A 57,671-nucleotide genomic window follows, 5' to 3' on the forward strand; every position below is an offset into this window, starting at 1 on the left:
GCCAGGTTGCGGGCGCCGGCCGAGGAGGCGTACCCGGCGAAGTGCTTCAGCGTGGCGACGACCCCGGCCGACTCCAGGCCCCGCACATAGGCCGCACCGACCGTGCCGACCAGGTACGGGTCCTCGCCGATCGTCTCCTCCACGCGACCCCAGCGCGGATCGCGTACGACGTCCAGGACGGGCGCGAGGCCCTGGTGCACGCCGGCCGAGCGCAGGTCGTCGCCGATGCGGCGGGCCATCTCCTCGACCAGCGGGGGATCCCAGGTCGCTCCCCAGGCCAACGGGACCGGGTAGGCCGTGGCCTGCCAGGCGGTGAAGCCGGCCAGGCACTCCTCGTGCGCGATCGCCGGGATGCCGAAGCGGCCGGCCTCGATGATGCGGCGCTGGGCGCGGGCCAGTGCCTGCGCGCCCAGCGCCGGGTCCACGGGGGCGGTGCCGAAGGAGCGCGTGAGCTGGCCCAGGCCGCGGCTGATCAGTTCGTTCCAGTCGTAGTCGACCGTCATGTCGTGCTGGTGCGGAGCGACTCCGTCGCCGTCCGTCGAAGCGCCCACCCACACGCCGTACAGCTGGGCGGTCTTCTCCTCCAGGGTCATCCGGGAGAGCAGATCGTCGACGCGGGCGGCGGCGGGCAGGGCGGGGTCACGCCAGGGCGCGGTGGTCATGAAGCTCCTGTCGGGTGGACGGACGGCCCTCTCACGAACGGTGCTCACGAGCGTCTTTCACGCCCGCTTTCACGAATGTTTCGGTACGTATATCGAATGTTCCGGGAACCTATGGCGCCCCGGGGACTTCGTCAAGGGGGCCCGCAGGGATACGATCGCCGCCATGACATCCCCGGAGCCGGTGGAAAGCCGGACGCAAAACCGGACGCAGGGGCGCAGCGCGCAGACCGCCACGCTCGCCGAGATCGCCCGTGAGGCCGGTGTGTCGGCACCGACTGTTTCGAAGGTCCTCAACGGCCGCGCCGACGTCGCCCCCGCCACCCGCGCCCGCGTCGAGGATCTGCTGCGGGCCCACGGCTACCGGCGCCGCCGGGCCGAGGCGACCCGCTCACCCCTGATCGACCTGGTCTTCCACGAGCTGGAGAGCGCCTGGGCGCTGGAGGTCATCCGGGGCGTGGAGAACGTGGCCCGGGACGCGGGGCTCAGCGTGGTGCTGTCGGAGAGCGCGGGGCGGCTCACCCCCGGGCGGACCTGGGCCGACCAGGTCGCCGCGCGCCGCCCGCACGGCGTGGTCCTGGTCCTCTCCGGGCTCGACGAGTCGCAGCGGGCGCTGCTGACCAGCCGCGCCATCCCGTTCGTGGTGATGGACCCGGCCGGCGACCCGGGCGCCGACGTGCCCTCCATCGGCGCGACCAACTGGCAGGGCGGTCTCGCGGCCACCCGGCATCTGGTCGAGCTGGGGCACCGCAGGATCGGCGCGATCAGCGGGCCGACGCAGATGATGTGCAGCCGTGCCCGGGTCGACGGCTACCGGGCCGCGCTGGAGACGGCCGGGCTGCCGGTCGACACCGACCTGATCGCGAACGGCGACTTCCATCACGAGGCCGGCTACCGGCTGGGCCTGGAGCTGCTGCGCCGCCCGGACCGGCCGACCGCCGTCTTCGCCGGGAACGACCTCCAGGCGCTCGGGCTGTACGAGGCCGCGCGCGAGCTGGGGCTGCGCATCCCCGAGGACCTGAGTGTGGTGGGGTTCGACGATCTGCCGGTGGCGCCCCTGGTCGGGCCGCCGCTGACGACCGTACGGCAGCCGCTGACGGAGATGGCCGAGGCCGCGGCCAAGCTGGTCCTGGACCTAGGCCGCGAGGCGGGCACCCCGGCCGCCACCCGGGTGGAGCTGGCGACGAGCCTGGTGGTGCGCAGTAGTACGGCGGCGCCCGCGGTTGGCTGACCGCTGACCGCTGTTGCTGTATTGACGGGTGTTCCGAGCGCCTCCACACTGCACCGAAGCCAATCGGTTGCACCACCGAAACTTTCGGAGGCACCCGCGATGAGATCGCTGAGATCGGGCTTACTCGCATCCCTGCTGGCCGGAGTCGTCGCGGCCGGTTCCCTGCTGCTCGCTGCCCCCGCGTCACACGCCGCCGACGTCCCGCTGCGCGACCTCGCCGAAGCCAAGGGCAAGGTCATGGGCACGGCGGTCACCGGCTCGAAACTCACCGGCACCTACGGCGAGATCGCCGGGCGTGAGTTCAACTGGCTCACCCCCGGCAACGCCATGAAGTGGGGCTCCGTCGAGCCGAGCCGGGGCGGCTACGACTGGGCCGAGGCCGACCGGATCGTGGACTTCGCCGAGGCCCACGGTCAGCAGGTGCGCGGCCACACCCTGCTCTGGCACCAGCAGAACCCGGGCTGGCTGACGAACGGAAGCTGGACCCGGGACCAGCTCAGCGCCATCGTCCAGGAGCACATCGCCACCGAGGTCGGCCGCTACAAGGGCCGGCTGGCCGCCTGGGACGTGGTGAACGAGCCCTTCAACGAGGACGGCACCTACCGCCGGACCCTCTTCCACGACACCCTCGGCCAGGACTACATCGCGCAGGCCCTCACCTGGGCCCGGGCCGCCGACCCCAGCGCCAGGCTGTACATCAACGACTACAACGTCGAGGGCGTCAACGCGAAGAGCACGGCCCTCTACAACCTGGTCAAGTCGCTGAAGGAGCGCGGAGTCCCGATCGACGGCGTCGGGCTCCAAGCCCATCTCATCGTCGGCCAGGTGCCCTCGACGATGCGGCAGAACATCCAACGCTTCGCCGACCTGGGCGTCGACGTGGCGATCACGGAGCTGGACATCCGGATGCAACTGCCGGTGACGCAGGCGAAGCTGACCCAGCAGGCCGCCGACTACAAGGCGGTCATGAACGCCTGCGTGGCGGTCGCGCGCTGTTCCGGCGTCACCGTCTGGGGCTTCACCGACTCCGACTCCTGGATCCCGGACACCTTCCCCGGCGAGGGCGCGGCCACGCCGTACGACGAGAACTACCAGCCAAAACCGGCGTACCACGCCATCGCCGAGGCCCTCGGCGGGACGACGACCCCGCCCACGGGCGCCTGCTCGGCGACGTACAGCGTCACCAGCCAGTGGAGCACGGGCTACACGGGCCAGGTGCGGATCGCCTGCTCGGGGGCCTCGCTGTCGTCGTGGAAGGCGGACTGGACGTTCGGCGCGGGGCAGCGGATCACCCAGGCCTGGAACGCGATCTGCACGCAGTCGGGTGCGGCGGTCAGTTGCGTGAACGCCCCCTACAACGGGTCCGTGCCGGACGGCGGTTCGGTCACGTTCGGCTTCAACGGCTCGTGGAGCGGGAGCAACCCGGAGCCCGTGGTGACTCTGGGGTGAGACAGGACCGAGAAGTCTGAGAATTTCCGAAGAAAATCGCCCTGGGGGTCCTGCTCGTAATAATTCGGACTTATGTTCCTGCCCGTGACGGGACGCGACGGGAACGGGGACGCGGGCAGAGCAGCGGGCCGGCGGTCGAGAGCGCTGCGGATCGCCGGCTTCTCCCTCGCGGGTGCGCTGGTGCTGGGCGTCGGGGCGGCGGGCTGGGCCTACCGGCATCTCAGCGACAACATCACCAGCGTCGACATCGACAACGCGCTGGGCGACAACCGCCCGCCGAAGCCGGAGGTCATGCCCTCCTCCTCCGCGTCGGTGCTGCCCGGCGGGGCTCTCAACATCCTGGTCCTGGGCTCCGACTCGCGCAGCGGCGAGGAGAACAGCAGGCTCGGCGGCGGCGACAGCTCCGGTGCGCGCTCCGACACGGCGATGGTCGTCCACCTCGACGCCGGGCGCACCGGCGCGACGGTGGTGAGCATCCCGCGCGACACCCTGGTCACCCGCCCCTCCTGCCCGCGCCCGTCCGGCGGGTCGACGGCGGTCGCGTACAACTCCATGTTCAACAACGCCTACGCGGTGGGCGGTCCGGTCTGCGCGGTCAAAACGGTCGAGGCGGTCACCGGCGTCCGCATGGACCACTACATCGAGATCGACTTCTCGGGCTTCGCGAAACTCGTCGACGCGCTCGGCGGCGTCACCGTCACCACGGACGAGGACATCGCCGACGAGGACAGCCATCTGCGCCTCAAGGCGGGCACCCACCACCTGGACGGCACCCGGGCCCTGGCCCTGGCCCGCACCCGGCACGGCATAGGCGACGGCAGCGACCTGGGCCGCATAGGCCTCCAGCAGAAGCTGGTGAAGGCGCTGCTGGAACAGACCGCCGCGCAGGACCTGCTCACCGACCCGGCGAAGCTGTACCGGGTCGCGGACGCCGTGACCGCCGGCCTCACCACCGACACCGGCCTGGATTCCCTCGCCGAGCTGACCCGGCTCGGGCAGAGCCTGAAGGACCTGTCGGCGAGCGCGGTACGGACGGTGACGATGCCGGTGGTGCGGGCACCGTCGGATCCCAACCGGGTGGTGGCCGAGGAGCCGGAGGCGCGGGAGCTGTGGGAGTCGCTGCGCTGACCTGCACAAACGCGCTCGGGAAAATTCTCGGAGAAAAGTCCGGCGAGCGTGTCGATCCGGACGTCTCCCGATCGACGCAGGGGTGAGAGCGAGGAAAGGCCTCGCTCCGCGCAGCCCCGAGGAGTCACCATGCCGCGCTTTCTCACTCTGATCCGCATCGACGAGAAGAACGCCCCCGCCGAGGGCCCGAGCCCCGAACTCCAGGAGCGGATGGGCAAGCTCCTGGAGGAGATCACCAAGGCCGGGGTCATGCTCGACACGGCCGGGCTCACCCCGACCGCGGACGGCAGCCGGGTGACCTGGGAGGACGGGAAGCTGTCCGTCACCGACGGGCCGTTCACGGAGTCCAAGGAGGTCATCGGCGGCTACTCGATCAGCCAGTGCAAGGACAAGGCCGAGGCGATCGAGTGGACCAAGCGGTTCCTGTCCCTGCACGAGGACTACTGGACGATCACCGCGGAGGTCCGGCAGATCGCCGAGGGCTGACCGGTTCTCCTTGGCCGGGCGGCGCCGGGGGTGTCTGATGGTGGGTTGTGACCCCGCAGCCCACCGCCTCCCCGGCGCCCCGGCCCGACCGGACCGCCGAGGCCATCGAAACAGTCTTCCGCATCGAGTCGCCCCGCATCATCGCCGGCGTCGCCCGGGTCGTCCGGGACGTCGGCATCGCGGAGGAACTCGCGCAGGACGCGCTGGTCGCCGCGCTGGAGCAGTGGCCGCGGGACGGGGTGCCCGACAACCCGGGCGCCTGGCTCATGGCCACCGCCCGCAACCGGGCCGTCGACCTGGTCCGCCGCCGCGAGAACTACGCCCGCAAGCTGGCGGAGATCGGCCGGGACCTGTCGACGGTGTCTCCCTCAGAAGAACCCGCCGACCCGGACGACATCGACGACGACCTGCTCCGCCTCGTCTTCACCGCCTGTCACCCGGTCCTGTCCACCGAGGCCCGCACCGCCCTCACCCTGCGTCTCCTCGGCGGCCTCACCACGGCCGAGATCGCCCGCGCGTTCCTGGTCCCCGAGCCGACCGTCGCCCAGCGCATCGTCCGCGCCAAACGCACCCTGGCGACGCGGAACATCGCCTTCGAGGTGCCCTACGGCCCCGACCGCGAGGCCCGCCTCGGCTCGGTCCTCGACGTCATCTACCTGGTCTTCAACGAGGGCTACGCCGCCACGGCCGGCGACGACTGGCTCCGCCCGTCCCTGTGCGAGGACGCCCTGCGCCTGGCCCGGGTGCTCTCGGCCCTCATGCCGAAGGAACCAGAGGTGCACGGCCTGACCGCGCTCCTGGAGTTCCAGGCGTCCCGCACGGCAGCCCGCACGGGCCCCTCCGGCGAGCCGGTCCTCCTCAAGGACCAGAACCGCGCCCGCTGGAACCGCATGCTCATCACCCGCGGCATCGCCGCGCTGGGCAGGGCAGAGGCCGCCTCCTCCGGCGCCCCGGGCCCGTACCTGCTGCAGGCCGCCATCGCCGCCTGCCACGCGCACGCGTACAGCTACGAGGAGACCGACTGGTCCCGCATCGCCACCCTGTACGGCGTCCTGGCCGCCCGCTCCCCGTCCCCGGTCGTGGAACTGAACCGCGCGGTGGCGGTCTCGATGGCCGAGGGCCCGGAGGCCGCACTGCCCCTCATCGACGCTCTGCGCGGAGACCCCGCCCTGCGCGACTACCACCTCCTGCCCAGCGTGCGAGGCGACCTCCTGTCCCGCCTCGGCCGCACGAAGGAGGCACGGGCGGAGTTCGAACGGGCGGCGTCGCTGACGCGCAACGAGCGGGAAAGGGAACTGCTGTCGCGGCGGGCAGCGGAGCAGTCCTGACGGCTCCTGCCTCCGCGGGGTGACGGCTCCTGCCTACGCGGGGTGCCCGATGAGCATCGCCGGCGCCCCCGCCACCCGCGTCAGGAACACCGTGGCCGAGTGCCGTCCCTGGGGCTTGACCTTCCTGCGGAGCTCCTCCGGCTCGACCGCCGAGCCCCGCTTCTTCACGGTGAGGTTGCCGACCTCCCGCTCCCGCAGCAGCGCCCTCAGCTTCTTGACGTTGAAAGGGAGATGGTCGGTGATCTCGTAGGCGGTGGCGTACGGGGTCGGGTGCAGTGCGTCGGCCGTGACGTACGCGATGGTCGCGTCGAGCAGTCCGCCGCCGACCTCGTCGGCCACCTCGGCGACCAGGTGGGCCCGGATGACGGCGCCGTCGGGCTCGTAGAGGTAACGGCCCGGCGGGCGGACCGCCGGGTCGGGCAGGCCGCGGGAGAGCAGCGTGCGCGGGCCCGGCAGCAGTGTGGCCCGTACCGCCCCGGGCGCGGTGCCGAACCACAGCACCGCCTCCTTCACGTCGCCGCCGTCGGAGATCCACTCGGCCTCGGCGTCCTCGGGGACCGCCTCGTGCGGGATGCCGGGGGCGATCTTCAGCGCGGCGGCGCGAGGGGCGCGGCGGGCGGCGGAGACCGCCCAGGACAGGGGAGGCGAGTACGCCTCCGGGTCGAAGATCCGGCCCCGGCCGCCGCGCCTGGCCGGGTCGACGAACACGGCGTCGTAACCGCCCGTGTCCACCTCCGTGACATCCGCCTCCCGCACCTCGATCAGGCCGGCCAGGCCCAGGGCCTCGGCGTTCGCCCGTGCCGCCGCGGCCGTCATCGGATCCCGGTCGACGGCCAGGACCCGGATCCCGGCCCGGGCCAGCGCGATCGCGTCACCGCCGATGCCGCAGCACAGGTCGGCCACCGAGGCCACGCCCGCGTCCGCGAGCCTGCGCGCCCGGTAGGCCGCCACGCTCGCCCGGGTCGACTGCTCGACCCCGTTCGGCGTGAAGAACATCCGTCCCGCGTCCTCGGCCCCGAACTTCACCACCGCCCGCTGCCGCAGCCGCGCCTGGCCCAGCGCCGCCGACACCAGCTCGGCGGGATGCTCGCGACGCAACCGGGTCGCGACGGCCAGCTCCCGCGCCGGATCGGTGTCCCGCACCTCGTCGAGGAGGGCGCGGCCTTCGGGGCTGAGGAGGAGGGCGAGGTCGTTCACCGGATCATTGTCGGCCACGGGTGATGGCGGCGGTGGGGGCGGTGCGGATGGGTCTGGGCTGGGGTGGTCGGTTCAGCTGCGGGATGCGGGTCGGTTCGGGCTTGGGATGCGGGATTTATCCGGCCCTGCGCCCGCCGGTCGGTCCGGGCCTGGGCGGCGGGCGCAGGGCGCAGGGGCGCCGGGTTCCTGCCCCGCAGGCGTCCGCTGCCCCGGCTGTTCAGGCGCGGCGGCTCCGCCATCCTGCGGCGTCGCCGGAACAGGGCACCCGACCCGGTGGTCCGTCGTCCCGCGGAGGCCCGTCCGGCCTGGGCCTGGGCGGCGGGCCGTGGTCCGTCCGCGTGCGCGCCGGAAGCCCGGCCCCGGTCCCCGGTCCGGCTGTACCGGCGTGGTCAGTCCGCGTGCGCGCCGGAAGGCCGGCCCCGGTCAGGGTGGACCGGCCTGGTCCGTCCGCGCGCACGGAGTCGGACCGGACCGCGTGTGGGCCACTCGGTGGATGGTGCGCCGCCGGTCGCGGTGTCGGGGCCGATACGGGAAGGCCGGCTGCGAGGATCCCGCATCATGCGAGCAGTCGTACAAAATGACAAAAGCCGGGCATCTGGCGGTGTGCGGATCGGCCTCGCGCTGCTCACCCTCGCCGCCATCGCCTCGGGCTGCGCGCAGGGCGACAGCGGCCGGATCCCCCCGGCCGGCGGCCAGCAGCCCCTCGACGCGCCCCCGGCCCGCGCGCTCGACTCCTACGCCTCCAAGCTGCGCGCCGCGCACGCCGCACAAATCGTCGCGGCGCAGCGCTGGGGACTGAGAAGGGTCCCCCTGACCGCCCCGCCGGCCCCCGCGAAGAAGCCGAGGATCAGGACCCGCCAAGGCTTCGAGGTGCACGGCCACCGCAGACGGAACCTGCCGCCCGTCTTCACGACGGTCCCCACCCGGGACAAGGTCGTCTTCCTCACCATCGACGACGGCGCCGAGAAGGACCCGGCGTTCCTGCGGATGATGAGCGACCTGAAGGTCCCGTACAGCGCCTTCCTCAGCGGCTACCTGATCAGGAACGACTACGGCTACTTCGAGAAGATGCAGGACCGGGGCGTGGTCCTGAACAACCACACCCTCCGCCACCGCCTCATGCGGGGCCTGCCCTACCGCACGCAGAAGCGCGAGATCTGCGGCATGCAGCGCCTCATCGAGAAGCGCTACGGCAAGCGCCCGGCCCTCTTCCGCCCGCCCTTCGGCAGCTACGACAGGGCGACCCTGCGCGCCGCCAAGGCCTGCGGAATCGAGTACGTCCCCCTCTGGAACGAGGAGGTCTTCGCCGACCGCTGGGAGTACCGCGAGTGGGACCGGAAACTGCACCCGGGCGACATCGTCCTCACCCACTTCCGCGGTCGCGGCCAGTGGCAGGGCACGATGCCCGACATGATCCGCCGCTTCCTCAACCAGGTCACGGCCGAGGGATACGCGGTGGGCCGGCTGGAGGACTACCTGTGAGGCGGGGGTCACCGGCCGCCATGGTGTGCGCGGGGGTGATCCTGCTGGCCGGCTGTGCCGGGGCCGCGGGGGAGCGGCTGGGGGCGGACGGCCGGGGTCAGTCACCGACGCACGCGTCGAGCGACGTCCGCGGGCCGGACCGGGACGACGGAGACGGCCGAGACGCTCTCCCGCCCGTCGTGGACCACATCCGCACCCGCGACCGGGTGGTCTTCCTGACCTACGACGACGGCGCCGAGCGCGACCCCGGCTTCGTCGGCCTCGTCCGCGAACGGCGGCTCCCGGTCAGCATGTTCCTCACGGACAGCGTCGTGGGGCCCGGCTACGGCCACTTCGCCCGCCTGCGCGCGGTCGGCGCGTCCATCCAGAACCACACCCTCGACCACCCCGCCCTGCGCGGCCTGCCCTACGCAGGCCAGCGCGCCGAGATCTGCGGCCAGCAGCACAAACTCCGCTCCCGCTTCGGCATCCGCCCCCACCTCTTCCGCCCGCCCTACGGCGCGTACGACACGACGACCCTGCGCGCCGCCGCCGACTGCGGCATCCGGGCGGTCGTCCTCTGGAGGGCGTCCCTGGGGCCCGACGGCGCCCTGACGTACACCCGCGGCGAGCCCGGCCTGCGCCCCGGCGACGTCATCTCGGTGCCGTCCGGCGAGACCGCGTCCCTGACGCTGACGGAACGCACGGAGCGCCTGCTGCGAGAGATCGAGGGAAGGGGGCTGCGGGTGGGGCGGCTGGAGAACTACCTCTGACGTCTGAGCGCCGGGTGGCGGCAGCCCCCTGAGGCCGGGACGCCGACGCCGGGTGCCCAGCACAAACGTACGCCGACCCGGCTCCACGGCCGACGCGCCGCCGCCCAATTGGCACTCCGCTTGACCGAGTGCTAATCGCAGTCATAGTCTCGGCCTTGGCACTCCCCACTGGAGAGTGCCAACACAGCGACGGGCAGGTCCGGCACCCGCGACGACGGATCCACCTGGTCGCCACCTCAGACAGTTAACCCCGTGAGATCTCCGAAGGGGGAGGTCGGATCGTGACGACCACCAGCTCCAAGGTTGCCATCAAGCCGCTCGAGGACCGCATTGTGGTCCAGCCGCTCGACGCCGAGCAGACCACCGCCTCTGGCCTGGTCATCCCGGACACCGCCAAGGAGAAGCCCCAGGAGGGCGTCGTCCTGGCCGTGGGCCCGGGCCGCTTCGAGGACGGCAACCGTCTTCCGCTCGACGTCTCCGTCGGCGACGTCGTGCTCTACAGCAAGTACGGCGGCACCGAGGTGAAGTACAACGGCGAGGAGTACCTCGTCCTCTCGGCCCGCGACGTGCTCGCGATCGTCGAGAAGTAATTCACCCCAAGCACGTTGCTTTGAGCTGCGCCCCTGGCCCCCCGCGATCTATGAGAAGCCGGGCGCCCGGGGCGCAGTGCCGTTAACCCACATTCCGGAAGAGGGCTCACGCTCCCATGGCGAAGATCCTGAAGTTCGACGAGGACGCCCGTCGCGCCCTCGAGCGCGGCGTCAACAAGCTCGCCGACACGGTGAAGGTGACGATCGGCCCCAAGGGCCGCAACGTCGTCATCGACAAAAAGTTCGGCGCCCCCACCATCACCAACGACGGTGTCACGATCGCCCGCGAGGTCGAGATCGAGGACCCGTACGAGAACCTCGGTGCCCAGCTGGTCAAGGAGGTGGCGACCAAGACCAACGACATCGCGGGTGACGGTACGACCACCGCGACCGTGCTCGCCCAGGCGCTCGTGCGCGAGGGCCTGAAGAACGTCGCCGCCGGTGCCTCCCCGGCCGCCCTGAAGAAGGGCATCGACGCCGCCGTCGCCGCGATCTCCGAGGACCTGCTCGCCTCGGCCCGTCCGATCGACGAGAAGTCCGACATCGCCGCCGTCGCCGGGCTGTCCGCCCAGGACCAGCAGGTCGGCGAGCTCATCGCCGAGGCGATGGACAAGGTCGGCAAGGACGGTGTCATCACCGTCGAGGAGTCCAACACCTTCGGTCTGGAGCTGGACTTCACCGAGGGCATGGCCTTCGACAAGGGCTACCTGTCGCCGTACTTCGTGACGGACCAGGAGCGCATGGAAGCCGTCCTGGACGACCCGTACATCCTCATCACGCAGGGCAAGATCTCCGCCATCGCGGACCTCCTGCCGCTGCTGGAGAAGGTCATCCAGTCCAACTCCTCCAAGCCGCTGCTGATCATCGCCGAGGACGTCGACGGCGAGGCCCTGTCGACCCTGGTCGTGAACAAGATCCGCGGCACCTTCAACGCCGTCGCGGTGAAGGCCCCGGGCTTCGGCGACCGCCGCAAGGCGATGCTGCAGGACCTGGCGGTCCTCACCGGCGCCACGGTCGTCTCCGAGGAGGTCGGCCTCAAGCTCGACCAGGTCGGCCTGGACGTCCTCGGCTCCGCCCGCCGCGTCACCGTCACCAAGGACGACACCACGGTCGTCGACGGCGCCGGCAACAAGGACGACGTGCAGGGCCGCGTCGCCCAGATCAAGGCCGAGATCGAGACCACCGACTCCGACTGGGACCGCGAGAAGCTCCAGGAGCGCCTCGCGAAGCTGGCCGGCGGCGTGTGCGTCATCCGCGTGGGTGCCGCCACCGAGGTCGAGCTCAAGGAGCGCAAGCACCGTCTGGAGGACGCCATCTCCGCGACCCGCGCCGCGGTCGAGGAGGGCATCGTCTCCGGTGGTGGCTCCGCTCTGGTCCACGCCGCCAAGGTCCTCGAGGGCAGCCTCGGCAAGACCGGCGACGAGGCCACCGGTGTCGCGGTCGTCCGCCGCGCGGTCGTCGAGCCGCTGCGCTGGATCGCCGAGAACGCCGGCCTGGAGGGCTACGTCATCACCTCCAAGGTCGCCGAGCTCGACAAGGGCCAGGGCTTCAACGCCGCCACCGGCGAGTACGGCGACCTGATCAAGGCCGGCGTCATCGACCCGGTCAAGGTCACCCGCTCCGCCCTGGAGAACGCCGCCTCCATCGCCTCCCTCCTGCTCACGACCGAGACCCTGGTCGTCGAGAAGAAGGAAGAGGAGGAGCCGGCCGCCGCGGGCCACGGCCACGGCCACGCCCACTGAGGCACCGGCCTCGTAGCAGAAGCCCCCGTCCCGCCCCGTGCGGAACGGGGGCTTCTCCCGTATGCCCCGCGCGGCTCACAACTCCAGCGGGTCCAGCGCCCCGAGCTGCTGCATCAGCCCCAGCCGGTCGTACTGCCACCAGCCCTCGGCGATCTTCCCGTCGGGCGTGCAGCGGTGGATGGTCGTCCCGGTCATGGTGACGTCCTGCCCGGTCGGCGGGATCCCGAGGAAGTCACCCGTGTGCCTGCCCCGGAAGGTCCACCGGGTGCACACCCGGTCGCCCTGGGCCATCTGGTCCTCGATCGTGAACGAGAAGTCGAAGCCGCCCCGCCACACCTCCACCTCGCGCCGCACCGCGTCCAGCCCGATGGTGTCCTGCACATTGGCCGGGTCGTGGTCGTGGTAGTCCTCGATGAACACGTCGTTCATCGGCGGCGCGTCCCCCTGGCCGGGCGCCAGCTCGAAGAACCTGCGCGCGGTGGCCGAGTACAGCTGCTCGTCCCGCACCACGTCCAGGTCCGTGAACGTCGGCGTCTCGTCGCAGAGCGCCACCATCTCCCGGAAGATCCGGTCGGTCTCCGGGAGCCCGGAGTTCCGCATCGCCTCCTCGTACGACGGGAACTCCACGATCTCGACGATGTGCGAGGCGTCGGCCCGGTCCTTCGCCACCACGCTGTGTGTAGCGGTCCGTTTCCCCTTGGTCTGCTCGACCCACCTGTCCATCAGCCGGTTCATCTCGTCGAGCCGGCTGGTCCTGCATTCGATGAGCTGTACGAAGGTCATGCTCTCGCCTCCGGCCCCCCTGGGTCCGGCTGAACAGCTCCATTGTCCTGGGCGGGGGCGCGCCGTGCCTGTCGGGGCTGCCTTCCGGCCCGCGCCTACTGCGGCCCGTACTTCCGGCCCGTCCGGGACGAGACGGCCCCGAGCACCCCCCGCGGCACCAGCTTCGCGGCCCCCATCAGCGCCTTGTAGCGCGGGTCCGGGATGGACAGCGTCTTGCCGCGGGCCAGGTCGTGCAGTGCCGCCGCCACCAGCTTGTCCGCGTCGAGCCACATCCAGCTCGGGATGTTGTCCGTGCCCATGCCGGCCCGCTCGTGGAACTCGGTGCGGACAAAACCGGGGCAGAGCGCCATCAGCCGTACGCCGCTGCCGGCCAGGTCGCGTGCGGCGCCCTGCGAGAACTGCACGACCCAGGCCTTGGAGGCGCCGTAGGTGCCCCGCGGGACGAACGCGGCCACCGACGCGACGTTCATGACGCCGCCGCGGCCGCGCTCCCGCATGGCCTCCGTCGCCGCGGACGTCAGCCGCAGCACCGCCTCGCAGTGCACCTTCAGCATCCGCAGCTCGTCCGCCATGGGCACGTCGAGATAGCGTCCCTTGTTGCCGAAGCCGGCGTTGTTGACCAGCAGGTCGACGGGGTTCTTCCGGTCGCCCAGCCGGTCGGCCACCGACTCGATGCCCTTGTCCTCGGCGAGGTCGGCCGTCAGCACCTCCGCCTCGATGCCGTGCCGGTCGTGCAGCTCGGTCGCCTGCTCCCGGAGCCGCTTGGTGTCGCGGGCCACCAGCACCAGGTTGTGTCCGTCCGCCGCCAGTCGCCGCGCGAACGCGGCCCCGATGCCTGCCGTCGATCCCGTAATCAGAGCCGTTGTCATGGCAGAAGGTTAGTGACCTGGACCATGTGCGTCCGCTTCCGTGCCGGGACCTCGACGGTGAAGGGTCCGTGGAGACCCGCACAGTGAGCGGCGTCAGGCCCCGTGCTTCTCCGCGTACTCCCGCGCCAGCCTCAGCGACTCGGGGTGCAGCGCCTCGCCGGCCGCCAGCAGCCGCGGCAGCAGCGTCCGCTCGGTGGTCACCGCGCGGAACTGGAGCGCCACGGTCACGTCGTGCTCCGGCCGGTGCGCGATCTCCACCGGGTCGCCCGCCCGGATCTCACCGGGCTCGATCACCCGCAGATAGGCCCCGGGCGCTCCTCGCCGCGTGAACCGCTTCACCCACTGTTTCTCGCCCAGATGGCCCTGGAACGTGCGGCAGGGGATCCGCCCGCAGGTGACCTCCAGCAGCACCTCGGTCCCGACGCGCCAGCGCTCGCCGATCCGCGCCCCGGAGACGTCGAGGCCCTCGGTCGTGAGGTTCTCGCCGAACGCCCCGTGCGCCAGCGGCCGGCCCAGCTCGCGCTCCCACGCGTCCATGTCCTCGCGGGCCATCGCGTAGACCGCCTGGTCGTCGCCGCCGTGGTGCTCCAGCTTGCACACCGCGTCCCCGGCCAGCCCGCTCCCGCCGACGCCCTTGGGCCCGGGCGCCGACACCCGCACCGGCCCGTCCACCGGCTGCTTGTCGATTCCGGTCACACCCTCCGGGTTGTCCGTGTACGGCACAGCCCTGGCACGGCCCAGATTCACTGACAGAAGCCTCATGCCCGCACGGTAGGGGACCCACCCTCAAAGCGTCGACGCATTATTGGGAGCGGATTCAAAGGGTCGCTTATCCTCGAAGGGTGATCGAAGCTCGCCATCTCCGCGTCCTGCGCGCCGTCGCGGCCACCGGCTCCTTCTCCGCCGCGGGGCGCGAACTGGGCTGCACCCAGCCCGCCGTCAGCCAGCAGATGAAGGCCCTGGAAGCCTCCGTCGGCACACCTCTGCTGATCCGCACGGGACGCGAGATGCGTCTGACCCAGGCCGGCGAGGCGCTGGTGCGGCACGCCGCCGGGATCCTCGCCGGGCTCACGGCCGCGGAGGAGGAGGTCGCCGCGATCGCCGGGCTGCGGGCCGGGCGGGTCCGGCTCGTCTCCTTCCCCAGCGGCAGTTCCACGCTCGTGCCGACGGCCCTCGCCGCACTGCGCGACGCGCACCCCGGCACCCGGGTCTTCCTGGAGGAGGCCGAACCGCCCGCGTCCGTCGGCATGCTGCGCGAGGGCGACTGCGATGTGGCGCTCGCCTTCCGCTACGAGGGCGCGGCGGGCGCAGAGGAGTGGGAGGACCTCGTCGTACGTCCGCTGCTGACGGACCGGCTCGTCGCACTCGTGCCGGAGCGGCACCGGCTCGCGGGCGCGGAGTCCGTCGCCATCGGCGAGCTCGCGCGGGAGCCGTGGATCGCCGGCTGCCCGCGCTGCCGCGGTCAGCTGGTCGAGGTCTGCGCGGCGGCCGGCTTCACCCCGCGCATCGACTTCGCGACCGACGACTACCCGGCGGTCGCCGGCCTGGTGGGCGCCGGTCTGGGCGTGGCGGTGCTGCCCCAGCTCGCCGTCGAGTCCGTGAGGCCCCGGGGGGTGCGGGCCGTGACGCTGGAACCGGCGGTGCGCCGGGAGATCGTCGCGCTCACGCTGCCCGACCTCGCACAGGTCCCGGCGGTGGCGGCGACGCTCGACCAACTGGCACGGGCGGGCCGCCGCTAGCCATCACGGTGGTGACCGGCCCGGGCGGCCGGGCGCCGTGGAGGCGCGTCAGATATCAACGGCACGCGTGCGCGTGCCCGTTTCGCAGAAACGTTCCTTCAGGTGTTCGAGGCGGCGTGCCCGCCGGATGTCGACGCCGACACCAGCCGGTTGCGCGCCCGCCCCATCAGCTCTTCGCGTTCATCCTCGGTCAGCCCGCCCCACACGCCGTACGGCTCACGCACCGCCAGCGCGTGGGCGGCGCACTCGGCACGCACCGGGCACCTCATGCAGACCTCTTTGGCCGAGTTCTCGCGAGCGCTCCGAGCCGCACCGCGCTCGCCCTCCGGATGGAAGAAGAGCGAGCTGTCCACCCCGCGACAGGCAGCCAGCAGCTGCCAGTCCCACAGGTCCGCGTTCGGTCCGGGAAGGCGGGAGAAATCTGCCATTACGTGACCCCTTGTAGCCGTTCTGGGCGGATCTGGTGTCCACGACCGTACAACTACGATCTAAGGAGATGAAAATATGACTCATTGCGAATCTAGCTCCAGACACCGGCAAAGCGGAAGAAAAGGGTCTGAATGGGGCATAGCTTGTGATGAAAGTTCGAGGGTCTGTCGCACATATCTGCACCGTGTCCGGCCCCTCACGTAGAGTGCCGAAGATGTCAGCCACCCCCGTAACTCTTTCGAGTGACCGTCGTTGAGAGTGCGAGGCGGTTGAAGGAACAAGCGCTCGGACGGGCGTCCGAGACGGTCGACCGCACAGGTGACGATTTCGTACCAGCCTGGAGGCTCAAGGTGACGCGCATCAGCTGCGGAGGGCGGCCATGACTTCCGTCCTCGTCTGCGACGACTCCCCGCTTGCCCGAGAGGCGCTCCGTCGCGCGGTCGCAACCGTGCCCGGCGTAGAGCGCGTGACGACGGCGGCCAACGGCGAGGAAGTCCTCCGCCGCTGGGGGGCCGACCGCTCGGACCTGATTCTGATGGACGTACGCATGCCCGGACTGGGCGGCGTCGAGACGGTCCGGCGGCTGCTGTCCGCCGACCCCGGTGCGCGCATCATCATGCTCACCGTCGCCGAGGACCTGGACGGTGTGGCCCTCGCGGTCGCCGCCGGTGCCCGCGGCTATCTGCACAAGGACGCCTCCCGCGCGGAGCTCCGCGCGACGGTGACCCAGGCCCTGGCCGACCCGACCTGGCGGCTCGCCCCGCGCCGGCTGCGTTCGGCCGAGATGGGCGCCGCGCCGACGCTCACGGCGCGTGAGATCCAGGTCCTCGAAGGCATGAGCCACGGCCGCTCGAACGCCGAGATCGGCCGCGAGCTGTTCCTCTCCGAGGACACCGTCAAGACGCACGCCCGGCGCCTGTTCAAGAAGCTCGGCGCCTCGGACCGGGCCCACGCGGTGGCGCTCGGCTTCCGGTGGGGTCTGGTGCGCTAGAGGGTGTCCGCACAGTCCCGGCGTCCGCCCGGAGGGCGGGCGCTGCGGCGTTCGGTGCGTGCTCTCGGCGTGCCGGGCGGACGCCCGCGTACTGGTTGCACACCGGGGTCCGCCCGGTGCGGCGAGCGGGGGTTCTTCCTGCTCGAAGAGCTTGGGGCAGTGCCGGGCATCGCGGGGCAGGCGGGACTTCGCGGTGACCGCCCAGGGCCTGTCCTTCGGATCGGGCCGGCTTCCATGCGCGGCACCCGGCGCGAGCCGCACGAATGCCTGCGCGGGCCGACGGCCGACGACAACGCCGGTGGGGGTCCCGCCCTGCCCCGGCGAGGTCGACAGCTCGGGAGGGTGCCCACGAGGACCCACGTCCGCGGGATGGCCCGAACGGCATGCCCGGGGGACGATCGCGGGTGTGGCGGCGGTCGCATCGGGGGCACGGAAAGCCAGGTCGGCGGGGGCGGGCCGGGGGTCCGCCGGATGCCCGCTGCTCGTTTCGCCGCGGATGCCGCATCCTTGAGGGTGTGGAGTTCCTCGGGGACGAGTCGGTCGAGCGGAAGGGGAGGGCGCAGGGTATGAGTTCCGGCGCACCTGCTCATAACGCTTCGGTGCACAACAACGGGCGCGGTGCCACGGACCAGGCGGCCGCAAGGCACCATGGACCGATGCGCGACGACGAGGCGGTCAATGCCCAAGGGGCGATCGGCGCGCTCGTCCACCGCGCCGTCGACGGGGACGAGCAGGCCACGCACGACCTGCTCGCCCATGTCCACCCCCTGGCCCTGCGCTACTGCCGCACCCGTCTGTCCCGCCTCCCGGGCGACGCCCGGCACTTCGTGGAGGACCTCGCCCAGGAGGTCTGCGTGGCGGTGCTCCTCGCGCTGCCCCGCTACCGGGACACCGGGCGTCCCTTCGAGGCGTTCGTCTTCGCCATCGCCGCGCACAAGGTCGCCGACCTCCAGCGCGCGGCGATGCGGCACCCGGGCTCGACGGCCGTCCCCTCGGACGAGATGCCCGAGCGGCCCGACGACTCCCTGGGCCCGGAGGAGCGCGCCCTGCTGAGCAGCGACGCGGAATGGGCCAAGAAACTCCTGGCCAACCTGCCCGAGAACCAGCGGGAGCTGCTGCTGCTGCGGATCGCGGTGGGGTTGACGGCGGAGGAGACGGGTCAGATGTTGGGAATGTCACCCGGCGCGGTGCGCGTGGCCCAGCACCGGGCCCTGAGCAGGCTCAGGGCGCTCGCCGAGCAGTAGTGCCTTCGTTGAACAGGGGGTGCGCCGGTTCCGTACGAAGATACGAAGCCCCCGGTCAGGCGGAACACTGGAATTCGGGCTCTCTGCTTCCCGTTAGCATGGACATCCGCACCGATCAAGGCCATTTGGGGAAGGTGTCATGACTGCCAACGTCGACGGCGTGCCCGAGAAATTCGCGACACTCGGGCTGACCTACGACGACGTGCTGCTGCTGCCGGGTGCATCCGAGGTGCTCCCCAACGCGGTCGACACCTCGTCCCGCATCTCCCGCAACGTCCGGGTGAACATCCCGCTGCTCTCCGCGGCGATGGACAAGGTCACCGAGTCCCGCATGGCGATCGCCATGGCCCGCCAGGGCGGCGTCGGCGTACTGCACCGCAACCTCTCGGTCGAGGACCAGGTCAACCAGGTCGACCTGGTCAAGCGCTCCGAGTCGGGCATGGTCACCGACCCCATCACGGTCCACCCGGACGCGACGCTGGCCGAGGCCGACGCCCTGTGCGCCAAGTTCCGCATCAGCGGCGTCCCGGTCACCGACCCGGCCGGCAAGCTGCTCGGCATCGTCACCAACCGTGACATGGCCTTCGAGACCGACCGCTCCCGGCAGGTGCGCGAGGTCATGACCCCGATGCCGCTGGTCACCGGCAAGGTCGGCATCTCCGGCGCCGACGCCATGGAGCTGCTGCGCCGCCACAAGATCGAGAAGCTTCCCCTCGTCGACGACGCGGGCATCCTCAAGGGCCTCATCACGGTCAAGGACTTCGTCAAGGCCGAGCAGTACCCCAACGCCGCGAAGGACGCCGAGGGCCGTCTGATCGTCGGTGCCGCCGTGGGCGCCAGCCCCGAGGCGCTCGAGCGGGCCCAGGCGCTGGCCGAGGCCGGGGTGGACTTCCTGGTCGTCGACACCTCGCACGGCCACAACAGCAACGCCCTGAGCTGGATGTCGAAGATCAAGTCGAGCGTCGGTGTCGACGTGATCGGCGGCAACGTCGCCACCCGTGACGGCGCCCAGGCGCTGATCGACGCCGGCGTCGACGGCATCAAGGTGGGCGTGGGCCCCGGCTCCATCTGCACCACGCGCGTGGTCGCCGGCATCGGGGTCCCGCAGGTCACCGCCATCTACGAGGCGTCCCTCGCGGCCCGTGCGGCGGGCGTCCCGCTGATCGGCGACGGCGGTCTGCAGTACTCCGGCGACATCGGCAAGGCGCTGGCCGCCGGCGCCGACACGGTGATGCTGGGCAGCCTCCTCGCCGGCTGTGAGGAGTCGCCCGGCGAGCTCCAGTTCATCAACGGCAAGCAGTTCAAGTCCTACCGCGGCATGGGCTCGCTCGGCGCGATGCAGTCCCGCGGCCAGGGCCGGTCGTACTCGAAGGACCGCTACTTCCAGGCCGAGGTGGCCGCAGACGACAAGCTCGTGCCCGAGGGCATCGAGGGCCAGGTGCCCTACCGCGGCCCGCTGGCCAACGTGCTGCACCAGCTCGTCGGCGGTCTGCGCCAGACCATGGGCTACGTGGGCGCGGCCTCCATCGAGGAGATGGAGACCAAGGGCCGGTTCGTCCGGATCACCTCGGCGGGGCTCAAGGAGAGCCACCCGCACGACATCCAGATGACGGTCGAGGCGCCTAACTACAGCCGTAGCAAGTAGTCCCCAGGCCTGCCGAGGGCGGTTCCGGAGCATCCGGGGCCGCCCTCTCCATGCCCGTCGGCGATACTGGAAGACGCTGAAACGCAAAGGGAAAGGCCACCAACGTGACTGAGATCGAGATCGGGCGCGGCAAGCGCGGCCGCCGGGCGTACGCCTTCGACGACATCGCCGTCGTCCCCAGCCGCCGTACGCGGGACCCGAAGGAGGTCTCGATCGCCTGGCAGATCGACGCCTACCGCTTCGAGCTGCCGTTCCTGGCCGCTCCCATGGACTCGGTCGTCTCCCCGGCCACCGCCATCCGCATCGGCGAGCTCGGCGGCCTCGGCGTGCTGAACCTCGAGGGCCTGTGGACGCGCTACGAGGACCCGCAGCCGCTGCTCGACGAGATCGCCGAGCTGCCCGCCGAGGCGGCCACCCGGCGCCTCCAGGAGATCTACGCCGCGCCCATCAAGGAGGAGCTGATCGGCGCGCGGATCAAGGAGGTGCGCGACTCGGGCGTGGTCACGGCCGCGGCGCTCTCCCCGCAGCGCACGGCCCAGTTCTCCAAGGCCGTCGTCGACGCGGGCGTGGACATCTTCGTCATCCGCGGTACGACGGTCTCGGCTGAGCACGTCTCCGGTTCGCACGAGCCGCTGAACCTGAAGCAGTTCATCTACGAGCTGGACGTCCCGGTGATCGTCGGCGGCTGCGCCACGTACACGGCGGCCCTGCACCTGATGCGCACGGGCGCGGCGGGCGTGCTGGTCGGCTTCGGCGGCGGCGCCGCGCACACCACGCGCAACGTGCTGGGCATCCAGGTCCCGATGGCGACGGCGGTCGCCGACGTGGCCGCGGCCCGCCGGGACTACATGGACGAGTCCGGCGGCCGGTACGTGCACGTGATCGCGGACGGCGGTGTCGGCTGGTCCGGCGACCTGCCCAAGGCGATCGCCTGCGGCGCCGACGCCGTCATGATGGGCTCCCCGCTCGCCCGCGCGACCGATGGCCCGGGCAAGGGCAACCACTGGGGTATGGAGGCCGTGAACGAGGAGCTGCCGCGCGGCCAGAAGGTCGACCTCGGCACGGTCGGCACCATCGAGGAGATCCTCACGGGCCCGTCCCACACCCCTGACGGTTCGATGAACCTCTTCGGCGCGCTGCGGCGGGCTATGGCCACGACCGGGTACAGCGAGCTGAAGGAGTTCCAGCGGGTCGAGGTGACGGTGGCGGACTCGCAGCACCGGCGGTAGTCGGTAGTCCCCAGGACGAGGAAGGGCCTGGTCACTCGGGTGAGTGGCCGGGCCCTTTTGCGTGCCCAACTGGCCCTGGAGGGGCGCGTGTTGCCGTAGGGGGGCGCGTGGTTGCCTTCGGGCCGGATGGCGCGGTGGAGGGCGGTTCCGAGGCGCTGGTGTCCGTGATCGGCGCCCCGGTTCTCCTGGGTGCCCCCTTCCAAGGACACGGTTCCGGACCCCGGCCCTCGGGGCCCGGCCCGATTCCGACGTGCTGCCCACCGGGCCAATGGGTGGCGTCGTGGAAGGGGGCGCCCATGGGACGCCACCGCAAGCCCACCCGCTGGGACCGACTCCGTCTTCGGATGGTGCAGTGCCGGAGGAGGTGGGTCTTGCGACTCTTCGGATGGTGAGCGGCCGCCCCCAAGAGAGCTAGGGGCGGACACTCCGTGATCCATCCAGGAGCCTGCCGCAGTACCCGCTGCGGTGGGCTCCACCTTGCTTCGGATGGTGAGCGGCCGCCCCCAAGAAGCCTAGGGGCGGACACTCCGTGATCCATCCAGGAGCCTGCCGCAGTGGCCTCTGCGGTGGGGCTCCGCCGTCTCCCAAGGTACTGGCGGCAGGGTGCCCCGCGCCACCAGCCCAAGGGGCTCAGCGCCCCCACGCGCCCCTCTTCACAACCGATGCGCCGCCCCCGTGGGCGCCGCCCCCCGCGTGTCCAGCAGCAGCTGTGCCTTCACCGACAGGCCTTGCAGGTCGTACGTGCGGTGCTGCTGGAGGAGGATGGTCAGGTCCGCGTCGGCGACCGCCTCGTAGAGGGAGTCCACGCGGGGGACGGGGCGGTCCAGGACGCTCCAGGCGGGGACGTACGGGTCGTGGTAGCTGACCGAGGCGCCCAGTTCCATCAGGCGCAGGGCGACCTCCTGGGCGGGCGTGCCGTGCAGGTCGGCGAGGTCGGGCTTGTAGGTGACGCCCAGGAGCAGCACACGGGCGCCGCGGGCCGACTTGCCGTGCTCGTTGAGGAGCGTGGCGCCGCGCTGGACGACGTAGCCGGGCATGCGGTTGTTGACCTGCTGGGCCAGTTCCACCATGCGCAGGGTGCGGCCGCCGTGGGCGGTCAGGTCCTGCGGGACGGCGTGGCCGCCGACGCCGGGGCCGGGGCGGAAGGCCTGGAAGCCGAACGGCTTGGTCTCCGCGCAGCGGACGACGTCCCACAGGTCGACGCCGAGGTCGTGGCAGAGGACGGCCATCTCGTTGACCAGGGCGATGTTCACGTGCCGGTAGTTGGTCTCCAGGAGCTGCACGGTCTCCGCCTCGCGGGGTCCACGCGCGCGTACCACCTTGTCGGTGAGCCGTCCGTAGAAGGCGGCGGCCGACTCCGTGCAGGCCGGGGTGAGGCCGCCGATGACCTTGGGCGTGTTGGCGGGGGTGAAGTCGCGGTTGCCGGGGTCGGCGCGGCTGGGGGAGTAGGCGAGGTGGAAGTCGCGGCCCGCGCGCAGACCCGATCCCTCTTCGAGGAGGGGGCGCAGGCATTCCTCTGTGGTCCCTGGGTACACCGGGGACTCCAGAATCACAGTGGTGTGGGGACGCAGATGCGTGGCCAGGGTGCGGGCGGCCGCCTCCAGCTGGCTCAGGTCGAGTCCGCCGTCCGTGCCCCGCGGGGTCGGTGCGCAGATGACCGCGGTGCGTACCCGGCCGAGCTCGGCGGCGTTCGTGGTCGGCCGGAAGCCCCCCGAGAGCATCCGGCGCTGTTCGGCGGCGCTGAGGGAGCCGGCCTCGGGGCCGGTCCGGTAGCCGATGGTGGCGACGCCTGCCGCGACGGCGGCCTGGGCCAGGGGCAGGCCGTACGGGCCGAGTCCGATGACGGCGAGATCTGCGGGCATGGCGGCCGTCCTTCCCGATAGCCGAAGTGGGACAGGTGCGCAAGCCCTGTGGACAGGACGGGCGAGCGCAATGTCAGACTAGGAGTAAATATGACCGATATGCGGGATTGCTCGCCCGAGTTTCGGTGAGTGTCCCGTGGGCGTTGTCCACAGGCTGACGGCCCGTGGTGGCTGAAGTCGGGCAACACGGTCAGAATTTGGGCATGGGGGATACGGACGGGGTCTCACCCGACGGGTGCGGCCGGCGCGACCGAGGCGGCACCAGCCGCCGCGATGAGCGGGAGGCAGCGGTGAGGACAGCGATACTCGGGCCGGCGCAGCGCGTCGAGTCACTCGCATCTATAGCCGAGCGCGAGCTGGACGTGCTGGTGGTGGGCGCAGGCGTGGTCGGTGCGGGCACCGCCCTCGACGCGGCGACCCGGGGCCTGTCCACGGGACTGGTCGAGGCGCGCGACTGGGCGTCCGGCACCTCCAGCCGGTCCAGCAAACTGATCCACGGCGGCCTGCGCTATCTGGAGATGCTCGACTTCGCGCTCGTACGGGAGGCCCTGAAGGAGCGCGGCCTGCTCCTGGAGCGGCTCGCCCCGCATCTGGTGAAGCCCGTGCCGTTCCTGTACCCCTTGCAGCACAAGGGCTGGGAGCGCCTGTACGCCGGGTCGGGCGTCGCGATGTACGACGCCATGTCCATGGCCCGAGGTCACGGCCGGGGCCTGCCCATGCACCGCCATCTGACCCGCTCTCACGCCCTGCGCGTGGCGCCCTGCTTGAAGAAGGACGCGCTGGTCGGGGCGCTTCAGTACTACGACGCCCAGATGGACGACGCCCGCTACGTGGCGACCCTGGTGCGCACGGCGGTGGCGTACGGCGCGAAGGCCGCCAACCGCGCGCGGGTCACCGGCTTCCTGCGCGAGGGCGAGCGGGTCGTCGGCGCGAAGGTGCAGGACGTCGAGGGCGGCGGCGAGTACGAGATCCGCGCCAAGCAGGTCGTCAACGCCACCGGCGTGTGGACGGACGACACCCAGGCGATGGTCGGGGAGCGCGGCCAGTTCCACGTCCGGGCGTCCAAGGGCATCCACCTGGTGGTGCCGCGGGACCGGATCCACTCCACGACCGGGCTGATCCTGCGCACGGAGAAGTCCGTGCTGTTCGTCATCCCCTGGGGCCGGCACTGGATCGTCGGGACCACGGACACCGAATGGGACCTCGACAAGGCCCACCCGGCCGCGTCCAGCGCGGACATCGACTACCTGCTGGAACACGTGAACTCGGTGCTCGCGGTGCCGCTCACGAGGGACGACGTCGAGGGCGTGTACGCGGGTCTGCGGCCGCTGCTTGCGGGTGAGTCGGACGCCACCAGCAAGCTGTCGCGCGAGCACACCGTGGCGCATCCCGTGCCCGGGCTCGTCGTCGTGGCGGGCGGCAAGTACACCACCTACCGGGTCATGGCCAAGGACGCGGTGGACGCGGCGGTGCACGGGCTCGACATGCGCGTCGCCGAGTGCGTCACCGAGGACGTGCCGCTGCTGGGCGCCGAGGGCTACCGGGCGCTGTGGAACGCGCGGGCGCGGATCGCGGCCCGGACCGGACTCCACGTGGTGCGCGTGGAACACCTGCTGAACCGGTACGGCACGCTGGCCGAGGAGGTCCTCGCCCTCATCGCCGAGAACCCGTCGCTGGGCGAGCCCCTGGCGGCGGCCGACGACTATCTGCGCGCCGAGATCGTGTACGCGGCCTCGCACGAGGGGGCGCGGCATCTGGACGACGTGTTGACCCGGCGCACGCGCATCTCCATCGAGACCTTCGACCGGGGCACGCGCAGCGCACGTGACGCCGCCGGGCTGATGGCGCCGGTCCTCGGCTGGGACAAGGACCAGATCGAGCGCGAGGTGCGGCACTACGAGAAGCGGGTGGAGGCGGAGCGGGAGTCGCAGCGGCAGCCGGACGACCTGACGGCGGACGCGGCCCGGCTGGGGGCGCCGGACATCGTGCCGCTGTAGGCGGCTGTTCCCACGCGTCGGGCGGCGCTTTCGACATCACCCGAACGAGTGTCGGGAACCGGGATCTTCGTTCGGAACCCGGTCGTTCTACGAGGTGCGGGGGCAGAACTCGGCCGCGAGCACCGCGGGTTCGAGACCGGGATCCGCCATCGCGTCCGTGTTCACGCGGAAGGTGAGGACGCGTCGGCCGTCGACGGTGGCCGCGGTGCGCACGTAGCTGCCGGATATGTGCCCGTTGTGCCCCCACACCGTGGTGCCGCACGGCAGTTTCTCGGGAAACAGGCCCATGCCGTACGCGCCGTGTGCGGCACGGGTGTCGAGCATCTCGCGCAGCCGGTGCGGGGGAAGCAGCCGCCCGCCGAGCAGGGCCGAGTAGAAGCGGTCCAGATCGGCGAGCGTGGTCACCAACTCGCCCGCGGCGCCGGCCACCCGCGGGTCGAGATCGGTGACGTCGGTTCCGTCGGCGGCGTAGGCGCGGCCGTGCGGAGAGGGCAGCGAGGAGAGGGATCCGGGGAAGGAGGTGCCCTTCAGGTCCAGGGGAGTGATGATGCGGCGCTCGGCCTCGGTGGCGTACGAGTGGCCGGTGACCTGCTCGACGACCAGGCCGAGCAGCACGTAGTTGGTGTTCGAGTAGGAGAAGCGGCCGCGTTCGGCCGGGGGGTGGGTGAGTGCGATGCGAACGGACTGAAGGGGTGTGGCGGGTGTGGTTCCGCCGGTGTCCCTGGTGTAGTCGTACAGGCCGCTGGTGTGGGTGAGCAGGGAGCGCAGGGTCAGCGCGCGGCCGTCGTTGCCCGCTCCCCGCACCAGGCCGGGCAGGTGCTGCTCCACGGTGTCGGACAGTGACAGCCGGTGCTCGGCGGCCAGTTGCAGCACGACCGTCGCGATGAACGTCTTCGTGACGCTGCCGGCGCGGAAGTGGTCCGACCGGGCGATTCCCTGCCCGGCGTGGGCATAGCGGGTGGTGGTTCCCTCCCGGGCCAGCAGGGCCGCGGCGGGTGCTCTGCCCTGGGTGACCAGCAGCGGGAGCACCGCGTCCGTGGGCGGAGCGGAGAGAGCCGACGAGTCGGCCGGAGGCAGGCCGAGGAGGAGGACGGACACGGGCAGGGCCAGCAATGTCCGAAAGGGCGGCACGCGGGCTCCTCCCTCGTCGGGGCGTCGGGGGCCCATCATGCAAGGCGGCGCGCGGTGCGCCGCGGCCGGGTTCCGGTGGGCGGACCGGCGGGGGCGCCTCGCCAGGGGGCCCCTGGGCGCTGGGCACTTGTCGGGTGAGAGACAATGGAGGCTCTGTCAGGGCGGGTTGTATGAGGGGACGCATGTCGGAGGCGGAGCGGGCGGGCACATCTCGTCAGGACACTCGTCAGGACAACAGGGAGCGTCTCCTCGCGGGGCGTTACCGGCTGGGCGAAGTGCTCGGCCGCGGGGGCATGGGCACGGTGTGGCGGGCCGAGGACGAGACCCTGGGGCGGACGGTCGCCGTCAAGGAACTGCGGTTCCCGTCGAACATCGACGAGGAGGAGAAGCGGCGGCTGATCACGCGGACGCTGCGCGAGGCCAAGGCGATCGCGCGGATCCGCAACAACAGCGCCGTGACCGTCTTCGACGTGGTCCAGGAGGACGACCGGCCCTGGATCGTGATGGAGCTCGTCGAGGGCAAGTCGCTCGCCGAGGTCATCCGGGAGGACGGCCTCCTCGAACCGAAGCGGGCCGCGGAGGTCGGGCTCGCCGTCCTGGACGTGCTGCGGTCCGCGCACCGCGAGGGCATCCTGCACCGCGACGTGAAGCCGTCGAACGTGCTGATCGCCGAGGACGGCCGGGTCGTGCTCACGGACTTCGGGATCGCCCAGGTCGAGGGCGACCCGTCCATCACCTCGACCGGCATGCTCGTCGGCGCGCCCTCCTACATCTCCCCGGAGCGGGCGCGCGGGCACAAGCCGGGTCCGGCCGCCGACCTGTGGTCGCTCGGCGGTCTGCTGTACGCGGCGGTGGAGGGAGCGCCGCCGTACGACAAGGGGTCTGCCATAGCGACTCTCACGGCGGTGATGACCGAGCCGTTGGAGGAGCCGAAGAACGCCGGCCCGCTGCGGGACGTCATCCACGGACTGCTCACCAAGGACCCCGCCAAGCGGCTCGACGACGCGGGCGCCCGGGCCATGCTCAACTCGGTCATCCACGCGCCCGAGAAGACCGAGCCGGAGCCCTTGGACGCGACGAAGGTCGTGCCGCTGCCGGCGCAGCCGGACAAGTCCTCCCGCAAGGGGAGTTCCGCCGGGGCCGCGAGCAAGCGGGGCGAGGAGCCCGCGGAGCGGCTGCGCGGGGCGCTGCGTTCCGTGCGCAAGGCCGCCGCCGGCACGGCCGGGGCGTCGGCCGCCTCCCGGACCGAGTCCGCGGACGCCGCTGCCTCTTCCGGACCGGAGGGCGGGAAGGCCGGGGCCGGGAGCGCGGGAGCGTCCGTCTCGAAGCCGGGTTCGGCTTCGGCCGCCTCGGGGGCGGTTGCCGGGGCCGGTGAGCGGGGCACGCAAGGGGAGAAGGCGGGCTCCGGAGGCCGGAGTTCGGGGTGGCCCGTCATGACGCCGCCGGACCTGCCGCCGCGGCCCGCGCCGCCCAGGGCGCCGCTCACCGACGTCGTGCCGCGGCGGACCCTGGTGATCATCGCGGTGGTCGTGGCGCTCGCCGTGATCGGCACCGTGCTCGCCATCGCGCTCAGCGGAGACGACAAGGACCCCAAGGGGGCCGCCGGCGAGAGGGGCGGCAAGACCGTCGCCACCGCGTCGGGCAGCGCCGACACCAAGGGCGACGAGAGCGACGGCACGCGCACCGACAGCGGGGCGACACAGCCCGCGCCGTCGAAGCCCGCCTCGAACAGCCCGTCCGGGGACCAGGCGGGCGGGTCGTCCGGTGGCGGCAAGGGCACCGCCGCGGCGTCGACGCACCAGGGCAGTCAGGGGTACTCGATCGGGCTGCCGAAGGGGTGGAAGTACCAGTCCACGGGCGCCGCGGGCGACCGGTTCACCGGGCCCGACGGGCAGAAGCTGCTCATCGCCTGGACGTCCACGCCCAAGGGCGACCCGGTGGCGGACTGGAAGAGCCAGGAACGCTTCATGCAGCGCGCGCAGTACAAGAAGATCCGCATAGAGCAGGTGGACTACCGCGGCTGGAACACGGCCGACTGGGAGTTCACCTACGTGGAGAGCGGCACCAAGTACCGGACCATCGACCGCGGTTTCGTCGTCGACGACCGGCAGGGCTACGCGCTGATGTACACGGCGAAAGCGGCCGACTGGAGCGGTGAGCTGCGCAAGGAGACCTGGCGGACGCTGACGAAGACCTTCGAACCCAAGTCCTGAGCATGAGCGGCCCCGGGTTTGGGGAGTGAGATCTGGCATCCCCACATTGCGGGTGGCCTGCGGCACGTATCGTAAATGTTTGCGGACCGTACGCAGCCGGAACGGACCGTGGGGCGAACGGATGTGACCGACCAGGCTGCCGGGGGAGGCAACGTGGACGACTATGCGGGACGGGTGCTCGCCGACCGCTACCGCCTGCCGCTGCCGCCGTCCGACGAGTACGAACTCACCGAGTCCCGGGCCTTCGACACCTACAGCGGCCAGGAAGTCCTGGTCAGGGCAGTGCCGTTGCCGGAGGTGGTCGAGGCGGAGGTCCTCGACGCGGAGGGGCTGCCCGACGGCTTCACGGCCCGTGACGGCGGCGCGCGGCGGCCCGGGGCCCGCCCGGGCACCCGGCGGCCCGCGGACCCGGTGGTGCGGCGCGCGGTCGAGGCCGCGCAGGCCGCGGCGGCCATTCCCGACCACCCCCGGCTCGACCAGGTCTTCGACGTGTTCGCCGAGGGCGGTTCGCTGTGGATCGTCAGCGAGCTGGTGGCCGCGCGTCCCCTGGCGGCCCTGCTCGCCGAGAAGCCGCTGACGCCGTACCGGGCGGCCGAGGTCGCCTCCGACGTCCTCATGGCACTGCGCGTGCTGCACGCGCATGGCTGGGTGCACCGGAACGTCACCGCGCGGACGGTCCTGGTCTGTGACGACGGCCGGGTGATGCTGACCGGGCTGGCGGTGGGCGCGGCGGAAGAGGCCCTGTGCGGGTACGACCCCGTTCCGGCACCGGCCTTCGGCGAACCCGGCCAGGAGACCGGCGGCGCCGGGATGACCGAAGGGCCCGGTGGCCAGGGTGGGGCCGGCGGCCCGGGAAGTCCCGGCGGCGCGACCGATCCCGAGGCCGCGCGGCGTGCCGCCATAGAGGCTCGGGAGGCCCGGGGGCTGCCGGCGGCCGGAGCCGGCACGGGGAGCGGGGGCTCGGCCGTGCCGACCCGCGGGAACGTGGAGGACGGCGAGGACCCGAGGGCCGCGCGAGCCGGGGCGATCGCGGCCTACCGGGCGGGTACCCGGGCCGCCGCCCGGGTCCAGGAGACGCAGCAGAACGGCCGCGCGGCGCTGCCCGGTGCCCGGCCCGCCCCGGACGGCGGGCCAGGGCCCCACAGCAACGGCTCGGCGCGGTCGCCCTACGTTCCCGGGCAGAGCACGGGGCCCGGTGCGAACCCGCCGGGGCAGATAGCCGACCCCTACGGCGTCGGCGGCGCCCCCCGCACGGCCGCCTGGCACGGCGCCGCACCCCGCGGCGTGCCCTCGCCGCAGGGACACGAGCAGGCGGCTCTTCCCCCGGCCCCGGACCCCGCCCACAGCGAGCCCACCCGGTGGGACGACCTGGTCGCCCACACCCCCGCACCCCGGCGCGGTCCGGCCACGGCGCTGGCCGCCGAGCGGGCGCGGCAGGCGCGGATGGCCGTGGTGGGGCCCGTGACGGAGCGCTGGGCGCCCGAGCAGGCCGGACCCGTGCACGAGAACTGGCAGTTGGCCGCGCCGATCGGCCCCGCCACCGACCTGTGGGCGCTCGGCGCGCTGCTCTTCCGGGCCGTACAGGGGCATGCGCCCTACCCGGAGGAGTCGACGGCCGAGCTGGTGCAGATGGTGTGCGCGGAACCGCCCGCGTACGCCGAGGAGTGCGGGCCGCTCAGGCCGGTCGTCGAGTCGCTGCTGCGTCAGGACCCGACCGAGCGCCTCGACTTCGAGGAACTGCGCGGCTGGCTGCGCTCGCTCGTACGCTCTGCGCCCGAGCCGGAGGCCGGTGTGCACGTCGTCGCGGCCCCGCCAGCCGACGCGAGCCGGCTGCCCGTCGTACGGCGCCGGGGCGAGCTCGTGCGCAGGCGGCGGGCCGGGCTCCCCGCACATCACGGGCGGCACAAGCGGGCCAAGAAGGAGTCGCGGTCGCCGCACCGGCTCGGCCGCACCCTGCTCCTGCTCGTCCTGCTCGCGATGGCCGCGGCGGTCGCCTACGCCATGCTCTTCATGCCCAAGTCGGGGACCGACGGCGCGCAGGGCACCGACCGCACCGGTGCCGCCGGTGAGGTCAGCCAGGCGCCCGAGCCGGACGCCAGCGGCGAGCCCCGGCCCGACCAGGCGTCGCCCGAGCCGGAGAAGAGCCCGTCGACATCGGCCGGTTCGACTCAGACGCAGACCACCGGCCCCGAGGTCGCCGACGGCTTCACCCTGCGCAAGGACTCGGCGGGCTTCCAGGTCGCCGTCGCCAAGGGCTGGGACCGCACCTCGCGGGGCGGCAGCGGTCAGGTCGTCTACGCCAAGGGCGACTTCGAGCTCATCGTCGTACCGGGCCGGGACAGCGCCTCGGAGTACGGCAGCGATCCGATGGCCTACCAGCGGGAGGAGGAGCGCGAGTTGCAGCCGTACCGCGACTCCAGCTGGGCCACCTCCACCGGGCTGAAGACGATCGAGGTGGGCGGGCGGACCATGGCCGAGGGGCAGTTCACCTGGACCGGCGACGACGGGGGCGAGCTGTACGTGCGCAACCTCGCGATGCTGGTCGACGGGCGGTACCACGTGGTCCAGGTGCGCGGCCCGGAGTCCGAACGGGACGAGGTGACACGGCTGTACGAGCAGGCGGCGGCGACGTACAAGGCGACGAAGTGATCCTCTGAGCTGGTTGCCGTGCACTGCAGTTCACCTCACGGTTCCCTCCAGTCCCAGGCGGCTACAACCGTCACAGTGCGGTCACCGTGGTACCCCGCTTGTTCCCTGGGGAAGGGCGGGTCCTTACGCTGACCCTGTCAAGACCATTGCGGGGCAACGTGAATCAGATGCAGGGCCTGCTCGTCGCGGGCCGCTACCGGCTTGCCGACTCCATCGGCAGTGGCGGTATGGGTCGGGTATGGCGGGCACATGACGAGGTGCTGCACCGGTCCGTCGCCATCAAGGAGCTGACGGCTGCCCTCTACGTCTCCGAGAGCGAGCAGGCCATCCTGCTGGCGCGCACCCGGGCCGAGGCCAGGGCCGCCGCGCGGATCAACCACTCCGCGGTCGTCACGGTGCACGACGTGCTGGAGCACGACGGCCGCCCGTGGATCGTGATGGAGCTGGTCGAAGGCCGCTCCCTGGCCGACGCGGTCAAGGAGGAGGGCCGCGTCGAGCCGCGCGAGGCGGCGCGCATCGGCATGTGGGTGCTGCGGGCCCTGCGCGCCGCGCACACCGCCGGCGTCCTGCACCGCGACGTCAAGCCGGGCAACGTCCTCCTCGCCCGGGACGGACGTGTCCTGCTCACCGACTTCGGCATCGCCCAGATCGAGGGCGACACCACCATCACCCGGACCGGGGAGGTCGTCGGCTCGGTCGACTACCTGGCGCCTGAGCGGGTGCGCGGCCACGACCCGGGCCCGTCCTCCGACCTCTGGGCGCTCGGCGCGACGCTCTACACGGCGGTGGAGGGCCGGTCGCCGTTCCGCCGCACCACACCGCTGACCACCATGCAGGCCGTGGTCGAGGAGGAGGCCGCCGAGCTTCAGTACGCGGGTCCGCTCACGCCCGTCATCACCGCCCTGCTGCGCAAGGATCCGGCCACCCGGCCCGGACTCGCCGAGGCCGAGCAGATGCTCGCCGAGGCTGCGGAGGGGCGGCGTCCGAGCGGAGCGCAGGCGTATGTGCCGACGCAGTACGGGGGATCGTCGCCGTACCGGGACGTGCACAGCGGCACCGGCGCGTCCGGCACGAACCCCTCGGGTACGTACCCGTCCGGCACGAACCCCTCGGGTACGTACCCGTCCGGCACGGGCACGGCCGGTACCGGCTCGGGACCGCACAGCCGGACTCCGCTCCCGCCGCTGGCAGGGGCATCGGCCACCGGGACGCCGACGGCCGGCGCCGCCACGGCCGGCCCTCCTGCGGCCGGGGCCTTCGCCACCGGACACGGAACGACCGGTCCCACCACCGTCGGCCCGACGGCGATGGGCCCGCAGCCGACCGGTTCGAACCGGCGCCGCCGGCTCAGGACCCTCGCCCTCGTCGTCGCGCTGGCGGCCATCATCGGCGGAGGCACCGCGGTGGTGCTCCAGCAGTGGGACGAGACCCGGCAGACGGCGGGCGGCGCATCCGGATCGCCCGGTTCCACGGCCGTGGAGCAGTCCGGGGGCTCGGTTCCCGAGGGCTGGACCCGTCGCGACGACCCCGCGGGTTTCAGCCTCTACCTGCCCAAGGGCTGGAAGCGCAAGACCTTCGGGCCGCAGGGCGAGCTCAAGCAGATCGACTACACGCCCGACGGCGGCCGGCACTTCGTCCGCATCGCCGTCGACACCTCCCCGGACTTCGCCGACCCGTACGCCCACCAGCTCGACCTGGAGCAGCAGTTGCAGCGGCTGGTCGACTACAAGCGGGTGAAGCTGGAGCGCAACGTCTACCGTGACCGGGACGGCGCGCTGTGGGAGTACACCTGGACCGCGCAGGCCAAGGACACCAAGTTCCCCGGGCCGCGCCGGGCCATCGAGGAGACGTACGTCGCCCGCGACGGCACCGAGTACGCGCTCTACATGTCGGCGCCCGCGCAGGACTGGGCGAAGGCGCGCAAGCAGTTCACGTCGCTGTTGCAGGGCTGGCACGAGAAGACCCCCTGACGCGGGAGGCCCCGGACACAGGGCCGTGCGTTTCGGCCACCCGCGGGCCGCTGCCCCGGAGCCCATCCCTCCGTTGGGGCATGATTGTCGCATGGGGACCGAGGGGCACAACACGCGTGTCATCGCGGGCCGTTACCGGCTCGAGGCGAGGCTCGGGCGCGGTGGCATGGGCGTGGTCTGGCGGGCGACCGACGAGCTGCTCGGCCGGGGCGTGGCCGTCAAGGAGCTCCCCTTCGACGAGTCGCTCTCCGCGGCGGAAGCGCGCCGGCAGCGGGACCGTACGCTGCGCGAGGCACGGGCGGTCGCGCAGCTGAGCCACCCGCACATCATCGTCGTCCACGACGTCGTGGAGGACGACGAACGCCCGTACATCGTCATGGAGCTGATCGAGGGCGGCTCGCTCGCCGACCGTCTCGCCACCCAGGGCCCGGTCGACGCCGCCGAGGCCGCACGGATCGGTATCGCCCTGCTCGGCGCGCTGCGCGCCGCGCACGGGGCCGGGGTGCTGCACCGCGACCTCAAGCCCGACAACGTGCTGCTGGAGGACGGTACCGACCGGGTCGTCCTCACCGACTTCGGCATCGCCCAGGTCGCGGGCGCCCCCACGCTCACCGAGAACGGTTCCTTCGTCGGCTCGCCCGAGTACACCGCGCCCGAGCGGATGTCCGGGGTCCGGACCGGGCCCGAGTCCGACCTGTGGTCGCTGGGCGCGCTGCTGTGCGCGGCCCTCAGCGGCGAGTCGCCGTTCCACCGCGACTCGCTGGGCGGCGTCCTGCACGCGGTCGTCGTCGGCGACATCCGCCCGCCCGCGCAGGCCGGGCCGCTCCTGCCCGTCGTACAGGGCCTGCTGGAACGCGATCCGGACCGGCGGCTGGACGCGGACCGGGCGGAGCGGATGCTGCGGGTGTTCCGCGAGACGGGCAGTACGCCGCAGGCTCCGCCGCCCGGGTACGCGCCGACGGTGCGCGGTGCCCCGCACGGACGGCCGCAGGACGACGCCGGTCGGCGATCGCCGGTGCCGCCGACGGACATGCCCGGCCCTGACCAGCGGTACGAGCAGATGCTCCGGCAGCGCACGCGCCGGGTGCTCGTGGCCGCGCTGCTGGTCGCCGCGGTGGCCGGGGCGGGTGTGTCGGCGGCGGCGCTGCTCATGGAGGGCGGCGGGGACGGCGGCCGCACACCGAGGAGTTCCGCGCCGAAGACGCCTTCGGCCGGACCGTCCTCCCACGGCACGCGCATTCCGAGCACTCCGGCGGCCACCAATGCCACCAGGACCGCCGCCACCGCCGCCACCTCACCCTCGCCCTGACACGGCGATCAGCCGATGAACCCCGTACCAGCATGAAGAGGAAATAAGTGTCGTACCGGTGCGAGAGGGAGATAAGCCCCGGCTAGCGTCACGGGTCTGTGACCGGGACGCTTCCGTGCTGGATGCGCAGGCGCTTGGCGCGATAGGGATGACCTCATGAGCAACAACGGGGGAGTCCGATCCGGGGCCGACGAGCCAACGAGTTTCGCTCTGCAACCACCGAATCCGTCGAATTCGCCGGTGCCGGTACCGGGCAACCCGTACGCGACGCCCACCCAGGTCGTACCGACCCAGTCGGTGGCAGCGGTCGAGGATCCCGGTGCCGGGCGGCTCATCGCCGGGCGCTACCGGCTGATCGCCAAGCTCGGGCACGGCGGCATGGGCACGGTGTGGCGCGCCAAGGACGAGACGGTGGACCGGGAGGTCGCCGTCAAGGAACCCCGCGTCCCGGAGCATCTTCCCGAACGCGAACGCGTCAACGCCTTCGAGCGGATGCGCCGCGAAGCGCGTGCCGCGGCCCGGCTCGACCACCCGGCGGTGGTCGACGTCCACGACGTCGCGGTCGTGGAAGGACAGCCGTGGATCGTGATGGAGCTCGTGCAGGGCCGTTCGCTGGGGGACGCGCTCCAGGAGGGCACCCTGTCCGCGCGCGAGGCGGCCCGGATCGGCCTGGAAGTGCTCGGCGCGCTGGAGGCCGCGCACGCGGCGGGCATCCTGCACCGCGACGTGAAACCGGACAACGTGCTGCTCGGCCGGTACGACCGGGTCGTCCTCACCGACTTCGGCATCGCGCAGATCGAGGGCGAGACCAACCTGACCGACACCGGCGGCTTCGTCGGCTCGCCCGAGTACATCGCGCCGGAGCGGGTGCTGGGCCAGCGCCCGGGCCCGGCCAGCGACCTGTGGTCCCTGGGTGTGGTGCTGTACGCGGCGACGGAGGGCGTCTCGCCGTTCCGCCGGAGCAACACCCCCGCCACACTCCAGTCCGTCCTCAACGCCACGCCAGCGCCGCCCGCCTCCGCCCAGGGCCCCCTCGCCGAGGCCATCACGGGCCTGCTGCACAAGGATCCGGCCCGCCGCCCGGACGCCGCCCGGGTGCGAGCCCTGCTGGAGGCCGCCGCCAACCCGCCGGCGGACCGGCCCACGCAGGTCGTCCAGGTCATGGGCGGCGAGGGCCGGGGACTCCGGCTCGGACGCAAGGGGTGGACCGGGCTCGGTGCGGCGGTCGTCGCGGCGGCGGTGACGGTGTACCTGGTGCTCGCGAACCCCTTCGCCGGGCCGCTGCCCGAGGGCTGGAAGACACGCCAGGAGAAGGAACTCGCCGCGTCGCTGGCCGTGCCCGGTGACTACCAGAGGACCGTGCCCGACCGGGAGTCCGACCAGGGGCACTGGGTCACGTACACCGACTGGAGCGGCAGCATCTGGATCAGCCTGACGCTCGAGAAGAAGGCGGAGGACACCGGCAGCGTCATCGCCGGCTCCGCTGCCGCCGAGATGTACGACGACGACAGTGCGTTCAAGGAGAGCGGCAACTACCGCCTGGACATGCCGCAGAACCCGAGGACGGAGCCCAAGGACACCACGTACAAGGGCGGGAAGGCCGCCGAGAACACCGTCACCTACGACACCGACGACAGCGAGAACCCCCGCCCCCGCGAGCTGAGGATCTTCTACTACAAGACCTCCGGCGGCGACATGTACAAGCTCACCGTCAGCTACCCGGGCAAGGGCGACTTCACCGATCGCGGGCGAGAGGTCGCCGACACGGCGATCACGAACCTGGACATCGACGGGACCTGACCGGTGTCCGGCCACTGACCCGCTTCGACAAGCCGCCGCCCCGCGGGGTACTGATGGGGCATGAGCAACGACGGGGGCGGGACGGGCGCCCAGAGCCGGTCGGTCGGCGGGCGGTACCGGCTGATCGAGCGCATCGGCTCCGGCGGGATGGGCACCGTCTGGCGGGCCTACGACGAGCTCGTGCAGCGTGACGTCGCCGTCAAGCAGCCCCGGGTGCCGGGCGACCCGGAGGACGGGAGCCACCGGCGCGCGGCCCACCGGCTCTACCGGGAGGCCCGCGCCGCCGCCCGCGTCGACCACCCCGCCGCCGTCACCATCCACGACGTGGTCCTCGAGCCGGAGCGGCAGCCGGACGCACACGACGGACGGATCGATCGCCACCGGCCGGTCGCACGCGACGGGCTGAACGCGATCGACGCGACGCTCGACGGACTCCCCTGGATCGTCATGGAGTTGGTGCGGGGCGAGTCCCTGCACGAGGTGCTCCGGCGCGGCCCGGTCGACCCGCGCGAAGCCGCCCGGATCGGCCTCGCCGTCCTCGGTGCCCTGCGCGCCGCGCACGCCGTCGGCATCGTGCACCGGGACGTGAAACCGGCCAATGTGCTGCTCGGTCCGCACCGGCGCGTCGTCCTCACCGACTTCGGCACCGACCATGTGCAGGGCGAGGAGTCGCTCACGGACGGCGGGGAGTCCGTCGGCTCGCTGGAGTTCGTCGCCCCCGAGCGGATGTCCGGCCGCATCGCCGGGCCCGCCTCCGACCTGTGGTCCCTGGGCGTACTGCTGTACGCCGCCGTCGAGGGGGCGTCCCCGTTCCGCCGGACCACACCGCAGGCCACGCTCGCCGCGATCCTCGCCGCCGAGCCGCCCGAACCGCAGCAGGCCGGACCCCTCGGCCCGCTGATCGGACGACTGCTGGTGCGGGACCCCGACCAGCGCCCGGACGCCGAGGAGGTCGCGGCGGCGCTGGCGGAGGCGGCCGGGCCGGCGGCGGCCGAGGTGCCGGAAGAAGCTCAGGAGGCGGAGGACATACAGGAGTTCGCGGAGGACCCCGGCACGCCACGGCCCGAGGACGCGGCCGAACCGCCGGAGGCCGCCGAACGACCGGAGTCCGCCGAACCGCCACAGGCCGGCCCCGCAGAGCGGCAGGACCCCGCACCGCCCAAGCGCCCGAGCCTCCTCCGCCCCGCCCCCATCGCCCTCCTGAGCGCGCTGCTCACCGGCGGCATCGGGGCCGTCACCCACCTTGGCGACACCAGCAGCGCGGAGACCGCCGAAACGGTGGAGACCTGGACCCCGCACCGCGATCCGGACCTGGCGGCCGTACTCCATCTCCCGCGCCACTACCGCGAACTGGACCGGACCGGCAGCGCGACCGACCAGCCCCGCACGGTGCTCTACGGCGACGAACAGGGCGGCTCCGTCCAGGTCCGTCTCCTGCTCTGGGACCGGGCTCTCAGCTCCCCGATGGACCAGGTTCGGAACGCACCCGTCGTCCGCGGGGACACGCGGTACACCCGCACCAGCGTCCAGGGTTACGAGGCCGCCCTCGCCGACACCACCTACCACCGGGGCGAGGACACCAGGCGGGTCATGCGGGTGATGATCCGCACCGACGACGACCGCATGTACGAACTGCGCGTCGACATGCCCAAGGGCACGCCCGGGGAGAAGGAGGGCACCTCGGTGTTCGAGGGCGCCCGGGACCGGCTCGGCATCCTAGAAGGCTGAATCACCGGGATCGTAAAAGGCTGAATCACACCAACTCGTCACCGCACAACGCCCTGATCAGGGTGTTCGTTGCCAGTAGCCACTGGCGCCTTGTGTGCACTCGGTGAAGCCGTATTACCGACGGGTACCCAAAGGCTCCGCCGGGGCATACCCTGCGGCTCATGACGGACGCGCACGCCCCGGAGAAGCCCGGCACGGCACAGGCCGGCACGAACCCCCTCGCCCCCGCCCCGGAGGGCGCCCGCACCGCCGCCGACGTGGTGACCCCCGAGCTGGTCGCCCAGCTCACCAAGGGCGTGACCGGCTCCGGCCGGACCGCCAACCACACGCCGTTCACCGGTGAGAAGCTGGCCGACCTGCCCGAGTCGACGCCCGAGGACGTGGCGAAGGCCTTCGAACTTGCCCGCGCCGCCCAGGCCGTGTGGGCGCAGACCCCGATACGGCAGCGCGCCGCCGTCCTGCTGCGCTTCCACGACCTGGTGCTGGAGCGCCAGGCCGAGGTGCTCGACCTGGTCCAGCTGGAGACCGGCAAGGCCCGGCTGCACGCCCACGAGGAGGTCCAGGCCGTCGCGGTCGCCGCCCGGCACTACGGCCGCAGGGCCCCCGCCTATCTCCGCCCGAAGCGGCACGCCGGTGCCATGCCGACCCTGACCAAGGTCATCGAACGGCGCCACCCGCGCGGTGTCGTCGGCCAGATCGCGCCCTGGAACTACCCCCTGGAGCTGTCGGTCGGCGACGCGCTGCCGGCCTTCGTCGCGGGCAACGCCGTCGTCATGAAGCCGGACACGGAGACCTGCCTCACCGCCCTGTGGGCCCGTGACCTGCTCATCGAGGCCGGCCTGCCCGCCGACGTGTTCCAGGTCGTCCTCGGCGACGGCCCGGTCGTCGGCCCGGAGGTCGTCCGGCACGCCGACTACGTCTCCTTCACCGGCTCCACCCGCACCGGCCGCGAGGTCGCCCAGGGCGCCGCCGCCCGGCTGATCGGCGTCTCCCTCGAACTCGGCGGCAAGAACGCCATGCTGGTGCTGGAGGACGCCGACATCGAGAAGGCGGCGGCCGGCGCCGTCCGCGCCTGCTTCTCCTCGGCGGGCCAGCTGTGCATCTCCATCGAGCGGCTCTACGTCCACGAGTCGATCGCGGACGCCTTCCTGGAGCGCTTCGCCGCCCGCACGAAGGCCATGCGCCTCGGCACGTCCCTGGCGTACGGCGCCGACATGGGCTCCCTGGTCGGGGAACGCCAGCTCGAAACGGTCACACGCCACGTGGAGGAGGCCGTCGCCAAGGGCGCGAAGGTCGTCGCGGGCGGTGTGGCGCGCCCGGACATCGGCCCGTACTTCTTCGAGCCCACGATCCTCGACGGGGTCGCCACGGACATGTCCGTCTGCGGGGAGGAGACCTTCGGCCCGGTCGTGTCGGTCTACCGCTTCACAGACGAGGACGAGGTCATCGAGCGCGCCAACGCCACGGCGTACGGCCTGAACTCCTCGGTGTGGACGAAGAACGGCCGGCGCGGCCAGGAGGTCGCCGCCCGTCTGCGCACCGGCACCGTCAACATCAACGAGGGCTACGCACCCGCGTACGGCAGTGTCCAGTCGCCCATGGGCGGCATGAAGGACTCCGGCCTCGGCCGCCGCCACGGCGCCGAGGGCATCCTCAAGTACACCGAGGCCCAGACGGTCGCCCACCAGCGTGTGCTCCCGATGGCCCCCGCGCTGGGCATGGACGACGAGCAGTACGCCCGGTTCATGAGCAGGAGCCTGCGCCTGATGAAGGCGTTCCGGTTCCGGTGACGCAGCGAGGAGAGCACGTGCCTCAGGACGCTTACGACTACGACGTCATCGTGGTCGGCTCCGGTTTCGGCGGCTCGGTGACCGCCCTGCGCCTCACGGAGAAGGGCTACAAGGTCGGCGTCCTGGAAGCCGGCCGCCGCTTCACCCGCGAGTCCCTCCCGAAGAACTCATGGGACCTCAGGAACTACCTCTGGGCGCCGAAACTCGGCATGTACGGCATCCAGCGCATCCACCTCCTGGGCAACGTCATGGTCCTGGCGGGAGCGGGCGTGGGCGGCGGCTCCCTCAACTACGCCAACACCCTCTACGTCCCGCCCGAGCCGTTCTTCGAGGACCCGCAGTGGCGGGACATCACGGACTGGCAGGAGGAGCTGAAGCCGTACTACGACCAGGCCCGGCGCATGCTCGGCGTACGGCTCAACCCGACCATGACCCCGTCCGACGTGCACCTGAAGGCCGCGGCCGAGCGCATGGGCTGCGGCGACTCCTTCCACCTGGCACCCGTCGGCGTCTTCTTCGGCGACGGCGAGGACGCGGACGGCACGGTGAAGGCGAAGCCGGGCCAGGAGGTGCCCGACCCGTACTTCGGCGGGGCGGGCCCGGCCCGAAAGGCCTGCGCGGAGTGCGGCGAGTGCATGACCGGCTGCCGGCACGGCGCGAAGAACACCCTCAACGAGAACTACCTCTACCTCGCCGAGAAGGCCGGCGCGGTCGTGCACCCCCTGACGACGGTCGTCTCGGTCACCGACGACTCGCGCGGGGGGTACGCGGTCGCGACCCTGCCCACCGACGACCGCCGCAAGTCCGAGGGCCGCACCTACAGGGCCCGTCAGGTCGTCCTCGCCGCCGGCACGTACGGCACCCAGACGCTGCTGCACCGCATGAAGGCCGGCGGCCAGCTGCCGCACGTATCGGACAAGCTGGGCGGGCTGACCCGCACCAACTCCGAGGCCCTGGTCGGCGCCCAGACCGACGACCGGCGCTACCGCAAGGCGCACGGCGCGCCGAAGGCCGACTTCACGCGGGGCGTGGCCATCACGTCCTCGATCCACCCGGACGAGAACACCCACATCGAGCCGGTCCGCTACGGCAAGGGCTCCAACTCGATGGGCAGCCTGTCGATCCTCCAGGTCCCGTACGCCGGGAACGACTCGGGCGCCTCCCGGGTCCTGGGCTTCCTCGCCCACGCGGCGAAACACCCCTTGCTGGTGCTGCGTTCCCTGTCCAACCGCCGCTGGTCGGAGCGGACCATCATCGGCCTGGTGATGCAGTCGCTGGACAACTCACTGACGACGTACCTGAAACCGTCGGGTGTCGGCCGGGGCCTGCTCACCGCCCGTCAGGGCCACGGCGCGCCCAACCCGAAGCAGATCAAGGCGGCCACGGAGAGCGCGTCGGCACTCGCCGCCGAGATCAACGGCTTCGCGGGCTCGAACGTCGGCGAACTGATGGGCACCCCGCTCACGGCCCACTTCCTGGGCGGCTGCCCGATCGGCGACTCCCGCGAGACCGGCGTGATCGACCCCTACCACCGCCTCTACGGCCACCCGGGCATCTCGGTGGTCGACGGAGCAGCGGTCTCCGCCAACCTGGGCGTCAACCCGTCCCTCACCATCACCGCCCAGGCCGAGCGCGCGATGTCGTTCTGGCCCAACAAGGGCGAGCCCGACCCGCGTCCGCGGCAGGGCGCGGCCTACGAGCGTCTCCAGCCGGTCGAGCCGAAGTCCCCGGCGGTCCCGGCGGAGGCGTTCGGCGCGCTGCGGCTGCCGTTCCTGGGCATGCCGGCCGTGCCGCCGAAGAACTGACCGGCAGCGGACAGCAGAAGAGGGACCTGCGCCCCCCTCCGAGCGCAGGTCCCTCTTCTGCTTGGCGTCGCCCCTCGCGGGACGATCCGTCTTACGCCTGGGCGCCGGCCTTACGGCGACGCACCACGAAGATCGCACCGGCACCGGCGACGACCGCGGCACCGCCGACCAGGCTGATCACCGGCAGGGCGGAGCTGGAGCCGGTCTCGGCGAGGCTGCCGGTGACCTCCGGCGTGTTGCCGCTGGGCTTCTCGTCGGTGACGGGCGCCTTGCCGCCTTCTTGCGGCTTGGTGCCACCGGTGTCCGTACCGGCCGCCACGATCTGGAACTTGTACGAGACGTCACCGAAGCCGATGCACTCGTCGTCGTTGTCGCCGTAGATCGTCGCGCCGAGCGAGAAGCCGGCGCCGACCGGGGCAGACGGCTTGACGTTGAGGCGCAGCGGGATGTTGACCTGGTACTCGGGCTTCAGCTCGTCGGTGTAGCCGACGTAACCGACCGCGTAGCCGCCCTCGTTGAGGTCGACCCAGATCTTGTCCTGGGGGTCCCAGGCCTGGAGCTGGACCTGCTTGCTGGAGAACAGCTCCTCGCCGTTCTTGTCGGGGGAGGCCCCGGCGAAGAAGTCGAGGTCGTTGAGCGTGGAGTCGGAGTTGTTGGCCACGTTCAGCGAGAACTTGTGCCAGCCGCTGCCCGCGGCGATCTTGCCGGGCAGGCCGGTGATGCTCACGTCGACCTTGGTGTCCTCACACACGGAGGGCTCGGGGTCCGGGGTCTCGGACTCCTCGGGCGCCGACGTGCTCGGCTCCGGGGCGGACTCGCTCACGGAGGTGCTCGGCGAGGGCGACGTCTCCGGGGCGGATTCGCTCACGGAGGTGCTCGGCGAGGGCGACGTCTCCGGGGCGGACTCGCTCACCGAGGTGCTCGGCGAGGGCGACGTCTCGGGAGCGGACTCGCTCACGGAGGTGCTCGGGGTGGGCGTCGTTTCGTCGGTCGCGTACGCGGCCGGTGCCGCGAGCAGTGCGACCGGGGCTATGACCGCCGTAGCGGCCGCTGCTGCCATGGCGCGGCGAAGCTTCATGAAGACCTCGGAGAGTCCGGCGTACCGCGGGAGGCGGTACGAACGTTGGGGGAGGCCTCCGCGTGTGGGGCGCGGGAGTGCCCGTGGTTCGGCAGGTTTGATCGGTGAAGCCTGTGAATGGTTGTGCTGGCATTCACAGAATTTTTATGTGGGCTGGGTCACGTCCAAGACCTTCTTGTGAAGGCGCTTCCCATCCGCTTAGATCTTGACTTCGTGTCTGAAAACCCGTCCGACGATCAGCCGTTGGCCCCGGAGATCCCCGACGACGTCTGGGAGCAGTTCACCCGCGACACCGCGCGGAACACCTCCGCCCCGAAGGAACCCTCCGCGCGGGCGCGCATGGTGACCGAGCGGCTGCGGCAGCAGGAGGCCCGGGGAGAGTCGCCTCCGGGCTGGCGTACGGGCCCGGCCGTGTCGAACGGCCGTGTGGCACGACGTCGCAAGCTGTGGGCCGTTCTCGGCGTGCCGGTCGCCGCCGCCGTCGCTGTGGTGGCCCTGAAACCGACGCTGCTGCCCGGCGATCCCTTCGGCACGGACGAGACGGGCGCCGCGGCCTCACCACTGCCCGCCGAGACCGCCGCCCCCACCGCCGCGCCCGGGGCGTCCGACCCCGGAACCCCCACCCTGGACAAGCCGTTCGCCGGTTCCCCGGCGCTGCGCTGGGCCGACGGTGAGGCCGGCATCGTGCTGCCCGAGGCCAAGGCCGTCGGTTCGGTCACCGAGGAGCGCGTGCGGCAGGCGCTGAAGCTGACGAAGAAGCTGCTGGTGGGCGCCAACCTCGACCCGAAGACGGTGCGCGGCGCCCGGCCCGAGGCCGCGCTCTCCCTGCTCGACCCCAAGCAGCCGGAACTCCTCGACGAGCTCGACACCGCCCTGCGTTCCCCGAGCGCGAAGCACGACCCGGTGACGCTGTTCAGCCGTTTCGACCCCGACGAGGTGCGGCCGGCCGGCGACGTGATCAAGACACGCGGGCACATGACGTTCAAGAAGGGATCCCACGGGGGCGTGGCGGTACGCGCCGACTACACCTTCGTCTACCCCGTCGTGCGCGCCGACGGCCCCGTCGAGGTCACCCGCACCATCGTGCGCCGGGTGCTCGACGTCGAACTCGCCGACCCCGCGCAGTACGAGGTCACCCGGGGCCGGCTGCTGCTCCTGGAGTACGACCAGGAGATCGGCAACTCCTCCTGCGACGTCCACGACGGCTATCTGCACCCGGAGTTTCCGTCGAGCGAGCCCACGGACGCGCCGCCGAGCGGCCCGACGACGGATCCGTACGACCGGAGCAAGGACCTCGACCGCGACCCGGACGAGTGCGGGACGGTGTCGCGCACCTGAGCAGAGCGAAGAGCCCCGCGGGGTGGAGCCGCGGGGCCCTTCTTCTCGTCAGCACCGACGTCAGGGCAGCGCCGGTGCCTGGAAGCGGCGCCGGGGGGGTGCGCCGCTGGTCTCGGCCGCGCCCGACCGGACCATTGGTCTCGACCTCTGGCGGGCGGGCAATGCGGGTGTCCGCGGAGGGACTTGAGCTGTCTACGCATCGTGCTGGATGAATGCGGCGTCCGCAACCGTTCGACCCGGCCTTGGTGCATTTTTGCAAGGTCCGCCGGCCGGCCCCGGGCGTCCCCGGAGCCGGCCTTTCTCTTGGGTGACCGGGCTGCTGTCCCCTGCCGTCCGGTCACTTCCTGGAGCGAGGTCCCACGACGCACGGCACGATCCGTACGTCTCATCGCTCCAGCGAGCCACGCGTGGTTTCTCTCGGGCCCGCGCCTGGCTGGCACGGACACCGGGACCAACGAAGCGGCCCGCGGGACGGTCACGCGCCGTACGGGTGAGAAGGGGGCGCACGTCTGTCCTGGGAACGGGGTTTCAGATCCTGCCGCGGCACAGCTCCAGCAGGGTCATCGCGAGGGCCGTGCCCGGCTTGCCCAGCGCCTCCCGGTAGCGGCCGAGGACCTCCATCTCGCGGGAGAGGTTCACACGCCGGCCGCCGGAGGAGATCCGGGCCTCTTGAATGACGGCGGAGACGGCCGCCCGTTCCTGGATCAGGCCGATGATCCGGTCGTCCAGCGCGTCGATGCGCTCACGCGCGCCGGTGATCACGTCGGCGGCCTCGGTGGTACGGGCGCCGGTCACTTCGGTGGCGTTCATGGGGGCTCCTTGTCGTCAAGGGATGCCCCGGAGCGGCAAGGCCCGGACGACGACAGGCGCCCCGGACCTTGTCGGCCCGGGGCGCCTGGGAAGTCGCTTGTCAGTTGCTCAAGCAGCACGACCATGGCAGCCGGCGGGCCGGGTGCCATAGGTAAAGACGTACGTCTGGTGCTGGAGCATGGGGCCAGTATGCCCCGCTTCCCGGGGGCGTCCAACCCGGTTCGCATCCTGAGACGGCCCCGGTCCCCGGCGCCCGGACGGTGCCCCGCTGCACCCCGGTAGAATCGGGTGGCACAAGACCCCCGCCCCACCGCCGGAAGGCACCCTGTGTCATCAGCGACTCCCGCTGCCAGCGCCACCGACACCGTCCTGGTCGTCGACTTCGGCGCGCAGTACGCCCAGCTCATCGCCCGTCGTGTCCGCGAGGCGCGGGTCTACAGCGAGATCGTGCCGAGCACCATGCCGGTCGCCGAGATGCTCGCCAAGAACCCCGCGGCGATCATCCTCTCCGGCGGCCCCTCGTCGGTGTACGAGGAGGGCGCCCCGAGCCTGGACCGCGAGATCTTCGAGGCCGGTGTCCCCGTCTTCGGCATGTGCTACGGCTTCCAGCTCATGGCGCGGACCCTCGGCGGCACCGTCGACAACACCGGCGCCCGCGAGTACGGCCGCACTGAACTGCACGTCTCCAAGTCGTCCTCCACCCTCTTCGAGGGCACTCCCGCCGAGCAGGCCGTCTGGATGTCGCACGGCGACGCCTGCTCCGCCGCCCCCGAGGGCTTCTCCGTGACGGCCTCCACGGACGTCGTGCCGGTCGCCGCGTTCGAGAACGACGAGAAGAAGCTGTACGGCGTCCAGTACCACCCCGAGGTGATGCACTCCACGCACGGGCAGCAGGTGCTGGAGCACTTCCTGTACCGGGGCGCGGGCCTGACCCCCTCCTGGACCACGGGCAGCGTGATCGAGGAGCAGGTCGCCGCGATCCGTGAGCAGGTCGGCGACAAGCGCGCCATCTGCGGGCTGTCCGGCGGCGTGGACTCCGCCGTCGCCGCCGCCCTCGTCCAGAAGGCCATCGGATCCCAGCTGACCTGCGTGTACGTCGACCACGGCCTGATGCGCAAGGGCGAGACCGAGCAGGTCGAGAAGGACTTCGTCGCCGCGACCGGCGTGCAGCTGAAGGTCGTGGACGCCGAGGAGCGGTTCCTCAAGGCGCTCGCCGGGGTCTCCGACCCCGAGGAGAAGCGGAAGATCATCGGTCGTGAGTTCATCCGGGTCTTCGAGCAGGCCCAGGCCGAGATCATCGCGGACGAGGGCCCGGCGGTGGAGTTCCTCGTCCAGGGCACCCTCTACCCGGACGTGGTCGAGTCCGGCGGCGGCACCGGCACCGCCAACATCAAGTCGCACCACAACGTGGGCGGCCTCCCCGAGGACCTCGAGTTCCAGCTGATCGAGCCGCTGCGCAAGCTCTTCAAGGACGAGGTCCGCATGGTCGGCCAGGAGCTCGGCCTGCCGGACGAGATCGTCCAGCGCCAGCCCTTCCCGGGCCCCGGCCTCGGCATCCGGATCGTCGGCGAGGTCACCAAGGAGCGTCTGGACCTGCTGCGCGAGGCCGACGCCATCGCCCGCGAGGAGCTGACGGCAGCCGGCCTCGACCGTGACATCTGGCAGTGCCCGGTGGTCCTGCTCGCGGACGTCCGCAGCGTCGGCGTCCAGGGCGACGGCCGTACGTACGGCCACCCGATCGTCCTGCGGCCCGTCTCCTCGGAGGACGCGATGACGGCCGACTGGTCGCGCCTGCCGTACGACGTCCTCGCGAAGATCTCGACCCGGATCACCAACGAGGTGCGTGACGTCAACCGCGTCGTCCTCGACGTGACCTCGAAGCCGCCGGGGACGATCGAGTGGGAGTGACCCCTACGTGCGCTTGATCGTGCGCAGGGGTTCGCCGGGGGTCCAGATCTGGACGACGAGGTACTTGTCGTCCTCGACGTAGGTCCGTACGACCTCCGTGAGCTCGGTACGGAAGAGGTGGAACGGCTCAGGCGGCTCCACCTCTTCGACGTATCGGGCCTTCGTCTCCACGTCGTCGACCTCGATCGCCCGGCCGCTGATCCGGACGTCGCCGCCGCCCATGCCGGTGCCCTCCCCGGGGTTCGCCTGGAGCGCGAAGCGGGGGTCGCGGCGCAGGTCGAGCGCCTTGAGCGAGTTCGGCATCATGCCGAGCCACAGTTCGCCGTTCAGGAACCGCACCTCCAAGCCGCTGGTGCGGGGCGAGCCGTCCTTCCGGAGGGTGGCGATGATGTGGTGGGTGTAGGCGCCGAAGCGCTTCTCGACGGTGCCGGCCAGATCCGGTTCGGCGGTGGCGAAAGCCGCCCAGTTCTCTGTCATACGGAGAGTCTGGCGCCGAACCCCGACATCTTCTGTCCGCTATTCGTGGGGTGGGGGAGACTGGGGGCGAAAGGGGTGCGCACGGGTGCGCGCGGGTGCTCACGAGGCGTTCGGCGGGGCACTCGCCTCATCTTCACGAAACGGTTCTGTTCTTCCCGCCCCGACCGGCGGTAGCTTCCGCCCCGTACGCAGAAACAGCGCTGGAGGACCTATGCACGGGCCCACCCCGCCCCTGCCGCTGCCCACCGACCGGCTGCGGTTCGCGATGCCGCCGATGCACGAGTCGCTCGAGGACGAGCGCCGGCACCGCAAGGAACGGCTCGCGGGGGCCCTGCGGATCTTCGGACGGCTCGGCTACGAGGACGGCGTGTCCGGGCACATCACCGCCCGCGACCCCGAGTACAGCGACTGCTTCTGGGTCAACCCGTTCGGGATTCCCTTCCGGCACGTCACCGTGAGCGACCTGGTGCTCGCCAACCAGGACGGCCAGGTCGTCGACGGCCGCTACCACGTCAACCAGGCCGCCTTCACCGTGCACGCCCAGGTCCACGCCGCCCGGCCCGACGTGGTCGCCGTCGCCCACTGCCACTCCGTGCACGGCCGGGCGCTCGCCGCCCTCGGCGAGCTGCTGGAGCCGATCACCCAGGAGAGCTGCGCCTTCTACGAGGACCACGCCCTCTACGACGCCTACAGCGGCGTCGTCGTCGACGCCGAGGAGGGGCGGCGCATCGCGGCCGCGCTCGGCTCCCGCAAGGCGCTCGTGCTGCGCAACCACGGGCTGCTGACCGTCGGCGACTCGGTGGACGCCGCCGCCTGGTGGTTCGTGTCGATGGAACGGTCGTGCCAGGTGCAGCTGACGGCGCAGGTGGCCGGGCGGCCGGTCCGCATCGACCACCGGATGGCGGTGGCGACGCGGGAGCAGTCGGGGGGCGACCTGGTGGCGTGGATCAACTACCAGCCGATGTGGCTGGAGGTCAGCCGGAGTGAGCCGGATCTGATGAGCTGAGAGGCCGGCCCGTCAGAAGCCGCGGAGCACTGCCGCCTTGGTCAGGGCGAACTCTTCGTCGGTGAGCACACCGTCCCGGTACAGCGCGCCCAACTCGCGCAGGCGGCGCAGCAGTACGTCGTGGTGGTCGGCCGCGGGCGGTACGGCGGGCGCCGGGCGGGAGCCGGGCGCGTCGGTCTCGTGGTTCCCGGCCGCGGCACGGGTGGACGGGTGCGGCAGCCTGGCGGTCACCGCCGTCGCGACGAGCGCGGTCAGCAGATCCCGGCGGGTGCTGCCCCACAGGTCCAGGGCGTACGGGTCCTTCTCGGGCGGCAGTTTCGAGAACACCGTCTCGCGGGTGACGAAACGCAGAAAGCCGTCCTCATGGCCGGAGTTCGGCAGCCACTCGACCCGGACCAGCTCACCGAGGCCGATGACGCGCGGGCCGGTGGCGCGTTTGACCCGCTCGGAGGTGTCGGCCCAGTCGATCCGTACCCGGGTCCCGTCGAAGGAGACCGTCCCGTCGGACGAACGCACCGACACCGGAACCGGCGGGCCGGGCAGCAGATAGGCCTTCGCCGGCTCCTTCGTGATCCGGTCGAGCAGCAGCGCGCGGCGGATCTCCTCGGCGACGTACTCGGCGACCCCCGTCCGGTCGACGTCCACCGCCAGCCGGTACGGGTCGGCCGCGTCCGGCAGCCGCCCGCCGGTCGCCTGGAGCAGCGGGTCGGCGCCCTCCCGCAGCCGCAAACGGAGCCGTGCGCGCTTGCGTTCGGGTTCGATGGCGACCCCCGACACCGCCTCCAGCGGCACGGCGACCTCTCCGTACGTCTGCCGGAACAGTGGCACGGAGCGGTGCAGACCGGGCGTGATCCGGACCGTGCTGCCGTCGAAGGCCCAGGTCCCGTCACGCTGGATGATCTCGGCCATAGGGGAATTCTCGCAGCCGGGTCAACACGACACGCGGAAGTTCACCCGTGCTGACCGGACGGGGCGGACGCGGACCGGGTGGTGAAGGGATAATCCGCTGTCGTCGCACAGGAGTTGTACAGCGGTGTTTCCGGGGTCCGGAAGACCGACGGTGGTTGGGTCGCGGGAAGGCGGGCGTCGGGCGTGACGGTGCGCGAGACGGGGCAGGGCGGCGCGGACGCGGGTGGGTATGCGGACGCGGGTGCGTATGCGGGGCGGTACACCGGTGGGGCCGGGAGCGCGTACGGCGGTGGGTATGCGGGCGGCCACGGTGGTGTGCGGGGAGGTGCGCCCGGAGGCATGCACAGCGGTGTGCACGGAGGCGGGTGTGCCTGCGGCGACTGTCCGCACGGGGCACGCGAGGGGCACCGGCGGGCCGTCGCCGCGTTCCTGCGCAGGCGCGACGAGTTCGCGGCCGGGCAGGGGCTGCCGGCCGCGGTGGCCCACTCCGCCTCGGCTTGCCGCCAGTGGGTCTCGGAGGAACTGGCGCAGTCAGAGGAACTCGTCGCCGAGCGCGGCCGGGCCGAGGGCAAGGCCTGGCTGGCCGGCCTGTGGCGCCGCACGGCGGGTGCGGTGTGGGCGGCCGTCGTGCTGTTGCTGCTCGGTCAGTCCCTCACCGCGGTCGGTGCGGGCTGGACGGCGGCCCGCACGGCCGGGCTGGCCGCCGCGCTGGTGGTCGCCGGGGCGCTGACGGCGGCGTCGTGGTTCCACCGGGCGAAGGGCGGTGCGCTGGCGCCCCTCATCGGCGAGGACAACCGGCTGTCCACCTCCCGTACGGTCGCCGGGGCGTGGGTGCTCTTCGTGGCCTACTCGGTGCTCGTGCTGGCCGGACGGCTGGCGGGCGCCTCCCGGCACACGGACCGGGACGCGCTGCTGTCCGGGCTGGAACTCGCCCGCGGGGCGGGGGTGGTGACCGTGCTCGCCGTGCTGTGCGGGATCGCCGTGCTCGTGCGGCGGGTGGTCGGGCTGCGGGTGCTGGGGCAGCGGCTCCAGAAGGTGCCCGCCGACCGGCCGCGAGCCGCCGACCTGCTGACCGACGACGCGGGCCGGGGCACCTTCGCCGACATCCAGTACGTCGTGATCAGCGGCGTCGCCCTGGTCTTCGCGGCGGTACGGCTGGCCAGGCGGCCGGACCAGCTGCCGGATCTGCCGTGGGGGCTGGCGGTGGTGGTCCTGGTGTCGGCGGCGACCTACCTGGCCGGCAAGTACGCGGAGGGTGGCCGGCCGGTCATCCTCTCCGTCGTGCGGTCGAGGGAGGCGGGGGACCTGGACGGGCCGATCCGCACGGGCGACGACATCGAGATCCGGGGCGCCGGGTTCGTGCCGCCGGGCGCACAGGGGGCGGACCGGCTGGCCCGGATGGTCGTCCGGGTCGGCGCCGTGCATGTGCACGTCCCGTTGGTGCCCGTGCCCGGGGGATTCAGCAACCCGACGGACACGCTGCTGACCGTGCCGGTGCCGGCGGATGTGGAGCCGGGGCGGGTGGAGGTGCAGGTGGTCACGGCGGCGGGGGTGGAGACGAACCGGTACGCGGTCGATGTGACGGAGTGAGGGCCGGTCGATGTGACCGAGTGAGGTCCGGCTGTCCTGCCTGGCTGCGAGCAGTCGTGCCGCTCGGGGCCGGGCTCCCGGTAACAAAAGCGGCCGCACAGGGTTGAGCCGGGTCGGTTTGTCGTACGTATGGTCTGTTGAGGGGGTCTCGGCACCGGCGGGCGAGAGGCGGCTAGCAGCGATGACTCACGGCATGAGATCGGACACGCACACCCCCCACTTCGGCAGCGGGGGAGACTGGCGGGACACCGGCGTCCGTTACGCCCTCCTCCCGCTGCGGATCTTCCTCGGTGTCACCTTCGTCTACGCCGGCCTGGACAAGCTCACCGACAGCGCCTTCATGCAGGACGCCGGTTCCGGCTCGATCGGCGACATGATGCGTGCCGTCCGCGACTCCGCCGCCATCCCCGCCCTGGTCGACCTCTCCCTGAAGAACCCTGTCGCCTTCGGCTACACCATCGCCTTCGGTGAACTGGCCGTCGGTATCGGCACCCTGCTCGGCCTGTTCGCCCGCCTTGCGGCAGTCGGCGGCGCGCTGATCTCCCTCAGCCTGTGGCTGACCGTGAGCTGGGCCTCCGACCCGTACTACTACGGCAACGACCTCGCCTATCTCATGGCCTGGATTCCTCTCGTCCTCGCGGGTGCTCCCCTCTTGTCCATGGATGCCGCCCTGCGGTCGCGGCGACGGCAGAGGACAGGCGGTTACCGGTAGCGAGCGACAGCGGGCTGGGCGGCGGGCGGGCCTCTCGTCAGGCCGCCCTGTCCGGGCCCGGCTCGTCGGTGGTGGTATGGCCCGACGCGCGGCGCCGGCGCACACGGCCCGTCAGGAACCCCACCGCGCCGGCCAGGAACAGCCCGCCCGTGACGAGGGGTATCGCCACGAACCAGGGTGTCTCCCAGGCACCGCGCGCGTCACCGGCGTAGAGGACGCCCACCACGATGAGGAGGGTGCCGGCGACCAGCTTTCCGGGCTGGAGTTCATGACGCAGCACGGGCCACCTCCGCCTGTCCCATGCCGACCTGGAGATCCAGGTCGATGGTGCCCGACTTCTCGACGCCCTCGGCGGGGGAGAGGGTGATCTCCTTGTGCCGGCCCGGTTTCACGTCCACGTCCTTCTTGTCGTCGCCCGGCAGCTGAAGGTCCCCGAGCCCCACGTCGACGTTCAGCCGCACGGTCACGTCCTCGGGCACGATCACCTTCACCTGGCCCACGCCGACGTCGGCACGTGTCGTCACGGTCTGGTCCCGGTCTATGTCCACCCGGGTCAGGTCCAGGGTGCCGACGCCTGTGCCCAGGTCGTACCGCTGTCGTACGTCCGTCACCGAAGCGGGCTGCCAGGTCGTGCGGTCCCACTGGGTGCCGATGTTCTTGGGCAGTGCCGCCGAGCCGGCGAGCAGACCGGCCGTGATGATCGCCAGGAGGATCGAGCCGGCGCCGGTCCGCCCCAGGAAGGCGCTGACCGCTATGCCCAGGCCCAGGACGGCGAGTGCGCAGGACAGGCCGGTCTGGAGACTCGTGCCGAGCGGCTGCTGCTCCCAGGTCAGGCCCGTGCCCAGGGCACCCGCCAGCAGGGCCAGCAGGAAGACCCAGCCGCCGATCCAGCGGGGGCCGCGCGGCTTGGACGGTCGGGTGTGCGGGGCGGGGATGTCCTCGCGGTCGCGGGGCTGGACGCCGAGGCCGATGTTGACGGCTGCCGCGACGTCCAGGTCGCGGGAGTCGCGGGGACCCCAGAGGTATCCCGTGCCGCCGATGTGGGTGCCGTCCTTGACGATGGGGTCACGCCACCAGGAGGGGTACGTGATGAACACCGGCGGCGCCTGCGGCTCCGGCGGGGCATCGGCGACGGCCTGGGCGGCCAGCGGGTCGGGGCTCGGGGCGCCGCGCTGCCGTGACCAGTAACCGGCGCCCGCGAGGAGGAGGGAGAGGACGACGGCGAAGGTCAGCACCCCGCCGTTGTTCAGCAGGGTCAGGAACACTCCGCAGCCGACCAGCGCGAACAGCACGGCCGTCAGGGCCTGGCCGTCGACGCGGCCGGTCAGCAGCTTGCGCACCTCGTTCTCGTCCTCGTCGTCGTAGGGGACGAGGAGCCAGGCGAAGCCGTAGAAGATGAGGCCGATGCCGCCGGTGGCGGAGAGCACCGCGAGGGTGATCCGGAAGATCACCGGGTCCATGTCGCACTGCCGCCCGAGCCCGGCGCAGACGCCGGCCAGGGCCTTGTGGCGGCGGTCGCGCCGGAATCTGTGCGGTGGTCCGGGCGGGACGGCCTCCCCGGCCGGGGCGGCCGCGTCGGGCGAATCCCTTCCCTGTTCCTCCGCGCCCGCGCCCCCGTGCCCGTGCGCGCCCGGGGGAGCGGGGGAGCCGGCGGGGGCGGTGCCCGCGGCGGGCGCGGCATCCTGCGGCCCGGCGCCCGGTGCGGGGCGCGGGCCGGAGCCGGGTCCCGGACCCGTCGCGGCGTGGTCGTGATCGGTCATGGGTCCATGGTGACGGGCGCGGCGGTGCGGCGGCAGTCGGAATGACCCTGGCCGGACCCTGATATCGGCCCTGAGGGACGGCCCGGGAGGCGTTCGAGGGGCCCGGGTCCGGAGATCAGGGGAGTCTCCGGGGTCGACCCTGATGCTCCGGCCTTGCGGCCGTGTGACCATCAGTGACATGTCGGAAGCCGCAGCAGCGCCACTCGCCGAACCGCGGCCGCCGCGCAAGCTCTACCGCAGCAGTGACGGACGCTGGCTCGGTGGTGTGGCGCGAGGGCTCGCCGGGCACCTCGGGCTGCCCGTGATCTGGGTACGGCTCGTCTTCGTCGGCCTGTTCATGGCCGACGGCCTCGGTGCGCTGCTGTACGCCGCGTTCTGGTTCTTCGTCCCGCTCGGCGTCGGTGGGGTCGAGGCACAGAAGCCACCGTCGCTGGTGGCCTCGGAGACCTCTCCCGACGGCCGCCGCAGACTCGTCGCCCGCAGACCCGACAAGGGCCAGATCGTGGCCCTGCTCCTCATGGTCGTCGTGGCCATGGTGTTCGTGGGCAATGTGAACCTCGGCGGTGGGGCCAGGGCGTATCTGTGGCCGACCGTGCTCGTCGGCGCGGGCGTCGCCCTGGTGTGGCGGCAGGCGGACAACGCCCGCCGGGCCCGCTGGGTCGAGGTCGGCCGCCGCCGGCGGACGGTCACGCTGCTGCGCTCGGTGGGCGGTGTGCTGCTGGTGACCGCCGGCGTCTCCGGCATCTTCGTGCTGCAGGGCTCCGCCGCCCACCTCGGCTCCGTCCTCCAGGCGGCCCTCGCGGTCCTCGTCGGGATAACGCTTCTCGCCGGGCCGTATCTGGTGCGCATGACGCAGGACCTCTCCGAGGAGCGCCTGATGCGCATCCGCGCCCAGGAGCGCGCCGAGGTCGCCGCGCATGTGCACGACTCGGTGCTGCACACCCTCACCCTGATCCAGCGCAACGCGGAGAACGCGAGCGAGGTGCGCCGCCTCGCCCGCGCCCAGGAGCGCGACCTGCGCACCTGGCTGTACAAGCCCGAGGGCACCGGCAAGGACGAGGCCGACGAACCCACCACGCTCGCCGACGCCGTGCGGCGCAACGCGGCCGAGGTGGAGGACAAGCACGGCGTGCCCATCGAGGTCGTGGTCGTGGGCGACTGCCCGCTCGACGAGAGAATCGCCGCACAGATGCAGGCCGCGCGCGAAGCAATGGTGAACGCCGCCAAGTACGGTGGCGAGGGCGGAGCCGTCCAGGTCTTCGCCGAGGTCGAGGGGAAGACGGTCTTCGTGTCCGTCCGGGACCGCGGCCCCGGCTTCGACCTCGACTCGATACCCGCCGACCGGATGGGTGTCAGAGAATCGATCATCGGCCGCATGGAGCGCAACGGCGGTACGGCGCGGCTGCGCGCGGTACCGGACGGCGGCACGGAGGTCGAGCTGGAGATGGAGAGGGCGGAGAAGACGTCATGAGCGACCCGACCGAAGCGAACAGTACGGCGGGATCGGCGGAGGCGGCCGGGCCCGGGGAGCCGGGCGGTGGCACCGGCGGGCGTCGTGTGCGCGTGGTCCTCGTGGACGACCACCGCATGTTCCGCACGGGGGTCCAGGCCGAGATCGGCCAGACCGAACAGACCGGTGTCGAGGTCGTCGGCGAGGCCGCGGACGTCGACCAGGCGGTCACGGTCATCACCGCGACCCGGCCCGAGGTGGTCCTCCTCGACGTGCACCTGCCCGGTGGCGGCGGTGTCGAAGTGCTGCGCCGCTGCGCCCCGTTGATGGCCGACGCCGAGCAGCCCGTCCGTTTCCTGGCGCTGTCCGTGTCGGACGCCGCCGAGGACGTGATCGGCGTGATCCGGGGCGGGGCCCGCGGGTACGTCACCAAGACGATCACCGGCACGGACCTCGTCGACTCCATCTTCCGTGTCCAGGAGGGCGACGCGGTCTTCTCCCCGCGGCTGGCCGGGTTCGTCCTCGACGCCTTCGCCTCCACGGACGCGCCGCCGGTCGACGAGGACCTGGACCGCCTCACCCAGCGCGAGCGCGAGGTGCTGCGGCTCATCGCCCGGGGATACGCGTACAAGGAGATCGCCAAGCAGCTGTTCATCTCCGTGAAGACGGTCGAGTCGCACGTCTCGGCGGTCCTCCGCAAGCTCCAGCTCTCCAACCGGCACGAGCTGACGCGGTGGGCGACTGCTCGCCGGCTGGTGTGACGCGGGAGCCCCGGGCCGCCTGACGGCGGTGGGAGAGGCCGGATCGGCGACGGTGGCGCCGCCACGCCCGGTCACACCACCCGGGTGGCGCCCGTGAACGGCATCTCGTCGAGCGGGGCGACCCGGACCGGCGCGGAGGGGCTCGGGGCGTGGATCATCCGGCCGTCGCCCACGTAGATGCCGACATGACTGATGCCGGCGTAGAAGAACACGAGGTCCCCGGGGAGCAGTTCGGAGCGGGAGACGCGGCGGCCCGCGTCGATCTGGGAGTACGTCGTGCGGGGCAGGGAGACGCCCGCGGACCGGTACGCGGCCTGGACGAGGCCCGAGCAGTCGAAGGCGTTCGGGCCGGTCGCGCCCCAGACATAGGGGCTGCCGAGCTTCTGGTAGGCGTAGGACACGGCGGCGACCGCGCGGGCGTTGGGTGCCTCGGCGTTGACGGACCCGGGAGCGGTCAGGCCGTCACGGGCACCCGTCGAGGAGCGTGAGGCGCGGTCCGCGCCCCCCGGGTCGCTGATGCGGGCACGTTCCTGCGCGCTGAGCCGGGACAGCAGCCGGCGCGCGGAGCCCAGCTTGCCGGTGATCGTCTTCTTGTGCCGTCTCAGCTCCGTCTGCCGTGATTTCAGGGAGGTCAGCTCGATGTGGGCGGCTCCGCGCAGCTGCTCGATCTCCCGGAGCTGCCGGCGTACGCGCGCGACGTCGGCCTGCTGCCGGTTGCCGGCCCGCTCGACGAACTCGGCGTTCTGGAGGTACCGGTCGGGGTCGTCGGACAGGACGAGCTGGACCGCGGGGTCGAGGCCGCCCCCGCGGTACTGGGCGGCGGCGACCGAACCCAGTGCCTCGCGGGCGGCGTTGAACCGTTCCTCCTTGCGTGCCGCCTGGTCCTGGAGGTCCTTCAGCCGCTGTCCGGCCGCCTCTGCCTTCTCCTTCGCGCCGTTGTACTTCTCGGTGGCGACCTCCGCCTCCTGGTACAGCTCGTCCACCTTGGCCTTGACCTGGCCGGGGGTGAGCTCGGGTTCGGCGTGTCCGGTGCCGTCGAAGCCCGTCGCGGTCGCCGCGCCCGCCAGGGCGATCGTGGCGGCCGTACGGGCCTTGTTGCCGCTCGCGGAGCGCTGGCGGGGCTTGCGGTGCGCTGCCACCTGGGGGCCACGTCCTTTCCTGCGACCGCCGGCGGGTGCGTACGGCCGCCAGGGGGAGCGGACGGGCGGCCTGCGCGTCCGGCGACGGCCCGCACAGGGGGAGCGGACCGCCGCCGGGCCTTCTCGGCGGTGGTGTCCGACTGCCGCCCCTGGCCCGGGCGGCGGTGGGGAGCCGGGCACCTGGGGGAGGACGCTAAACCTCGTCGCGGCGGCCCGGTGGCGGGTGCGCGGAAGTGTCCCGAGAGGACCGGCGGTGACCGTATGCGACCGTGAGCTGGTCTCGCCGTCGTCGCCTTAACTCAGCGTGATGACCGATGCGCCGAATCATGGGCGCGGGACGGCGGACGGGTGCTATGGGCGCATATATGCATCCGACGGGCCGGTGTCGGGCGGCTGTGGAGCCCCTGATTAGGCTCCGGCCTCATGGACGTACTCATCCACCTCTTCGTCGGCCTCCACATCATCGGCATCGCAGCCCTCCTGGGCGGTTTCCTCACCCAGATGAAGGCGATGGGCGCGGGCACCGCCCGCTACACCCCGGCGATGCTGCACGGCGCGCTGACGATGCTGGTCACCGGTGTGATCCTGGTCGGCCTCAACCAGGCCGACGACCAGACCGTGAACAACATCAAGATCGGCGTGAAGCTGGCCCTGCTGATCGTGATCCTCGGCCTGGTCTACGTGAAACGGGACGACGAGAAGGTGGACAAGAGCCTTTTCGGCCTGGTCGGGGCGCTGACCACGGCGAACGTTTTCATCGCCGTGCTCTGGACCTGACCCGGCCGGGCAGGACGTAGGTCCGGGCCGAGGCGACCGCCCAGGCGGTGACCGCGAGCCACGCGGCCACCGCGACCCACAGCAAGACCTCCCCGAGGCCGTCGAGCCAGGAGACGTCGAGGGCGGCGGCGACGGCCAGTGCCGCCGCCGCCGTCTTGGCCCAGGCGAACACGGTCGCCCAGCGGCGGATGTCGTGACGGGGGCGGGGCCGTAGGAACTCGGCGGCGAGCAGGACGGCGCAGCCGGCCAGTGCGAGCACGAGCAGCACGACCGTCACATGGCGCAGGACGCCGCGGTCGTCGTCGTTCCACAGGTACAGGCGTGCGCTGTCGGAGCTGATCAGCCGCGCCCCGGCCAGCGCCGAGATGGCGAGCGCCCCGCCCGCGAGCCAGTGGTCGCCGCGCCCTTCGGCCACCTGCCGCACATCGAAACGGGCCAGGGCGAGGACGTACAGCACGAGCCCCAGCCAGAAGAGCACCAGCGCGGCGTGCGCGAGCCAGGCCGCCGACTCGGCAGCGGCGAGCGTGGCGCCGAGCACGGCGAGTCCCTGCGTGGCCATGCAGCGCGCGAACACCGTGCCGGGCCGGCGCCGCTCCCCGTCCTGCGCGGGGAGGGCCAGCGGCACGGGCCAGAGCAGCACGGCCAGCACCAGCAGTGCCGCCGCCAGGGACTGCGAGCCGGCCGCCGAGAAGCCGGTGCCCAGGACGGCCGTCGCCGCCACGGTGGTGA

The 57,671-nt window shown here is 72.1% G+C and carries 47 protein-coding genes (2 of these 47 only partly in view); 31 read left to right on the forward strand and 16 right to left on the reverse strand.

Annotated features, from left to right (window positions below):
* Positions 1-662: the start of a beta-xylosidase/alpha-l-arabinosidase gene (locus ABFX81_RS15955; RefSeq protein ID WP_086849470.1), read on the reverse strand. Its footprint begins 1,651 nt before the window's first position; the window shows 662 of its 2,313 coding nt (coding positions 1-662); the start codon lies at positions 660-662; its stop codon lies beyond the left edge, outside the window.
* 163 nt (positions 663-825) lie between these two features.
* Here ABFX81_RS15955 and ABFX81_RS15960 point away from each other — a divergent pair, with 163 nt between their 5' ends.
* From ABFX81_RS15960 to ABFX81_RS15980, 5 genes are all read left to right on the forward strand, one after another.
* Positions 826-1,890 (forward strand): substrate-binding domain-containing protein, encoded by a 1,065-nt coding sequence (locus ABFX81_RS15960; protein WP_086849472.1) that lies wholly within the window; start codon positions 826-828, stop codon positions 1,888-1,890.
* A gap of 99 nt (positions 1,891-1,989) precedes the next feature.
* Positions 1,990-3,339, forward strand: coding sequence for a glycoside hydrolase family 10 protein (locus ABFX81_RS15965; protein ID WP_346138230.1), 1,350 nt, complete (start codon positions 1,990-1,992; stop codon positions 3,337-3,339).
* Between the two features lie 72 nt (positions 3,340-3,411).
* Positions 3,412-4,467 carry an LCP family glycopolymer transferase gene (locus ABFX81_RS15970; protein WP_086849474.1) on the forward strand — a complete coding sequence of 352 codons (1,056 nt, stop codon included), beginning with the start codon at positions 3,412-3,414 and terminating at the stop codon, positions 4,465-4,467.
* 129 nt (positions 4,468-4,596) lie between these two features.
* Entirely contained in the window at positions 4,597-4,953 is a 357-nt protein-coding gene (locus ABFX81_RS15975; protein WP_086600897.1) for a YciI family protein, read from the forward strand.
* Between the two features lie 47 nt (positions 4,954-5,000).
* A complete protein-coding gene (locus ABFX81_RS15980) occupies positions 5,001-6,281 on the forward strand; it encodes a sigma-70 family RNA polymerase sigma factor (RefSeq protein WP_086849477.1) in 1,281 nt (426 codons plus the stop codon).
* A 33-nt stretch (positions 6,282-6,314) separates the two neighbouring features.
* Here the strand turns inward: ABFX81_RS15980 and ABFX81_RS15985 are convergent, their stop codons facing one another.
* Positions 6,315-7,478 (reverse strand): THUMP-like domain-containing protein, encoded by a 1,164-nt coding sequence (locus ABFX81_RS15985; RefSeq protein ID WP_086849483.1) that lies wholly within the window; start codon positions 7,476-7,478, stop codon positions 6,315-6,317.
* Between the two features lie 558 nt (positions 7,479-8,036).
* Here ABFX81_RS15985 and ABFX81_RS15990 point away from each other — a divergent pair.
* The 4 genes from ABFX81_RS15990 (at position 8,037) to groL (ending at position 12,044) form a co-directional block, all read left to right on the forward strand.
* A complete protein-coding gene (locus tag ABFX81_RS15990; RefSeq protein ID WP_428837181.1) occupies positions 8,037-8,960 on the forward strand; it encodes a polysaccharide deacetylase family protein in 924 nt (307 codons plus the stop codon).
* A gap of 20 nt (positions 8,961-8,980) precedes the next feature.
* Positions 8,981-9,712: a polysaccharide deacetylase family protein gene (locus ABFX81_RS15995; protein WP_086844467.1), complete on the forward strand. Its 732-nt coding sequence runs from the start codon at positions 8,981-8,983 to the stop codon at positions 9,710-9,712.
* 281 nt (positions 9,713-9,993) lie between these two features.
* Positions 9,994-10,302, forward strand: coding sequence for a co-chaperone GroES (gene groES, locus ABFX81_RS16000; RefSeq protein WP_003974211.1), 309 nt, complete (start codon positions 9,994-9,996; stop codon positions 10,300-10,302).
* Between the two features lie 116 nt (positions 10,303-10,418).
* On the forward strand, positions 10,419-12,044 hold the full coding sequence (groL, locus tag ABFX81_RS16005) for a chaperonin GroEL (protein WP_086844465.1): 1,626 nt from the start codon (positions 10,419-10,421) through the stop codon (positions 12,042-12,044).
* 75 nt (positions 12,045-12,119) lie between these two features.
* On the opposite strand, the gene ABFX81_RS16010 is transcribed toward groL, so the two are convergent.
* The 3 genes from ABFX81_RS16010 to ABFX81_RS16020 form a co-directional block, all read right to left on the reverse strand.
* Positions 12,120-12,827: an ester cyclase gene (locus ABFX81_RS16010; protein ID WP_086844463.1), complete on the reverse strand. Its 708-nt coding sequence runs from the start codon at positions 12,825-12,827 to the stop codon at positions 12,120-12,122.
* Positions 12,828-12,922: 95 nt separating this feature from the next.
* A complete protein-coding gene (locus ABFX81_RS16015) occupies positions 12,923-13,696 on the reverse strand; it encodes an SDR family NAD(P)-dependent oxidoreductase (RefSeq protein WP_086844461.1) in 774 nt (257 codons plus the stop codon).
* Between the two features lie 93 nt (positions 13,697-13,789).
* The gene (locus ABFX81_RS16020; protein ID WP_086844459.1) at positions 13,790-14,458 is read right to left on the reverse strand and encodes an MOSC domain-containing protein; all 669 of its coding nucleotides are present in this window, start codon (positions 14,456-14,458) and stop codon (positions 13,790-13,792) included.
* An 80-nt stretch (positions 14,459-14,538) separates the two neighbouring features.
* Between ABFX81_RS16020 and ABFX81_RS16025 the strand changes: the two genes are divergently transcribed.
* Complete coding sequence (locus tag ABFX81_RS16025; protein WP_086844457.1) at positions 14,539-15,435, forward strand: LysR family transcriptional regulator; 897 nt, start codon at positions 14,539-14,541, stop codon at positions 15,433-15,435.
* A 98-nt stretch (positions 15,436-15,533) separates the two neighbouring features.
* On the opposite strand, the gene ABFX81_RS16030 is transcribed toward ABFX81_RS16025, so the two are convergent.
* A complete protein-coding gene (locus tag ABFX81_RS16030) occupies positions 15,534-15,863 on the reverse strand; it encodes a WhiB family transcriptional regulator (protein WP_086561542.1) in 330 nt (109 codons plus the stop codon).
* A gap of 380 nt (positions 15,864-16,243) precedes the next feature.
* On the opposite strand from ABFX81_RS16030, the gene ABFX81_RS16035 reads away from it, so the two are divergent.
* The 4 genes from ABFX81_RS16035 (at position 16,244) to ABFX81_RS16050 (ending at position 20,973) form a co-directional block, all read left to right on the forward strand.
* The gene (locus ABFX81_RS16035; RefSeq protein WP_003948568.1) at positions 16,244-16,855 is read left to right on the forward strand and encodes a response regulator transcription factor; all 612 of its coding nucleotides are present in this window, start codon (positions 16,244-16,246) and stop codon (positions 16,853-16,855) included.
* A gap of 656 nt (positions 16,856-17,511) precedes the next feature.
* On the forward strand, positions 17,512-18,099 hold the full coding sequence (locus ABFX81_RS16040; RefSeq protein WP_010036508.1) for a sigma-70 family RNA polymerase sigma factor: 588 nt from the start codon (positions 17,512-17,514) through the stop codon (positions 18,097-18,099).
* A gap of 139 nt (positions 18,100-18,238) precedes the next feature.
* Positions 18,239-19,744: an IMP dehydrogenase gene (guaB, locus tag ABFX81_RS16045; protein WP_086844455.1), complete on the forward strand. Its 1,506-nt coding sequence runs from the start codon at positions 18,239-18,241 to the stop codon at positions 19,742-19,744.
* Positions 19,745-19,848: 104 nt separating this feature from the next.
* Positions 19,849-20,973 carry a GuaB3 family IMP dehydrogenase-related protein gene (locus ABFX81_RS16050; RefSeq protein ID WP_086844453.1) on the forward strand — a complete coding sequence of 375 codons (1,125 nt, stop codon included), beginning with the start codon at positions 19,849-19,851 and terminating at the stop codon, positions 20,971-20,973.
* A gap of 653 nt (positions 20,974-21,626) precedes the next feature.
* On the opposite strand, the gene ABFX81_RS16055 is transcribed toward ABFX81_RS16050, so the two are convergent.
* Positions 21,627-22,835: a nucleotide sugar dehydrogenase gene (locus ABFX81_RS16055; protein WP_086844451.1), complete on the reverse strand. Its 1,209-nt coding sequence runs from the start codon at positions 22,833-22,835 to the stop codon at positions 21,627-21,629.
* A 290-nt stretch (positions 22,836-23,125) separates the two neighbouring features.
* Between ABFX81_RS16055 and ABFX81_RS16060 the strand changes: the two genes are divergently transcribed.
* Positions 23,126-24,832, forward strand: a complete 1,707-nt coding sequence (locus tag ABFX81_RS16060; RefSeq protein ID WP_086844449.1) for an FAD-dependent oxidoreductase — start codon at positions 23,126-23,128, stop codon at positions 24,830-24,832.
* 87 nt (positions 24,833-24,919) lie between these two features.
* On the opposite strand, the gene ABFX81_RS16065 is transcribed toward ABFX81_RS16060, so the two are convergent.
* Positions 24,920-25,963 carry a serine hydrolase gene (locus ABFX81_RS16065; protein ID WP_086844447.1) on the reverse strand — a complete coding sequence of 348 codons (1,044 nt, stop codon included), beginning with the start codon at positions 25,961-25,963 and terminating at the stop codon, positions 24,920-24,922.
* A 182-nt stretch (positions 25,964-26,145) separates the two neighbouring features.
* On the opposite strand from ABFX81_RS16065, the gene ABFX81_RS16070 reads away from it, so the two are divergent.
* The 8 genes from ABFX81_RS16070 to ABFX81_RS16105 all read left to right on the forward strand — a co-directional run bounded on the left by ABFX81_RS16070 (position 26,146) and on the right by ABFX81_RS16105 (position 41,227).
* Complete coding sequence (locus tag ABFX81_RS16070; RefSeq protein ID WP_086844445.1) at positions 26,146-28,176, forward strand: protein kinase domain-containing protein; 2,031 nt, start codon at positions 26,146-26,148, stop codon at positions 28,174-28,176.
* Between the two features lie 153 nt (positions 28,177-28,329).
* Positions 28,330-30,825: a protein kinase gene (locus ABFX81_RS16075; protein WP_346138232.1), complete on the forward strand. Its 2,496-nt coding sequence runs from the start codon at positions 28,330-28,332 to the stop codon at positions 30,823-30,825.
* Between the two features lie 167 nt (positions 30,826-30,992).
* A complete protein-coding gene (locus tag ABFX81_RS16080) occupies positions 30,993-32,795 on the forward strand; it encodes a protein kinase domain-containing protein (RefSeq protein WP_086855100.1) in 1,803 nt (600 codons plus the stop codon).
* Positions 32,796-32,886: 91 nt separating this feature from the next.
* Entirely contained in the window at positions 32,887-34,104 is a 1,218-nt protein-coding gene (locus ABFX81_RS16085) for a protein kinase domain-containing protein (RefSeq protein WP_086855101.1), read from the forward strand.
* Between the two features lie 156 nt (positions 34,105-34,260).
* Positions 34,261-35,904: a serine/threonine-protein kinase gene (locus ABFX81_RS16090; protein ID WP_346138233.1), complete on the forward strand. Its 1,644-nt coding sequence runs from the start codon at positions 34,261-34,263 to the stop codon at positions 35,902-35,904.
* A 60-nt stretch (positions 35,905-35,964) separates the two neighbouring features.
* On the forward strand, positions 35,965-37,632 hold the full coding sequence (locus tag ABFX81_RS16095; protein WP_346138234.1) for a serine/threonine-protein kinase: 1,668 nt from the start codon (positions 35,965-35,967) through the stop codon (positions 37,630-37,632).
* Positions 37,633-37,793: 161 nt separating this feature from the next.
* Complete coding sequence (locus ABFX81_RS16100) at positions 37,794-39,422, forward strand: succinic semialdehyde dehydrogenase (protein ID WP_346138235.1); 1,629 nt, start codon at positions 37,794-37,796, stop codon at positions 39,420-39,422.
* A 17-nt stretch (positions 39,423-39,439) separates the two neighbouring features.
* Complete coding sequence (locus tag ABFX81_RS16105) at positions 39,440-41,227, forward strand: GMC family oxidoreductase N-terminal domain-containing protein (RefSeq protein ID WP_086853269.1); 1,788 nt, start codon at positions 39,440-39,442, stop codon at positions 41,225-41,227.
* A gap of 91 nt (positions 41,228-41,318) precedes the next feature.
* Here the strand turns inward: ABFX81_RS16105 and ABFX81_RS16110 are convergent, their stop codons facing one another.
* Positions 41,319-42,305 (reverse strand): LAETG motif-containing sortase-dependent surface protein, encoded by a 987-nt coding sequence (locus ABFX81_RS16110; protein WP_346138237.1) that lies wholly within the window; start codon positions 42,303-42,305, stop codon positions 41,319-41,321.
* Positions 42,306-42,518: 213 nt separating this feature from the next.
* On the opposite strand from ABFX81_RS16110, the gene ABFX81_RS16115 reads away from it, so the two are divergent.
* Positions 42,519-43,643, forward strand: coding sequence for a hypothetical protein (locus tag ABFX81_RS16115; protein ID WP_346138238.1), 1,125 nt, complete (start codon positions 42,519-42,521; stop codon positions 43,641-43,643).
* A 528-nt stretch (positions 43,644-44,171) separates the two neighbouring features.
* On the opposite strand, the gene ABFX81_RS16120 is transcribed toward ABFX81_RS16115, so the two are convergent.
* Entirely contained in the window at positions 44,172-44,453 is a 282-nt protein-coding gene (locus ABFX81_RS16120; protein WP_086843301.1) for a chorismate mutase, read from the reverse strand.
* 327 nt (positions 44,454-44,780) lie between these two features.
* Between ABFX81_RS16120 and guaA the strand changes: the two genes are divergently transcribed.
* The gene (gene guaA / locus ABFX81_RS16125; RefSeq protein WP_086843299.1) at positions 44,781-46,361 is read left to right on the forward strand and encodes a glutamine-hydrolyzing GMP synthase; all 1,581 of its coding nucleotides are present in this window, start codon (positions 44,781-44,783) and stop codon (positions 46,359-46,361) included.
* A gap of 3 nt (positions 46,362-46,364) precedes the next feature.
* Here guaA and ABFX81_RS16130 read toward each other — a convergent pair whose 3' ends face one another.
* Positions 46,365-46,838 (reverse strand): pyridoxamine 5'-phosphate oxidase family protein, encoded by a 474-nt coding sequence (locus ABFX81_RS16130; protein WP_086843297.1) that lies wholly within the window; start codon positions 46,836-46,838, stop codon positions 46,365-46,367.
* A 211-nt stretch (positions 46,839-47,049) separates the two neighbouring features.
* Between ABFX81_RS16130 and ABFX81_RS16135 the strand changes: the two genes are divergently transcribed.
* On the forward strand, positions 47,050-47,844 hold the full coding sequence (locus ABFX81_RS16135; RefSeq protein WP_086843295.1) for a class II aldolase/adducin family protein: 795 nt from the start codon (positions 47,050-47,052) through the stop codon (positions 47,842-47,844).
* A 12-nt stretch (positions 47,845-47,856) separates the two neighbouring features.
* Here the strand turns inward: ABFX81_RS16135 and ABFX81_RS16140 are convergent, their stop codons facing one another.
* Positions 47,857-48,753 (reverse strand): DUF4429 domain-containing protein, encoded by an 897-nt coding sequence (locus tag ABFX81_RS16140; protein WP_086843293.1) that lies wholly within the window; start codon positions 48,751-48,753, stop codon positions 47,857-47,859.
* Positions 48,754-49,092: 339 nt separating this feature from the next.
* On the opposite strand from ABFX81_RS16140, the gene ABFX81_RS16145 reads away from it, so the two are divergent.
* Together ABFX81_RS16145 and ABFX81_RS16150 are read left to right on the forward strand one after the other, a co-directional pair.
* Entirely contained in the window at positions 49,093-50,343 is a 1,251-nt protein-coding gene (locus tag ABFX81_RS16145) for a hypothetical protein (RefSeq protein WP_086843291.1), read from the forward strand.
* 181 nt (positions 50,344-50,524) lie between these two features.
* Positions 50,525-51,055: a DoxX family protein gene (locus ABFX81_RS16150; RefSeq protein ID WP_346138239.1), complete on the forward strand. Its 531-nt coding sequence runs from the start codon at positions 50,525-50,527 to the stop codon at positions 51,053-51,055.
* A 37-nt stretch (positions 51,056-51,092) separates the two neighbouring features.
* Here ABFX81_RS16150 and ABFX81_RS16155 read toward each other — a convergent pair whose 3' ends face one another.
* Positions 51,093-51,335, reverse strand: coding sequence for a hypothetical protein (locus ABFX81_RS16155; RefSeq protein ID WP_086843286.1), 243 nt, complete (start codon positions 51,333-51,335; stop codon positions 51,093-51,095).
* Positions 51,322-52,815, reverse strand: a complete 1,494-nt coding sequence (locus ABFX81_RS16160) for a PspC domain-containing protein (RefSeq protein WP_086843284.1) — start codon at positions 52,813-52,815, stop codon at positions 51,322-51,324. Before ABFX81_RS16160 ends, ABFX81_RS16155 begins: the two co-directional genes overlap by 14 nt.
* A 178-nt stretch (positions 52,816-52,993) precedes the next feature.
* Here ABFX81_RS16160 and ABFX81_RS16165 point away from each other — a divergent pair, with 178 nt between their 5' ends.
* Together ABFX81_RS16165 and ABFX81_RS16170 are read left to right on the forward strand one after the other, a co-directional pair.
* A complete protein-coding gene (locus tag ABFX81_RS16165; protein WP_086843303.1) occupies positions 52,994-54,286 on the forward strand; it encodes a PspC domain-containing protein in 1,293 nt (430 codons plus the stop codon).
* Complete coding sequence (locus ABFX81_RS16170; protein ID WP_059424955.1) at positions 54,283-55,026, forward strand: LuxR C-terminal-related transcriptional regulator; 744 nt, start codon at positions 54,283-54,285, stop codon at positions 55,024-55,026. Before ABFX81_RS16165 ends, ABFX81_RS16170 begins: the two co-directional genes overlap by 4 nt.
* Positions 55,027-55,097: 71 nt before the next feature.
* On the opposite strand, the gene ABFX81_RS16175 is transcribed toward ABFX81_RS16170, so the two are convergent.
* Positions 55,098-56,165: an NlpC/P60 family protein gene (locus ABFX81_RS16175; protein WP_086843282.1), complete on the reverse strand. Its 1,068-nt coding sequence runs from the start codon at positions 56,163-56,165 to the stop codon at positions 55,098-55,100.
* A 423-nt stretch (positions 56,166-56,588) separates the two neighbouring features.
* Between ABFX81_RS16175 and ABFX81_RS16180 the strand changes: the two genes are divergently transcribed.
* Positions 56,589-56,942, forward strand: coding sequence for a hypothetical protein (locus ABFX81_RS16180; RefSeq protein ID WP_086843281.1), 354 nt, complete (start codon positions 56,589-56,591; stop codon positions 56,940-56,942).
* Here the strand turns inward: ABFX81_RS16180 and ABFX81_RS16185 are convergent.
* A protein-coding gene (locus tag ABFX81_RS16185) for an SLAC1 family transporter (RefSeq protein ID WP_086843279.1) crosses the window boundary here: on the reverse strand, positions 56,920-57,671 show its 3' portion. Its footprint extends 262 nt past the window's final position; the window shows 752 of its 1,014 coding nt (coding positions 263-1,014); its start codon lies beyond the right edge, outside the window — the gene reads right to left on this strand; the stop codon is at positions 56,920-56,922. The two genes, ABFX81_RS16180 and ABFX81_RS16185, sit on opposite strands and share 23 nt — an antisense overlap.

This window comes from Streptomyces coeruleofuscus (genome assembly GCF_039532725.1).
Taxonomy (GTDB): Bacteria; Actinomycetota; Actinomycetes; order Streptomycetales; family Streptomycetaceae; genus Streptomyces; species Streptomyces coeruleofuscus.

Excerpts from the sequence above, each read along its gene's own strand:
- ABFX81_RS16070 (WP_086844445.1), top strand. The coding sequence starts at position 26,146 with ATGTCGGAGGCGGAGCGGGCGGGCACATCTCGTCAGGACACTCGTCAG.
- ABFX81_RS16085 (WP_086855101.1), top strand. The coding sequence starts at position 32,887 with ATGGGGACCGAGGGGCACAACACGCGTGTCATCGCGGGCCGTTACCGG.
- ABFX81_RS16110 (WP_346138237.1), bottom strand. The coding sequence starts at position 42,305 with ATGAAGCTTCGCCGCGCCATGGCAGCAGCGGCCGCTACGGCGGTCATA.
- ABFX81_RS16170 (WP_059424955.1), top strand. The coding sequence starts at position 54,283 with ATGAGCGACCCGACCGAAGCGAACAGTACGGCGGGATCGGCGGAGGCG.
- ABFX81_RS16055 (WP_086844451.1), bottom strand. The coding sequence starts at position 22,835 with ATGCCCGCAGATCTCGCCGTCATCGGACTCGGCCCGTACGGCCTGCCC.
- ABFX81_RS15995 (WP_086844467.1), top strand. The coding sequence starts at position 8,981 with ATGGTGTGCGCGGGGGTGATCCTGCTGGCCGGCTGTGCCGGGGCCGCG.
- ABFX81_RS16020 (WP_086844459.1), bottom strand. The coding sequence starts at position 14,458 with ATGAGGCTTCTGTCAGTGAATCTGGGCCGTGCCAGGGCTGTGCCGTAC.
- ABFX81_RS16145 (WP_086843291.1), top strand. The coding sequence starts at position 49,093 with ATGCACAGCGGTGTGCACGGAGGCGGGTGTGCCTGCGGCGACTGTCCG.
- ABFX81_RS16180 (WP_086843281.1), top strand. The coding sequence starts at position 56,589 with ATGGACGTACTCATCCACCTCTTCGTCGGCCTCCACATCATCGGCATC.
- ABFX81_RS16100 (WP_346138235.1), top strand. The coding sequence starts at position 37,794 with ATGACGGACGCGCACGCCCCGGAGAAGCCCGGCACGGCACAGGCCGGC.
- ABFX81_RS16095 (WP_346138234.1), top strand. The coding sequence starts at position 35,965 with ATGAGCAACGACGGGGGCGGGACGGGCGCCCAGAGCCGGTCGGTCGGC.
- ABFX81_RS16090 (WP_346138233.1), top strand. The coding sequence starts at position 34,261 with ATGAGCAACAACGGGGGAGTCCGATCCGGGGCCGACGAGCCAACGAGT.
- ABFX81_RS16160 (WP_086843284.1), bottom strand. The coding sequence starts at position 52,815 with ATGACCGATCACGACCACGCCGCGACGGGTCCGGGACCCGGCTCCGGC.
- ABFX81_RS15975 (WP_086600897.1), top strand. The coding sequence starts at position 4,597 with ATGCCGCGCTTTCTCACTCTGATCCGCATCGACGAGAAGAACGCCCCC.
- ABFX81_RS16080 (WP_086855100.1), top strand. The coding sequence starts at position 30,993 with ATGCAGGGCCTGCTCGTCGCGGGCCGCTACCGGCTTGCCGACTCCATC.
- groL (WP_086844465.1), top strand. The coding sequence starts at position 10,419 with ATGGCGAAGATCCTGAAGTTCGACGAGGACGCCCGTCGCGCCCTCGAG.
- ABFX81_RS15960 (WP_086849472.1), top strand. The coding sequence starts at position 826 with ATGACATCCCCGGAGCCGGTGGAAAGCCGGACGCAAAACCGGACGCAG.
- ABFX81_RS15970 (WP_086849474.1), top strand. The coding sequence starts at position 3,412 with ATGTTCCTGCCCGTGACGGGACGCGACGGGAACGGGGACGCGGGCAGA.
- ABFX81_RS16040 (WP_010036508.1), top strand. The coding sequence starts at position 17,512 with ATGCGCGACGACGAGGCGGTCAATGCCCAAGGGGCGATCGGCGCGCTC.
- ABFX81_RS16150 (WP_346138239.1), top strand. The coding sequence starts at position 50,525 with ATGACTCACGGCATGAGATCGGACACGCACACCCCCCACTTCGGCAGC.
- ABFX81_RS16140 (WP_086843293.1), bottom strand. The coding sequence starts at position 48,753 with ATGGCCGAGATCATCCAGCGTGACGGGACCTGGGCCTTCGACGGCAGC.
- guaB (WP_086844455.1), top strand. The coding sequence starts at position 18,239 with ATGACTGCCAACGTCGACGGCGTGCCCGAGAAATTCGCGACACTCGGG.
- ABFX81_RS16130 (WP_086843297.1), bottom strand. The coding sequence starts at position 46,838 with ATGACAGAGAACTGGGCGGCTTTCGCCACCGCCGAACCGGATCTGGCC.
- ABFX81_RS15990 (WP_428837181.1), top strand. The coding sequence starts at position 8,037 with ATGCGAGCAGTCGTACAAAATGACAAAAGCCGGGCATCTGGCGGTGTG.
- ABFX81_RS16010 (WP_086844463.1), bottom strand. The coding sequence starts at position 12,827 with ATGACCTTCGTACAGCTCATCGAATGCAGGACCAGCCGGCTCGACGAG.
- ABFX81_RS16035 (WP_003948568.1), top strand. The coding sequence starts at position 16,244 with ATGACTTCCGTCCTCGTCTGCGACGACTCCCCGCTTGCCCGAGAGGCG.
- ABFX81_RS16135 (WP_086843295.1), top strand. The coding sequence starts at position 47,050 with ATGCACGGGCCCACCCCGCCCCTGCCGCTGCCCACCGACCGGCTGCGG.
- ABFX81_RS16120 (WP_086843301.1), bottom strand. The coding sequence starts at position 44,453 with ATGAACGCCACCGAAGTGACCGGCGCCCGTACCACCGAGGCCGCCGAC.
- ABFX81_RS16165 (WP_086843303.1), top strand. The coding sequence starts at position 52,994 with ATGTCGGAAGCCGCAGCAGCGCCACTCGCCGAACCGCGGCCGCCGCGC.
- ABFX81_RS16015 (WP_086844461.1), bottom strand. The coding sequence starts at position 13,696 with ATGACAACGGCTCTGATTACGGGATCGACGGCAGGCATCGGGGCCGCG.
- ABFX81_RS15965 (WP_346138230.1), top strand. The coding sequence starts at position 1,990 with ATGAGATCGCTGAGATCGGGCTTACTCGCATCCCTGCTGGCCGGAGTC.
- ABFX81_RS16030 (WP_086561542.1), bottom strand. The coding sequence starts at position 15,863 with ATGGCAGATTTCTCCCGCCTTCCCGGACCGAACGCGGACCTGTGGGAC.